The 53,960-nt window shown below is 59.2% G+C and carries 65 protein-coding genes (2 of these 65 only partly in view); 24 read left to right on the top strand and 41 right to left on the bottom strand.

From position 1 onward, the window contains the following. From NIT7645_RS09780 to NIT7645_RS09770, 3 genes are all read left to right on the top strand, one after another. Window positions 1-521, top strand: the 3' portion of a protein-coding gene (locus NIT7645_RS09780) for a cob(I)yrinic acid a,c-diamide adenosyltransferase (protein ID WP_050674098.1). Its footprint begins 52 nt before the window's first position; the window shows 521 of its 573 coding nt (coding positions 53-573); the start codon falls outside the window, past its left edge; it ends in the stop codon at window positions 519-521. Window positions 522-811: 290 nt separating this feature from the next. Next, window positions 812-1,570, top strand: coding sequence for an electron transfer flavoprotein subunit beta/FixA family protein (locus tag NIT7645_RS09775; RefSeq protein ID WP_008562758.1), 759 nt, complete (start codon window positions 812-814; stop codon window positions 1,568-1,570). Then, entirely contained in the window at window positions 1,570-2,496 is a 927-nt protein-coding gene (locus NIT7645_RS09770; RefSeq protein ID WP_008559149.1) for an electron transfer flavoprotein subunit alpha/FixB family protein, read from the top strand. The genes NIT7645_RS09775 and NIT7645_RS09770 overlap by 1 nt, the downstream gene beginning before the upstream one ends. Window positions 2,497-2,568: 72 nt before the next feature. Here NIT7645_RS09770 and NIT7645_RS09765 read toward each other — a convergent pair whose 3' ends face one another. After that, window positions 2,569-3,381 carry a DUF6473 family protein gene (locus NIT7645_RS09765; RefSeq protein WP_050686894.1) on the bottom strand — a complete coding sequence of 271 codons (813 nt, stop codon included), beginning with the start codon at window positions 3,379-3,381 and terminating at the stop codon, window positions 2,569-2,571. Between the two features lie 153 nt (window positions 3,382-3,534). Here NIT7645_RS09765 and NIT7645_RS09760 point away from each other — a divergent pair, with 153 nt between their 5' ends. After that, entirely contained in the window at window positions 3,535-4,410 is an 876-nt protein-coding gene (locus NIT7645_RS09760; RefSeq protein WP_046211549.1) for a 3-hydroxybutyryl-CoA dehydrogenase, read from the top strand. 59 nt (window positions 4,411-4,469) lie between these two features. Here NIT7645_RS09760 and NIT7645_RS09755 read toward each other — a convergent pair whose 3' ends face one another. From NIT7645_RS09755 to NIT7645_RS09725, 7 genes are read right to left on the bottom strand one after another with little or no spacing between them, the layout of a single operon-like run. Next, the gene (locus NIT7645_RS09755) at window positions 4,470-5,360 is read right to left on the bottom strand and encodes a lysophospholipid acyltransferase family protein (RefSeq protein ID WP_037302650.1); all 891 of its coding nucleotides are present in this window, start codon (window positions 5,358-5,360) and stop codon (window positions 4,470-4,472) included. Window positions 5,361-5,394: 34 nt separating this feature from the next. Further along, a complete protein-coding gene (locus NIT7645_RS09750; RefSeq protein WP_046211550.1) occupies window positions 5,395-5,664 on the bottom strand; it encodes an HPr family phosphocarrier protein in 270 nt (89 codons plus the stop codon). Continuing rightward, window positions 5,665-6,072: a PTS sugar transporter subunit IIA gene (locus NIT7645_RS09745; RefSeq protein ID WP_046211551.1), complete on the bottom strand. Its 408-nt coding sequence runs from the start codon at window positions 6,070-6,072 to the stop codon at window positions 5,665-5,667. A gap of 9 nt (window positions 6,073-6,081) precedes the next feature. Beyond that, a complete protein-coding gene (rapZ, locus tag NIT7645_RS09740; protein WP_008561026.1) occupies window positions 6,082-6,963 on the bottom strand; it encodes an RNase adapter RapZ in 882 nt (293 codons plus the stop codon). Beyond that, window positions 6,944-7,387: an HPr kinase/phosphorylase gene (locus NIT7645_RS09735; protein ID WP_082204864.1), complete on the bottom strand. Its 444-nt coding sequence runs from the start codon at window positions 7,385-7,387 to the stop codon at window positions 6,944-6,946. The genes rapZ and NIT7645_RS09735 overlap by 20 nt, the downstream gene beginning before the upstream one ends. A 3-nt stretch (window positions 7,388-7,390) precedes the next feature. Beyond that, complete coding sequence (locus tag NIT7645_RS09730) at window positions 7,391-9,100, bottom strand: sensor histidine kinase (RefSeq protein WP_050686892.1); 1,710 nt, start codon at window positions 9,098-9,100, stop codon at window positions 7,391-7,393. A 33-nt stretch (window positions 9,101-9,133) separates the two neighbouring features. Continuing rightward, window positions 9,134-9,835, bottom strand: coding sequence for a response regulator transcription factor (locus NIT7645_RS09725; protein ID WP_008561074.1), 702 nt, complete (start codon window positions 9,833-9,835; stop codon window positions 9,134-9,136). A 348-nt stretch (window positions 9,836-10,183) separates the two neighbouring features. On the opposite strand from NIT7645_RS09725, the gene NIT7645_RS09720 reads away from it, so the two are divergent. Next, window positions 10,184-11,782 carry a phosphoenolpyruvate carboxykinase gene (locus NIT7645_RS09720; RefSeq protein ID WP_008559850.1) on the top strand — a complete coding sequence of 533 codons (1,599 nt, stop codon included), beginning with the start codon at window positions 10,184-10,186 and terminating at the stop codon, window positions 11,780-11,782. Between the two features lie 66 nt (window positions 11,783-11,848). Here the strand turns inward: NIT7645_RS09720 and NIT7645_RS09715 are convergent, their stop codons facing one another. Continuing rightward, complete coding sequence (locus NIT7645_RS09715) at window positions 11,849-12,748, bottom strand: cation diffusion facilitator family transporter (protein ID WP_008563267.1); 900 nt, start codon at window positions 12,746-12,748, stop codon at window positions 11,849-11,851. Window positions 12,749-12,810: 62 nt separating this feature from the next. After that, on the bottom strand, window positions 12,811-13,599 hold the full coding sequence (locus NIT7645_RS09710; RefSeq protein WP_050686890.1) for a sulfite exporter TauE/SafE family protein: 789 nt from the start codon (window positions 13,597-13,599) through the stop codon (window positions 12,811-12,813). A gap of 146 nt (window positions 13,600-13,745) precedes the next feature. Between NIT7645_RS09710 and NIT7645_RS09705 the strand changes: the two genes are divergently transcribed. Further along, on the top strand, window positions 13,746-15,431 hold the full coding sequence (locus NIT7645_RS09705) for an acyl-CoA dehydrogenase family protein (protein WP_050686889.1): 1,686 nt from the start codon (window positions 13,746-13,748) through the stop codon (window positions 15,429-15,431). A gap of 113 nt (window positions 15,432-15,544) precedes the next feature. Beyond that, window positions 15,545-15,949, top strand: a complete 405-nt coding sequence (locus NIT7645_RS09700; RefSeq protein WP_050686887.1) for an META domain-containing protein — start codon at window positions 15,545-15,547, stop codon at window positions 15,947-15,949. Here the strand turns inward: NIT7645_RS09700 and recO are convergent. From recO to NIT7645_RS09660, 8 genes are all read right to left on the bottom strand, one after another. Next, window positions 15,933-16,658 carry a DNA repair protein RecO gene (recO, locus tag NIT7645_RS09695; RefSeq protein WP_050686885.1) on the bottom strand — a complete coding sequence of 242 codons (726 nt, stop codon included), beginning with the start codon at window positions 16,656-16,658 and terminating at the stop codon, window positions 15,933-15,935. The genes NIT7645_RS09700 and recO overlap by 17 nt on opposite strands. 2 nt (window positions 16,659-16,660) lie before the next feature. Then, the gene (locus NIT7645_RS09690) at window positions 16,661-16,990 is read right to left on the bottom strand and encodes a DUF1491 family protein (RefSeq protein WP_050686883.1); all 330 of its coding nucleotides are present in this window, start codon (window positions 16,988-16,990) and stop codon (window positions 16,661-16,663) included. A gap of 6 nt (window positions 16,991-16,996) precedes the next feature. Continuing rightward, a complete protein-coding gene (gene era / locus NIT7645_RS09685; protein WP_008561278.1) occupies window positions 16,997-17,902 on the bottom strand; it encodes a GTPase Era in 906 nt (301 codons plus the stop codon). Continuing rightward, on the bottom strand, window positions 17,899-18,585 hold the full coding sequence (gene rnc / locus NIT7645_RS09680) for a ribonuclease III (protein WP_037302647.1): 687 nt from the start codon (window positions 18,583-18,585) through the stop codon (window positions 17,899-17,901). Before rnc ends, era begins: the two co-directional genes overlap by 4 nt. Then, window positions 18,582-19,418 carry a signal peptidase I gene (gene lepB / locus NIT7645_RS09675; protein WP_008559749.1) on the bottom strand — a complete coding sequence of 279 codons (837 nt, stop codon included), beginning with the start codon at window positions 19,416-19,418 and terminating at the stop codon, window positions 18,582-18,584. The genes rnc and lepB overlap by 4 nt, the downstream gene beginning before the upstream one ends. A gap of 63 nt (window positions 19,419-19,481) precedes the next feature. After that, window positions 19,482-19,913, bottom strand: coding sequence for a holo-ACP synthase (gene acpS / locus NIT7645_RS09670; RefSeq protein WP_008563229.1), 432 nt, complete (start codon window positions 19,911-19,913; stop codon window positions 19,482-19,484). 26 nt (window positions 19,914-19,939) lie between these two features. Continuing rightward, a complete protein-coding gene (locus tag NIT7645_RS09665) occupies window positions 19,940-20,425 on the bottom strand; it encodes a hypothetical protein (protein WP_050686881.1) in 486 nt (161 codons plus the stop codon). Between the two features lie 2 nt (window positions 20,426-20,427). Next, window positions 20,428-20,985 (bottom strand): MarR family winged helix-turn-helix transcriptional regulator, encoded by a 558-nt coding sequence (locus NIT7645_RS09660; RefSeq protein ID WP_050686879.1) that lies wholly within the window; start codon window positions 20,983-20,985, stop codon window positions 20,428-20,430. 90 nt (window positions 20,986-21,075) lie between these two features. Between NIT7645_RS09660 and NIT7645_RS09655 the strand changes: the two genes are divergently transcribed. Next, window positions 21,076-21,813 (top strand): hypothetical protein, encoded by a 738-nt coding sequence (locus tag NIT7645_RS09655; protein ID WP_050686878.1) that lies wholly within the window; start codon window positions 21,076-21,078, stop codon window positions 21,811-21,813. 78 nt (window positions 21,814-21,891) lie between these two features. Here the strand turns inward: NIT7645_RS09655 and NIT7645_RS09650 are convergent, their stop codons facing one another. The 5 genes from NIT7645_RS09650 to folK all read right to left on the bottom strand — a co-directional run bounded on the left by NIT7645_RS09650 (window position 21,892) and on the right by folK (window position 26,630). Beyond that, entirely contained in the window at window positions 21,892-22,653 is a 762-nt protein-coding gene (locus NIT7645_RS09650) for a pyridoxine 5'-phosphate synthase (RefSeq protein WP_046211559.1), read from the bottom strand. A gap of 90 nt (window positions 22,654-22,743) precedes the next feature. After that, on the bottom strand, window positions 22,744-23,409 hold the full coding sequence (locus NIT7645_RS09645) for a DUF2062 domain-containing protein (RefSeq protein ID WP_046211560.1): 666 nt from the start codon (window positions 23,407-23,409) through the stop codon (window positions 22,744-22,746). 31 nt (window positions 23,410-23,440) lie between these two features. Beyond that, window positions 23,441-25,573, bottom strand: a complete 2,133-nt coding sequence (locus NIT7645_RS09640; RefSeq protein WP_008559021.1) for a RelA/SpoT family protein — start codon at window positions 25,571-25,573, stop codon at window positions 23,441-23,443. Between the two features lie 41 nt (window positions 25,574-25,614). Next, window positions 25,615-25,968 (bottom strand): DNA-directed RNA polymerase subunit omega, encoded by a 354-nt coding sequence (gene rpoZ / locus NIT7645_RS09635; protein ID WP_008558720.1) that lies wholly within the window; start codon window positions 25,966-25,968, stop codon window positions 25,615-25,617. Between the two features lie 92 nt (window positions 25,969-26,060). Next, window positions 26,061-26,630, bottom strand: a complete 570-nt coding sequence (gene folK, locus NIT7645_RS09630; protein WP_050686876.1) for a 2-amino-4-hydroxy-6-hydroxymethyldihydropteridine diphosphokinase — start codon at window positions 26,628-26,630, stop codon at window positions 26,061-26,063. A 138-nt stretch (window positions 26,631-26,768) separates the two neighbouring features. Here folK and NIT7645_RS09625 point away from each other — a divergent pair, with 138 nt between their 5' ends. From NIT7645_RS09625 to NIT7645_RS09595, 7 genes are all read left to right on the top strand, one after another. Next, window positions 26,769-27,338, top strand: a complete 570-nt coding sequence (locus tag NIT7645_RS09625; protein ID WP_008563198.1) for a LabA-like NYN domain-containing protein — start codon at window positions 26,769-26,771, stop codon at window positions 27,336-27,338. A 228-nt stretch (window positions 27,339-27,566) separates the two neighbouring features. After that, entirely contained in the window at window positions 27,567-28,517 is a 951-nt protein-coding gene (gene ispH / locus NIT7645_RS09620) for a 4-hydroxy-3-methylbut-2-enyl diphosphate reductase (protein ID WP_008562680.1), read from the top strand. Window positions 28,518-28,637: 120 nt separating this feature from the next. Then, on the top strand, window positions 28,638-29,255 hold the full coding sequence (locus NIT7645_RS09615) for a LysE family translocator (protein ID WP_050686873.1): 618 nt from the start codon (window positions 28,638-28,640) through the stop codon (window positions 29,253-29,255). Then, entirely contained in the window at window positions 29,252-29,704 is a 453-nt protein-coding gene (locus NIT7645_RS09610; protein WP_050674082.1) for a DUF3429 domain-containing protein, read from the top strand. The genes NIT7645_RS09615 and NIT7645_RS09610 overlap by 4 nt, the downstream gene beginning before the upstream one ends. Then, window positions 29,701-30,300, top strand: coding sequence for a class I SAM-dependent methyltransferase (locus NIT7645_RS09605; protein WP_050686871.1), 600 nt, complete (start codon window positions 29,701-29,703; stop codon window positions 30,298-30,300). The genes NIT7645_RS09610 and NIT7645_RS09605 overlap by 4 nt, the downstream gene beginning before the upstream one ends. After that, entirely contained in the window at window positions 30,293-30,760 is a 468-nt protein-coding gene (rnhA, locus tag NIT7645_RS09600; protein WP_046211566.1) for a ribonuclease HI, read from the top strand. The genes NIT7645_RS09605 and rnhA overlap by 8 nt, the downstream gene beginning before the upstream one ends. Then, complete coding sequence (locus NIT7645_RS09595) at window positions 30,757-31,380, top strand: trimeric intracellular cation channel family protein (RefSeq protein WP_046211567.1); 624 nt, start codon at window positions 30,757-30,759, stop codon at window positions 31,378-31,380. Before rnhA ends, NIT7645_RS09595 begins: the two co-directional genes overlap by 4 nt. Before the next feature lie 12 nt (window positions 31,381-31,392). Here the strand turns inward: NIT7645_RS09595 and NIT7645_RS09590 are convergent, their stop codons facing one another. The 5 genes from NIT7645_RS09590 to def (NIT7645_RS09570) form a co-directional block, all read right to left on the bottom strand. Continuing rightward, window positions 31,393-31,629, bottom strand: coding sequence for a hypothetical protein (locus tag NIT7645_RS09590; protein WP_008559687.1), 237 nt, complete (start codon window positions 31,627-31,629; stop codon window positions 31,393-31,395). 11 nt (window positions 31,630-31,640) lie between these two features. Next, on the bottom strand, window positions 31,641-32,546 hold the full coding sequence (gene fmt, locus NIT7645_RS09585; protein ID WP_008562221.1) for a methionyl-tRNA formyltransferase: 906 nt from the start codon (window positions 32,544-32,546) through the stop codon (window positions 31,641-31,643). A gap of 64 nt (window positions 32,547-32,610) precedes the next feature. Further along, window positions 32,611-33,108: a peptide deformylase gene (gene def, locus NIT7645_RS09580; protein WP_008562992.1), complete on the bottom strand. Its 498-nt coding sequence runs from the start codon at window positions 33,106-33,108 to the stop codon at window positions 32,611-32,613. Continuing rightward, entirely contained in the window at window positions 33,105-33,614 is a 510-nt protein-coding gene (def, locus tag NIT7645_RS09575; protein WP_050686869.1) for a peptide deformylase, read from the bottom strand. The genes def (NIT7645_RS09580) and def (NIT7645_RS09575) overlap by 4 nt, the downstream gene beginning before the upstream one ends. A gap of 76 nt (window positions 33,615-33,690) precedes the next feature. Next, complete coding sequence (gene def / locus NIT7645_RS09570) at window positions 33,691-34,209, bottom strand: peptide deformylase (protein ID WP_050687097.1); 519 nt, start codon at window positions 34,207-34,209, stop codon at window positions 33,691-33,693. A gap of 97 nt (window positions 34,210-34,306) precedes the next feature. On the opposite strand from def (NIT7645_RS09570), the gene NIT7645_RS09565 reads away from it, so the two are divergent. Next, on the top strand, window positions 34,307-35,479 hold the full coding sequence (locus NIT7645_RS09565) for a MalY/PatB family protein (RefSeq protein ID WP_050686867.1): 1,173 nt from the start codon (window positions 34,307-34,309) through the stop codon (window positions 35,477-35,479). A gap of 110 nt (window positions 35,480-35,589) precedes the next feature. Here the strand turns inward: NIT7645_RS09565 and NIT7645_RS09560 are convergent, their stop codons facing one another. Beyond that, window positions 35,590-35,952, bottom strand: coding sequence for a hypothetical protein (locus tag NIT7645_RS09560; protein WP_008562835.1), 363 nt, complete (start codon window positions 35,950-35,952; stop codon window positions 35,590-35,592). 294 nt (window positions 35,953-36,246) lie between these two features. Between NIT7645_RS09560 and NIT7645_RS09555 the strand changes: the two genes are divergently transcribed. The 4 genes from NIT7645_RS09555 to NIT7645_RS09540 all read left to right on the top strand — a co-directional run bounded on the left by NIT7645_RS09555 (window position 36,247) and on the right by NIT7645_RS09540 (window position 40,650). After that, the gene (locus tag NIT7645_RS09555) at window positions 36,247-37,221 is read left to right on the top strand and encodes a glutathione S-transferase family protein (protein ID WP_046211676.1); all 975 of its coding nucleotides are present in this window, start codon (window positions 36,247-36,249) and stop codon (window positions 37,219-37,221) included. Between the two features lie 343 nt (window positions 37,222-37,564). Further along, complete coding sequence (locus NIT7645_RS09550) at window positions 37,565-38,530, top strand: threonine-phosphate decarboxylase (protein WP_050686865.1); 966 nt, start codon at window positions 37,565-37,567, stop codon at window positions 38,528-38,530. Further along, window positions 38,527-39,438 (top strand): adenosylcobinamide-phosphate synthase CbiB, encoded by a 912-nt coding sequence (cbiB, locus tag NIT7645_RS09545; protein ID WP_050686863.1) that lies wholly within the window; start codon window positions 38,527-38,529, stop codon window positions 39,436-39,438. Before NIT7645_RS09550 ends, cbiB begins: the two co-directional genes overlap by 4 nt. 39 nt (window positions 39,439-39,477) lie before the next feature. Further along, window positions 39,478-40,650 (top strand): lytic murein transglycosylase, encoded by a 1,173-nt coding sequence (locus tag NIT7645_RS09540; protein ID WP_082204863.1) that lies wholly within the window; start codon window positions 39,478-39,480, stop codon window positions 40,648-40,650. A gap of 46 nt (window positions 40,651-40,696) precedes the next feature. Here the strand turns inward: NIT7645_RS09540 and NIT7645_RS09535 are convergent, their stop codons facing one another. The 4 genes from NIT7645_RS09535 to NIT7645_RS09520 form a co-directional block, all read right to left on the bottom strand. Then, window positions 40,697-41,074 (bottom strand): hypothetical protein, encoded by a 378-nt coding sequence (locus NIT7645_RS09535; RefSeq protein WP_050686860.1) that lies wholly within the window; start codon window positions 41,072-41,074, stop codon window positions 40,697-40,699. Window positions 41,075-41,152: 78 nt separating this feature from the next. Beyond that, entirely contained in the window at window positions 41,153-41,620 is a 468-nt protein-coding gene (locus NIT7645_RS09530) for a YbjN domain-containing protein (RefSeq protein ID WP_037302645.1), read from the bottom strand. Window positions 41,621-41,678: 58 nt separating this feature from the next. Beyond that, window positions 41,679-45,134 (bottom strand): chromosome segregation SMC family protein, encoded by a 3,456-nt coding sequence (locus NIT7645_RS09525; RefSeq protein ID WP_050686858.1) that lies wholly within the window; start codon window positions 45,132-45,134, stop codon window positions 41,679-41,681. 123 nt (window positions 45,135-45,257) lie between these two features. Next, on the bottom strand, window positions 45,258-45,596 hold the full coding sequence (locus NIT7645_RS09520) for a hypothetical protein (RefSeq protein ID WP_050686855.1): 339 nt from the start codon (window positions 45,594-45,596) through the stop codon (window positions 45,258-45,260). Window positions 45,597-45,775: 179 nt separating this feature from the next. Between NIT7645_RS09520 and NIT7645_RS09515 the strand changes: the two genes are divergently transcribed. From NIT7645_RS09515 to NIT7645_RS09505, 3 genes are all read left to right on the top strand, one after another. Next, window positions 45,776-46,543 (top strand): FadR/GntR family transcriptional regulator, encoded by a 768-nt coding sequence (locus NIT7645_RS09515; RefSeq protein WP_050687094.1) that lies wholly within the window; start codon window positions 45,776-45,778, stop codon window positions 46,541-46,543. 80 nt (window positions 46,544-46,623) lie between these two features. Next, on the top strand, window positions 46,624-46,935 hold the full coding sequence (locus tag NIT7645_RS09510) for a hypothetical protein (protein WP_050686853.1): 312 nt from the start codon (window positions 46,624-46,626) through the stop codon (window positions 46,933-46,935). Continuing rightward, window positions 46,923-48,530: a methyl-accepting chemotaxis protein gene (locus tag NIT7645_RS09505; RefSeq protein WP_050686851.1), complete on the top strand. Its 1,608-nt coding sequence runs from the start codon at window positions 46,923-46,925 to the stop codon at window positions 48,528-48,530. Before NIT7645_RS09510 ends, NIT7645_RS09505 begins: the two co-directional genes overlap by 13 nt. Before the next feature lie 281 nt (window positions 48,531-48,811). Here the strand turns inward: NIT7645_RS09505 and NIT7645_RS09500 are convergent, their stop codons facing one another. The 6 genes from NIT7645_RS09500 to NIT7645_RS09475 form a co-directional block, all read right to left on the bottom strand. Continuing rightward, a complete protein-coding gene (locus tag NIT7645_RS09500) occupies window positions 48,812-49,369 on the bottom strand; it encodes a F0F1 ATP synthase subunit B (protein ID WP_008560852.1) in 558 nt (185 codons plus the stop codon). A gap of 4 nt (window positions 49,370-49,373) precedes the next feature. Then, a complete protein-coding gene (locus NIT7645_RS09495) occupies window positions 49,374-49,919 on the bottom strand; it encodes a F0F1 ATP synthase subunit B' (RefSeq protein WP_008561323.1) in 546 nt (181 codons plus the stop codon). An 86-nt stretch (window positions 49,920-50,005) separates the two neighbouring features. Next, window positions 50,006-50,230 carry a F0F1 ATP synthase subunit C gene (locus NIT7645_RS09490; RefSeq protein ID WP_008562443.1) on the bottom strand — a complete coding sequence of 75 codons (225 nt, stop codon included), beginning with the start codon at window positions 50,228-50,230 and terminating at the stop codon, window positions 50,006-50,008. Between the two features lie 56 nt (window positions 50,231-50,286). Continuing rightward, window positions 50,287-51,090 (bottom strand): F0F1 ATP synthase subunit A, encoded by an 804-nt coding sequence (locus tag NIT7645_RS09485; protein ID WP_008559672.1) that lies wholly within the window; start codon window positions 51,088-51,090, stop codon window positions 50,287-50,289. Window positions 51,091-51,117: 27 nt separating this feature from the next. Continuing rightward, window positions 51,118-51,462, bottom strand: coding sequence for an AtpZ/AtpI family protein (locus tag NIT7645_RS09480; RefSeq protein WP_173644452.1), 345 nt, complete (start codon window positions 51,460-51,462; stop codon window positions 51,118-51,120). Window positions 51,463-51,659: 197 nt separating this feature from the next. Then, a complete protein-coding gene (locus NIT7645_RS09475; RefSeq protein WP_008563104.1) occupies window positions 51,660-52,553 on the bottom strand; it encodes a DMT family transporter in 894 nt (297 codons plus the stop codon). 83 nt (window positions 52,554-52,636) lie between these two features. Between NIT7645_RS09475 and NIT7645_RS09470 the strand changes: the two genes are divergently transcribed. Beyond that, window positions 52,637-52,981, top strand: a complete 345-nt coding sequence (locus NIT7645_RS09470) for an ArsR/SmtB family transcription factor (protein ID WP_008561484.1) — start codon at window positions 52,637-52,639, stop codon at window positions 52,979-52,981. A 15-nt stretch (window positions 52,982-52,996) separates the two neighbouring features. Here NIT7645_RS09470 and NIT7645_RS09465 read toward each other — a convergent pair whose 3' ends face one another. Together NIT7645_RS09465 and NIT7645_RS09460 are read right to left on the bottom strand one after the other, a co-directional pair. Further along, window positions 52,997-53,407: a universal stress protein gene (locus NIT7645_RS09465; RefSeq protein WP_008558812.1), complete on the bottom strand. Its 411-nt coding sequence runs from the start codon at window positions 53,405-53,407 to the stop codon at window positions 52,997-52,999. Window positions 53,408-53,505: 98 nt separating this feature from the next. After that, window positions 53,506-53,960, bottom strand: the 3' portion of a protein-coding gene (locus NIT7645_RS09460; RefSeq protein WP_050686849.1) for a DMT family transporter. It continues 442 nt past the right edge of the window; the window shows 455 of its 897 coding nt (coding positions 443-897); its start codon lies beyond the right edge, outside the window — the gene reads right to left on this strand; it ends in the stop codon at window positions 53,506-53,508.

Below are 53,960 nucleotides of genomic sequence, written 5' to 3'. Positions count from 1 at the left end.
CGCTAGGCAATGGTGAGCGGGTCGCCAAGCATTCTGCGCGCGTCAATGCCTACGGCACATCTGACGAACTGAATGCCTTTGTTGGTGTCGCGCGGCTGGAAGCCCAAGGTGACATGGACGACGCCCTTGCCCGCATCCAGAATGACCTGTTCGATCTTGGCGCCGATCTGTGCCGGCCCGACATGGACAAGGATGCAACCGCCGAATATCCGCCCCTGCGGATGGCGTCCTCACAGGTCGAGCGGCTGGAAGCAGAAATCGACACGATGAACGCCAACCTGGCGCCCCTTCGCAGTTTCGTGCTGCCCGGCGGCTCTGCCCTGTCGGCCCATCTGCATGTCTGTCGCACAGTGGCCCGGCGCGCCGAACGGCTGGCAACGGAATTGGCAACACTGGAAGACATCAACCCCGCTGCGGTCACCTATCTCAACCGTTTGTCGGACTGGTTTTTTGTTGCTTCGCGTGCGGCCAACGACGATGGCGCCCGCGATGTCCTGTGGGTGCCCGGCGCAAATCGCTGAGACCAACGTTTTTGTATGGCTTGATTGACGCGGCACAACGCCGCGTCAACGATTCCCGGAGGATGCAGTTGCAGCATCCCGCCCGGCATTGTTTCCCCAGCGACAGCTGAACATGAGAGCGGAAACATTCCTGCAAAAGTGATCCGACATTTGTTCAGACGCGACGTCGGTGGACGGTAACGTGACGATTTTGCCCTGTTGCGGGTCATTCTTAGCCGTTATCAACATCGCGAGAGCATGGAGGAGAGTCGCCCCGGCGGCTTACCGTTTGTCTAAGGAGAGAACGCAAAATGAAGGTGCTTGTGCCCGTCAAACGCGTGATTGACTACAACGTGAAGGTCCGCGTGAAAGCGGACGGCAGCGGTGTCGATCTCGCCAACGTAAAGATGTCGATGAACCCCTTCGACGAAATCGCCGTCGAAGAGGCCATCCGTCTCAAAGAAGCCGGCAAAGCAGATGAGATCGTTGTTGTCTCCATCGGCGTGAAGCAGGCGCAGGAAACTCTGCGGACCGCTCTGGCCATGGGCGCAGACCGCGCGATCCTGGTTGTTGCAGCCGACGACGTTCACACCGACATCGAGCCGCTGGCCGTTGCGAAAATCCTGGCCAAAGTGGTCGAGGAAGAGCAGCCCGGTCTGGTTCTGGCCGGCAAACAGGCGATCGACAACGACATGAACGCGACCGGTCAGATGCTGTCGGCGCTCTTGGGTTGGTCCCAGGGCACCTTTGCCTCTGAGCTGGACATCGACGGCGACAACGCTGTTGTGACCCGCGAAGTGGACGGCGGTCTGCAGACCATCAAAGTGAAGATGCCTGCCATCGTCACCGTGGACCTGCGCCTGAACGAGCCGCGCTATGCGTCGCTGCCGAACATCATGAAGGCCAAGAAAAAGCCGCTGGACGAGAAAACCGCTGACGACTACGGCGTCGACGTCTCCCCGCGTCTGGAAATCATTTCCACCACCGAACCTGCCGCCCGTGCCGCTGGTATCATCGTGGGCTCTGTGGACGAGCTGGTTGGGAAACTCAAAGAAGCGGGGGCTGTGTAATGGCTGTTCTTCTCCTTGCCGAAGTGACCGATGGCGCCCTGGCGCTGGACGCAACCGCAAAAGCCGTAACCGCGGCTGCGAAACTGGGCGACGTGACTGTCCTGGCCGCTGGTGCATCCGCAGCAGCCGCTGGCGAAGAAGCCGCCAAGATCGCTGGCGTTGCCAAGGTTCTGGTCGCAGAAGATGCGTCCCTGGGTCACCGTCTTGCAGAGCCGACCGCTGCGCTGATCGCGTCGCTTGCCTCTGACTACGAGCACATCGTTGCACCGGCGACCACCGATGCCAAAAACGTTCTGCCCCGCGTTGCGGCGCTGTTGGACGTGATGGTGATTTCGGACGTGTCCGGCGTTGTCGATGGCAACACCTTCGAGCGCCCGATCTACGCAGGCAACGCGGTTCAGACCGTGAAGTCGAACGACGCGAAAAAGGTCATCTCCTTCCGGACCTCCACCTTTGACGCGGCTGGCGACGGCGGCTCTGCATCTGTGGAAACCATCTCTGCTGCTGAAAACCCCGGCCTGTCCGAGTGGGTTGAGGACAAGGTTGCCGCGAGCGATCGTCCTGAGCTGACCTCTGCTGGTGTGGTTGTTTCCGGTGGCCGTGGCGTCGGTTCCGAAGAAGACTTCAAACTGATCGAAGGTCTGGCAGACAAGCTGGGCGCGGCTGTTGGCGCATCGCGCGCCGCCGTGGACTCCGGCTATGCCCCGAACGACTGGCAGGTTGGCCAGACCGGTAAGGTTGTCGCCCCTGAGCTCTATGTTGCGATCGGCATCTCCGGTGCGATCCAGCACCTCGCGGGTATGAAAGACTCCAAGATCATCGTCGCGATCAACAAAGACGAAGAAGCACCGATCTTCCAGGTTGCTGACTACGGTCTGGTTGCCGATCTGTTCGACGCCGTTCCCGAGCTGATGGAAAAGCTGTAAGCACAGCTTTCTTTCAAACACGAAAGCCCGCAACATCCGTTGCGGGCTTTTTTCGTTTCAGGGCTGGTCTTCTCAACCGTTCTGGAAATAGCGCACCAGCTCTGCGGCGATACGCTGATGTTCCTTAGGACCAATCATGCGCTGCGCCGACGCCAGATCCATCTGGCCGTAGAACATTCCTTCGATATCGGCGGCCTCTCGTGCGGTGTGCACGGGGATTTCGATCACCCCGTCCACCTGTGCCCGCAGGGAATCGACCATCGGGCGATCCACCAGCGCGGGTTCGTGACCAAAGAGCGACTGCTGATCGAGATCGTATTGCACCCACAACAGGGCCACATTGCCCTCTATCTCTGCAATCAGCTCTCCCATGCGATCGATCCAGGTGCTTTGCAGATGATCCCGCACGGTTTCGTAACGGGTTTTGCAGCAGGATCTCAGCGCCCCAAGGAGGTGTTTGTTGAAGTGGTATTCGGTGAAGTCGATCTCAGGATAGAGCTCTCGCAAGGGGGCGTGCGCGCACAGGAACCTGTCGTTGCGACGCGGGTGAACCTTGTAATAGCCGTTGGAGATATTCTGAGCCCCAAGCACCTGCAAAACAGTCGTTTCAGCCCCATGCGCGATCCCAAGCAGGGCATCGTCGCTCAGAAAGCTGTCAACGCCTGCATTGACGCTGCCAAGATTGACACAGGTCTGCCCCAACTGCGCCTCGGCCTCGGCCACAAATGGCACCTCGACAAAGCGGCCAAAGACCTCTGTCCCGCCGATAAATGCCAGATATGGTTCAGTCAGATCCCGCGCTGGTCCCCTGACCAGCAGTTTCGAGCCCGCATAGCTGCACGGCTCGCCCGCAAGCGCGGTTGCGCTCTTGAGTTCGTAGCTCATGGTACCCACCAATTTTCACCCGAGTCTCAGTTAGCCCGCGACCTGTTGACGAATTGCTAATGCTCAACTTTGAGTAAAAACTCCCCCAATCGGCCTTGTGCCGTCTATCGGCGGGCCAGTATGATCCGCCGGAAACTCCAAGAGGCATGAGCGATGGACATCCAGAAAATCGGCGTTATCGGTGCGGGCCAGATGGGCAACGGCATCGCACATGTCATGGCCTTGGCAGGCTATGACGTTGTTTTGAATGATATTAGTCAGCAGGCTCTGGACGCGGCGCTAAGCGCGATCCAAAAGAACCTGACCCGCCAGGCCAGCAAGGGCAAGATCGATCAGGCCGAGGTCGATGCAGCACTCGCGCGCATTTCGACCACGCTGACGCTGGCGGATGTCGGCAAGACAGACCTGGTGATCGAAGCGGCAACAGAGCGGGAAACCGTGAAGCAGGCGATCTTTGAAGATCTTCAGCCACATCTTCTCCCGCATACGATTCTGACGTCGAACACCTCGTCGATCTCGATCACCCGGCTGGCCAGCCGCACGGACCGTCCCGAACGGTTCATGGGCTTTCACTTCATGAACCCTGTGCCTGTCATGCAGCTGGTCGAACTGATCCGCGGCATTGCCACGGACGAGGCCACATTTTCTGCATGCCATGCCGTGGTCGAGAAACTGGGCAAGACCGCTGCCAGCGCCGAAGATTTCCCTGCCTTTATCGTGAACCGGATTCTGATGCCGATGATCAATGAGGCAGTTTATACCCTCTATGAAGGGGTCGGCAGCGTGAAGTCGATTGATGAGTCGATGAAGCTGGGCGCCAATCATCCTATGGGCCCTCTGGAGCTCGCAGATTTCATCGGGCTGGACACATGTCTTGCGATCATGAACGTGCTGCATGACGGGCTGGCGGATACCAAGTATCGCCCATGCCCACTGCTGACGAAATACGTCGAAGCAGGCTGGCTGGGCCGAAAAACACAGCGCGGTTTCTACGACTACCGTGGGGAAGTTCCCGTCCCGACCCGCTGAATGGTCCAAACGAAAAACGGCGCCCAGGGGGCGCCGTTTCTATTCCGGGGTTTGACCAATCAGGCCGATTTGCCGAGGTTCAGCGTATGTTCGCGAAGCCAGGCCATGAAACCACGTGGGTCACTGTGCAGCTGCTCCATCTGCTCATCTGTCAGCGGTTCACCAACCACAGGTGCCTGCGGTTTGTTGCACGAACGGACAATCTCATGCAGGAGAAGCCCCTGTCGCAGAATGGGCGAGATCCGGTTGGCGATCTGATACCAGCGAGAGTTGCTGCCGGGGAAATAGATCGGCACCACACGCGCACCGGAGCGACGGATCAGCTGAGCGGTGAAGACATTCCATTCACGTTCCACCGCCGGACCAAACCAGCTGTCGGATGACATCACAACACCCGAGGGGAACAATGCGACAACGCCGCCCTCTTTGAGGTAGGCCATCGCTTTGCCGCGCATCTCGACCATCTTGCGCTGCGCGTCAGGATCATGAGGAAAGGGCACCGGAATCATGAAAGAGGTCGCAGCCTCGTCCAGACCGGTCAGAACGGAACGTGTCAGGATCCGGTAATCCTGCCGCACTCTGCCGATCAGATCCGCAAAGATCATGCCATCAACCATGCCGTGCGGATGGTTTGCCACAACGACAACCGGCCCCTCGGTCGGGATGCGAGCGATCTGCTCTTGCGGCGTGACGAGATCGATACCCATCACGTTCAACGCGCCGCGCCAGAATTTCTGGCCACGATACTCTGCATTGTTGCGCTCGAACTTACGCACCATCCGCAGGATCTTCAGCTTGCCGGTGCACCATTCGATCGCCCGGATGGCCAGCGAGGTCCAGCGATCATCAAAGGAGTTGGCATAGGTCAGCGTGCGGCGATCATAAATCTCGCCGGTCTCTGCAGCCTCTGGCTTGCCACCAGTATCCTGTTCATGCGCCGTTTCCACCAAGGGCTCAGTCCTGTGTCGTCTCGTTCCAGCCGGTTCAGTATCCTTCACCGAACTTATCGGCGACCAATGCGTCAAGAGCTGAAGCCAGCGCCTCTGCATCCGGTCCCGAAGTCGTGACGTCAATAGTCGTTCCCTTGGAGGCTGCCAACATCAAAAGCCCCATGATGCTGTCGCCCGATGCCGACAATCCATCGCGCGAGACCTCTGCCGTGGCATCAAAGCCTTCGACCACTTCGACCAATTTCGCCGATGCCCGCGCGTGCAGGCCTTTTTCGTTGATGATTTTCAGAGTTTTCTGAACCATTTAATGCGCTTGCTCCCCTTCGGGGTTGATATTTTGGGCGTTGATGTACTTGCGTCCTGCTTCCATCGCGTGACGCACCGCCTCTGCCACAGGCAGATGGCGGGATTTCGCCAGCTTGATCAGCATGGGCAGGTTCGCCCCGTACAGGATGCGCCGGTTTGCAGGGGTGCAGGCCATAAGGCTGAGATTGGACGGAGATCCGCCAAACAGATCAGTCACCACAACGACGCCATCGCCGCTGTCGACGGTGTCTGCGGCACGGCAGATTTCACGCTGTTTTGCGTCGCGGTCGTCTTCGGGCCCGATGGCGATCGCCTCAAGACAGACCTGAGGGCCAACCACGTGCTCTACAGCGGCCAGGTATTCCTTGGCCAAACCACCATGTGCAACGATAACGATTCCGATCAAGCCGGTCCCTCACTTCTGCCGCTGGCCATGCAGCTCGCGGTGTCTAATTGACACCTGCTGCCCGTCTTCTGCAAGATCACTGGCAAGTCTTTCTGCCAATGTGACCGACCTGTGCTGTCCTCCGGTGCACCCAAATGCAATGGAGAGATGCGATTTACCCTCTTCGCGATAGGCAGGCAACAGCAACCGGACCAAATCCAGCACGCGGTCATAAAATGGCTGAAACCGGGCATCCTGTCCGACATAGTCCTGCACCGCCCGGTCACGTCCATTAAGACTGCGTAGGTCTGCGTCCCAGTAGGGATTGGCCAGGAACCGGCAGTCAAACACCATGTCGATGCTGCGCGGCACCCCGCGCTTGTAGGAAAAACTCTGGACCGACACGGCCAGGGCCCGCCCGCCGGGGGCGAATTGCCGTTCGATTTCCGCCTTCAGCTGATGAACATTCATCTCGGAGGTATCCAGCAGGAAATCCGCCCGGTCACGGATCGGGGCCATCAGGTCCAGCTCCCGCGTCACCCCAATTTCCGGGTCTTCCGCAGGGGACATCGGGTGGCGCCGCCGGGTCTCTGAATAGCGCCGCAACAAAACATCCGGGTCTGCATCCAGATACAACACATTGAGCGCGAGGTTCTTCTGACCCGAAAGCCGGTCGATGACATCCAGAAGTGCCGCGGGAGAAAAATCTCTGTTGCGGCTATCAAGGCCAAGCGCCATTGGGCGGCTCAGGCTGTTTGCCTCAACGAGATCAGGCAACAACCGAAGCGGCAGATTATCAATCGCTTCGAACCCGAGATCCTCCAGCACGTTGATCGCTGTTGTCCTGCCCGCACCCGATGGGCCCGTCACCAGAACAACCGGAATTTCGCTATCAGATCCGGGCATCTGCATCATGTGCTCCGTTCTTCAAGGCCAGCAGCAGCGCCGGGGCAAACTGTGGGCCATCCACCCGTCGAAACCGTCGTATTTTACACCCTAGAAACATAGTGCTCAGGTGGTGGGGCAAACGATCTGTTTCAAGCGCGTCCATATCCACCACAGCCGCAACGCGGCTATGCGCCACGGTAGCGGCCTGCAACAACCCTATGCCGCGCGCTTCGATCAATGGCGGTAGCGTCGCGGGCCGTCGCGCCACCAGCGAGCCACTCTCGGCGTTGAGGCAGACCTGGTCGTCCGCAACCAAACGCGCACCAAGCGCGATGAGTGAAAGCGCAAGCGCCGATTTTCCGCTGCCGGACGCCCCGGTGATCAAGAGACCGCGCCCTGCCACATCCACACAGCTGGCATGAATCTGGCAGGTCGTTTCATCTGTCATGGATCAGATCGGCAGGCCGACCACGAAACGGGCGCCCAGAGGTTCAGAGGTGATATCTGCCTCAGTCGGGCGAATGTTCTCAGCCCAGATGACACCGCCATGGGCCTCAACGATCTGCTTGGAGATCGCCAGACCAAGGCCGGAGTTATTGCCAAAATGCTCTACCGGGCGCTGGGAATAAAACCGCTTGAAAACCTTGCTCAGGGCCTGTTCGGGGATACCTGGGCCAGTGTCTTCCACCACGACGAGCACCCGGTTGTCACGCCGACGTGCCCAGACCCGGATTGCATCGCCTTCTTCGCAGAAGGAAATTGCGTTGGTGATGAGGTTCACAAAGACCTGAGCAAGCCGGGCCTCAAGGCCCTGGATATCGATCGGCGTCTTGGGGAGGTCAGTGATATAGTCGATGCCTTTGCCGCGCGCATCCTCGCCCAGAAACTGATTGAGGTTGCCGAGCATGTTCAGCAGGTCAAAGGTTTCTTCTTCTTCCTTGACCAGTTCTGCATCCAGGCGCGAGGCATTGGAGATGTCACTGACCAAACGGTCCAGTCGGCGAACGTCATGCTCGATCACGTCGAGCAGCTTGTCACGCTGATCTTCTCGCTTGACCATGCGCAACGTACCCACCGCCGATTGCAGGCTAGCGAGCGGGTTCTTGATTTCATGTGCCACATCCGCGGCGAATTGCTCGTTGCTGTCGATCCGGTTGTAAAGCGCCTTTACCATGCCACGCAGCGCGCGGCTCAGGCGGCCGATCTCATCCGGTCGCGCGGTCAGGTCAGGAATACGAATGCGGCCCGGCTTGGATTTGCGGGCATCGCCGTCACGTCCCAATTCGGCCGCCGCGGCGAGATCGGCCAATGGATTTGCGATGGTAGAGGCCAAAACCAGGCTAAGACCGATAGACACCAGCAGGGCCACGACGAACATCTGCAGAACCTGTTCCTGTTCACTGCGAACAAGAGCATCAATTTCGCCGGTCGGCGACGCAAGGGTGACAACGCCAATTGCCTCTCCCTGAAACAGGATCGGTGTTGCCGCCGAAAAAACGGTCCCGCCTGAGGTATCCACAACGGCCTGCACTTCGGTGCCGCCGGACAATGCGGGCTGCACCATATTGCGCAGCTGGTCCTCAAGAGAAGTGCTGACACCGCCCTGATCAGGTTTGACAAAACCACCAACAGCCGACCAGACCGCTGACAGGGCATCACTGATAATCGTGGGCGCCTGCCCCTTTTCGCCCAAAAGATCCAGTGCACCACCGGTTTCGACGCCCTTGGTCTGTGCGATCAACGTTCCGGCCGTATCGAACACGAACACCTCGACACCCGAGCGCAGGCTGATGTTCTGCAGGGTTGTTACCGGGTCGATCCCGTCCCCAACCGCGAGGCTAACGGTGCCAATTTCAGGCAACTGAGCCTCAAAGACATCGGAAATCAGCATCGCCTCGGCGGCAAGTGCCCCGGCGCGCTGCAAGACGAGGCTTTGCCGGGAAGAGTTCAGATAGAGGATGCCTGAGACCAGAATGATGAGGGCAATCAGGTTCAGGGTAATGATCTTGCGGGTCAGGGGCGAGCCTCGCAAAGAGAAAACCCCGCGGCGCGCGCGCTTGTTCTGCAATTCGGGCGTGACAGCTTGATCCGGCGCGACCCAATCGTCGCCCAGAACCACATCATTGTCCCGCTGAGAGCGGCCTATACCCGCATCGCGCATCGGCGTTATTCCCTGCCCATCCGGGCTGTCGGCTTACTCTTCATTGTAACGGTATCCGATACCATAAAGCGTCTCAATCGCGGCGAACTCAGGATCGGCGCTGCGCATTTTCTTGCGCAGGCGCTTGATGTGGCTGTCGATGGTGCGGTCATCCACATAGACCTGATCGTCATAGGCCACATCCATCAGCTGATCGCGGCTTTTGACGAAACCGGGGCGTTGCGCCAGTGCCTGCAGCAGCAGGAATTCGGTTACGGTCAGGGACACATCCTGCCCCTTCCAGCTGACCGAATGGCGCAAGGGATCCATCCGCAGATTGCCCCGCTCCATGACCTTGCTTTCCGTGGTCGTTGCGACCGCATCCCCGCTGATCGCTTCCTGGCGCCGCAGGAGCGCGCGAATACGCTCAACCAGCAGGCGCTGAGAGAATGGTTTCTTGACGTAATCATCCGCGCCCATGCGCAGGCCAAGAACCTCGTCGATTTCATCATCCTTGGAGGTCAGGAAGATCACCGGCATCTGCGTTTTCTGGCGCAGGCGTTGCAGCAGATCCATGCCATCCATGCGCGGCATCTTGATGTCGAGAACGGCCATATCGGGCAGCTTTTTGTTGAAAGCGTCCAGCGCGGCCTGTCCGTCGTTGTAGGTTTCCACCTCGAACCCTTCAGCCTCAAGCGTCATGGAGACCGAGGTCAGGATATTCCGATCATCATCAACTAATGCAATCTTTGACATCTGATTGGTCCCTTAACTGCTCATTTTTTGCGTCTTTTAGACGTTCATCGCCCGTCTGCAGCGGCGAATCAATGCCAATCAAAGATTCCCGACACAGTTTCGCCTCAATTGAGACAAAAATACCTTAGCAGGCGCTGAACGATCCGACATCTTGCCCGACAAATTGTCGTCAAAAAGAATGGTTGCGCTAAACATCGACGTGATGGCGCTAACTGCGGCAAAGGCTCCTGTTCAGCCAGCAAAACGTCATGTTAAGACCACCCTCATCGGCTGGTTGAGCCGACGAATGCCCCAGGGCGCGGCTTTATTGTTTGCGGCCTTCAATGGTCGACACAGGAGAAGAAACAAATGGCATCTGGACGGGTAAACCCGAATTTCCGCCTCGAAGATCAAGGTATCGAAGGTCTGGGTAACGTCTATTATAACCTCATGGAGCCCGCCCTGATTGAGGCGGCCCTGAAGCGCGACGAGGGCACCCTTGGAAATGGCGGCGCATTCCTGGTGACAACCGGGAAATTCACCGGCCGGTCCCCCAAGGACAAACATGTCGTGAAAACCGCCAGTGTTGCTGACACCATCTGGTGGGAAAACAACGCCGAGATGAGCCCCGAGGGCTTTGACGCACTTTATGACGACATGCTGGCCCATATGCAGGGCAAAGAGTATTTCGTTCAGGATCTCGTCGGTGGCGCGGATCCCGCACATGCGATCAACGTGCGGATGGTGACCGAACTGGCCTGGCACGGTCTGTTCATTCGCACCATGCTGCGTCGTCCGGACCGTGAGGATCTGAACGACTTCATTGCAGATTTCACCGTTATCAACTGCCCCAGCTTCCAGGCCAACCCCGAGCGCCACAACTGCCGCAGCGAAACCGTGATTGCGATGAACTTCGATCGCAAGATGATCCTGATCGGCGGCACGGAATATGCTGGTGAGAACAAAAAATCCGTCTTCTCGCTGTTGAACTACCTGCTGCCGGAAAAAGGCATCATGCCGATGCACTGCTCCGCCAACCATGCCAAGGGCAACCCGGTCGACACCGCCGTGTTCTTTGGCCTGTCCGGCACCGGCAAGACCACCCTGTCCGCAGATCCGGATCGCGTGCTGATTGGTGACGATGAACACGGCTGGGCCGACAACGGCACCTTCAACTTTGAAGGCGGCTGCTACGCCAAGACCATCAACCTGAATGCCGAGGCAGAGCCGGAAATCTACGCCACCACCTCCAAGTTCGGCACCGTGATTGAAAACATGGTGTTCGATCCAGAGACCAAAGAGCTGGATTTCAACGACGACAGCCTGACCGCAAACATGCGCTGCGCCTACCCGCTGCATTATATCTCCAATGCTTCGGAAAGCGCGCGCGGCGGTCATCCCAAGAACATCATCATGCTGACATGTGATGCCTTTGGGGTGCTGCCTCCGATCGCACGGCTGACCCCGGCGCAGGCGATGTATCACTTCCTGTCCGGCTTCACCTCCAAGGTGGCAGGCACCGAGCGTGGCGTGACCGAGCCTGAGCCCACCTTCTCCACCTGCTTTGGTGCGCCCTTCATGCCGCGCCGCCCGGAAGTATACGGCAACCTGCTGCGCGAAAAAATCGCGGAACATGGCGCAACCTGCTGGCTGGTCAACACCGGCTGGACCGGTGGTGCATATGGCATCGGCTCGCGTATGCCGATCCGCGCGACCCGCGCGCTGCTGACTGCGGCACTGGATGGTTCCCTTGCAGAGGCCGAATTCCGCAAGGACGGCAACTTTGGCTTTGATGTTCCCGTGACAGTACCGGGCGTTGCCGAGGTCCTGCTGGATCCGCGCCGCACCTGGGACGATCAGGCGGCCTATGACACGCAGGCTGCAAAGCTGGTACAGATGTTCTCGGACAACTTTGAACAGTACCTGCCGTACATCGATGATGACGTGAAGGCGGCTGCAATCAGCTAAGCCCACACATCACAAGACAAAAAGCCCCGGTCAACACCGGGGCTTTTTTGCTGTCAGGGGTCTGCGTTATTGCCCGGGCCGAATGCCGCTGTCTTCCAGTTTGTGTTCTGGTTCCACGTGGATCGTGACCTCGGCCGTTGGCAGCGCGGCGCGAATGGCTTCTTCTATTCGGTCACAGATCGCATGCGATGCCCGCACTGTCATATCGCCTGCCACAACCATGTGGAATTCCACAAAAACGGCCTGCCCTGCCCGCCTGGTCTTCAGCCCGTGCACCTGCAATGCGCCTTGCGCGGTCTTGTGGATAATTTCGGCAATTTCTGCACGTTCATGGGGCGGTGCGGCCTGATCCATCAACCCGCCGACCGAACTGGCCACCACACGGTAGCCCTCGCGCAGGATATTGACCGCGACAAGCAACGCCAGCAGCGGATCGAGCCAGGGCCAACCAGTCGCCAGCGCAAGGCCGAGCCCGCACAAAACCCCGGCAGAGGTCCAGACATCGCTCATCAGGTGGCGGCCTCCGGCAGACAATGCAGGCGACGCCAACGCCCCGCCCCGCACGATCAGAACCTGCGCCCACAGCAGGTTGACCACCATCGCACCCGCATTGACCAGCAACCCAACCGGACTCCAGACCAGCGGTGCAGGGGCGCGCAGCGCCTCAATCGCCTCATGCAGGATGAGCAAGGCAGCAACGATGATCATGATCCCCTCAAGAACCGCCGAAAAATATTCGGCCTTGTGGTGCCCAAAGGGGTGTCCGGCATCAGCAGGACGGTTTGCATACCGCACTGCAAACCAGGCCATGATCGCGCCACCGATATTGACCAGTGACTCCATCGCGTCGGAAAACAACGCAATCGATCCGGTCATCCACCAGGCCAGCGCCTTTAGTGCCAGCACCAGCAGCGCAATAGCGATCGACGCGCTGGCAATGGTTTCGGCTGTCAGCCTCTGCAGCATGGCAGTCTCCGGTTGCTTTCAGGGCTCGTGGCACCCGACGGTAGGCGCTGAGGGCAGATGTCTCACATCATCAGGCCGCGTCGCAACAGGTTAGCGCCAGCAAGCAGCAAGACAACCAGTGTGGCCCGTCGGAACGTCGCCTGGTTGATGCGGTCCTGCAGTTTTCCACCAAACCACATGCCAAGGATCGCCGGGGGGATCAGGGCAAACGAAAACGGAGCCGTTTCCGCCCGCATCACGCCAGAGCCCAAATGTGCGACCAATAGCGCCACAGCCCCCAAGCCATAGATGACCCCTTGGACCCGCATCTGTTCACGCTTTTCCGTTCCGAGGGCCGTGAGATAGGCCACGGTCGGCGGACCCCAGATACCAGAAAACCCACCAATGAACCCGGCCACAGCGGCCACTGTGGCCTCTACCCTTCGCGTCGCACGGGAAATGGGGATCGCAATGCCAAACAGCTGCAGCACAGCAAAGAGCGTTACAGGTGCGCCAATCAGGATCAGCATGACATCTGCGGGCAAAATCCGCACCAGTTGCGCGCTGACAAGAAGGAACGCGAGGCCAACCAGCAAGAAGATCCGGAAGCGGTAAATCGACTGCCAGGCAGCTTGCGCCCCCTGCCGGAGCGCCTGCATCCCATTGGTCACAAGCGTCGGCAGGATCAGCCCAGCCAGCGCGATATCGGGGGGCAAAAACAGACTGAGCCCCGACACCAGGATCATTGGCATCGCAAAGCCCACCATCCCCTTCACCGTGCCGGCCAGCGCCGCAATCGCAAAGGCGACAAGCAGGTTCAGCACGGTCAGGTCCGCCGGCAGGAAAAGCGCAACAAGTGAATTATCAGACATGATCAGAGCCTTAGCACAAATGAACCCTGCTGCGCGCGCAAAATCGCTACGTAACTTTTGATCCAAATATATCACCACAGGGTATTTTTGTTGCGCTGCAACTGCAAAATGATTTACCACTGACCCAGCTGAAAAGGATGTGATTCATGCCCCACGACGGACAGGACCCGCAAATGCAACAGACGCTGATACCTGATGTGCTGTCGCTGACAGCTGCCGCATTGGAGCCGGTGGACCAATTGCTCGATGCCGCCCGAACCGAGGTGCGCGCGCAAGTGAGCGAAGACGGACGCGTCTCCGGGAAACTGGTCGAGGCAAACCAGACAGCGGCCCACGGGCTCGCTTGGCTGGCAACCTATGCCTATAGCCTGCGGCAGATGCACCGTTGGGCCAGCGACCTCCAGGCAAACGGCAAGTTTGGCGAAATGGAACAGCTGCTGCTGCAGATCGGCTTTGGTGAATACCTCTGGCAGATCTACGGAGGCATTCAGATGAACCAGGGCGAGATCCTGCGCCTGCAGGATCTGGGGTTGTCGCAGGACAGCCAGCGCGTCCTGATGGTGCCTGCTGTGATGACACTCTGCGACAGCGGCAATACACAGGCCGCACGTCTGCGACTGGTGGAACTGATGCAGGAGCAGGCCGGATCGGTGATGTTTGGCGCATCTGGGCTGGACGAAGAGCTGGAAATGATCCGCGACCAGTTCCGTCGCTATGCCGTCGAAAAGGTCGAGCCGAACGCCCATGACTGGCATCTGAAAGACGAGCTCATTCCGATGGAAATCATCGAAGAGCTGGCCGAAATGGGTGTCTTTGGCCTGACCATCCCCGAAGAATACGGCGGCTTTGGTCTCTCCAAGGCCTCGATGTGCGTCGTCTCAGAAGAACTGTCGCGGGGCTATATCGGTGTGGGCAGTCTCGGCACCCGGTCCGAAATTGCAGCCGAGCTGATCATCGCAGGCGGCACAGAAGAGCAAAAAGCCAATTGGCTGCCCAAGATTGCCAGCGCCGAGATCCTGCCGACGGCAGTCTTCACCGAGCCGAACACGGGTTCTGACCTCGGCTCTTTGCGCACCCGCGCGGTCAAGGACGATAACGGAGACTACAAGATCACCGGCAACAAGACCTGGATCACCCATGCGGCCCGCACCCATGTGATGACCCTTTTGGCGCGCACCGATCCTGAAACCACCGATCACCGCGGCTTGTCGATGTTTCTGGCGGAAAAGACACCGGGCACCGACGAGAACCCGTTCCCGACCGAGGGTATGACGGGTGGCGAGATCGAGGTGTTGGGCTACCGCGGCATGAAGGAATATGAGCTGGGCTTTGACGGGTTTCACGTGAAGCGTGAAAACCTGCTTGGTGGTGAGGAGGGCAAGGGCTTCAAACAGCTGATGGAGACCTTTGAATCCGCACGCATTCAAACCGCGGCCCGCGCCATCGGTGTGGCGCAATCCGCGCTCGACATTGCGATGCAGTATGCGCAGGACCGCAAACAGTTTGGCAAGCCGCTGATCGCCTTTCCACGCGTGGCCTCCAAATTGGCGATGATGGCAGTCGAAATCATGATCGCACGCCAGCTGACCTATTTCTCGGCCTGGGAAAAGGACAATGGCCACCGCTGCGATCTTGAGGCTGGCATGGCCAAGCTGCTGGGCGCGCGCGTTGCTTGGGCGGCGGCGGACAACGGTCTGCAGATCCACGGCGGCAACGGATTTGCACTGGAATACAAGATCAGCCGCGTTCTCTGTGATGCGCGGATCCTCAACATTTTCGAGGGCGCTGCAGAAATCCAGGCACAAGTGATCGCACGACGGCTTCTCGCCTGACCATTTCGGCCTTTCTTCCCTTGGGCCCTCCTCTGGCCTGGCACATAGTGTGCCGGGCCTTTTTCATGCAGGCTTTGGTTGACCTTTGCCCCCCGGTGCGAGAGCGTGCCGCCATGAAAACCAAGACCTTTTCCATCTTATCCATCACCGCCCTTCTTGGGTTGAGCGGATGTTTCGGCGATGAAACCCTGCGCGCCTATGGCGGCCTTGGCAGCCAGTGGCACCTACAGGAACTGGACGGCGCAGCCGTATCAGGCGCGACCACGATCACCTTCGGACGTGGCAATGATGTGTCCGGCTCCCTGCCCTGCAATCGCTTCACTGCACGGCTCAGCTCGCCTTATCCCTGGTTCGAACTGGAACAGCTCGCCACAACGCGACGGGTTTGTCCTGCTTTGGCAGAAGAAATCACGATCCTCGACGCGCTACAGTCGATGCAGATTGTCGAAATCAAGGGCCGCATCATGATCCTGTCAAACGAAGCCGGCCGTGAAATGCTGTTCACTTCTGCCGAGTAAGCACATCCAGAAAGCGGCCCCGCGCCTCTGGCAGGGGGGTATTCCCAAGAGATGGCGCCAGACGGTGTTCGAGAAAGAAACCGGTGGTCGACAGGCCCTGCAGAATTTCGCCTGTGCCTGCCTCGCCCTCTCCCCGCATGACGGCGGGCAGGGGCAGCAGGCGGTCCGCCCATTCCCCGGCACTGGCGCGCGACACGGCACGCCCGCTCTTTGGCGAGATGTAGATCAGCTCATCAAGAGCGCCACTAACCGCGCAGCAGGACAGGTCCAACCCAAAGCCCAGTTCTTCCAGCAAGGCCATTTCCCATTGCAGATACGCAAGCGGCCAGATCTCATCCTGCCCCAGCAGGTCGAGCAGTCGTTCGCTGCGCAGGTATAGATCAGGGTGCGGTTCACGGTCCGGCAGGCAAAAAGCCAACAAACCGGTGACCGCGTTGAGCCCTGCAAGCGCGAGACGCCCTGACAAGGCCGCCCCTGCCCGGCTGCGCATCAATTCCGCCTGATAGCTCCCGAGGTGATCCTCAAGCCGGGCACGCCACAGCAGATCCAACTGCGCGCCCGGTTGCAGGATGGGTGCCATCTTGCGGCTGGCCCCACCGCGAATGACACCGGCGTGGCGACCATGTTCTGCCGTGAACATGTCGACGATGGCCGAGCCCTCTCCATGGCGGCGCATTCTGAGCAGAATTCCCTGATCGCGCCATTCCATGATTATTCCAGTCCCGGCTCATCAAGCAGATGGCGTCCCTGTCGGTCTTCGACCTCGACCACCCATAGATCAGGATCAAAGCTGCGCTGTTTGCCGATCGCGGCATCGACAGTCTGTTCGTCACCTTCGGCCAATGTGACCCAGCTGCGCGCACCGGTCATCAAGTCATAGGACCGATGCAACGCTTTGGCCTGGCCATCCAGCGTGTTCAACTTCACCAGGACGGCACCGGCTGTGTCATCGCCATGGGCCGTCACAAATGCAGGTATATCTGACAGGCGCAGCCGCGTCAGATAGGCCTGCACCCAAAAGCTGGCCGTCAGCCGCGCCATCGCCGGTCAGTTCCCGTCCTTGAAATCAAGGCCCATCTCAGAATAGCGCTCCGCCTCTTCCAGCCAGTTCGGACGAACCTTGACCTGCAGGAACAGATGCACCTTGCGATCAAGGAACTCTTCCAGTTCGGCACGGGCGGCCTGGCTGACGGCCTTGATGGTTTCGCCGCGTTTGCCCAGCACAATCCCCTTGTGACCATCGCGCATCACATAGATCACCTGGTCGATCTTGGCAGACCCATCCTTGCGCTCTTCCCAGTGCTCGGTCTCAACAGTCAGCTGATAGGGCAGCTCTTGATGAAGCCGCAGCGTGAGCTTTTCTCTCGTCATTTCCGCAGCGATCATGCGCATTGGCAGATCCGCGATCTGGTCTTCAGGATAAAGCCACGGGCCTTCGGGCAACTCCTGAGCGAGCCACTGGCGCAACGCATCGACACCGTGACCGCGTTCAGCCGAAATCATGAAGGTCTCGGAGAAGTCGTAGCGTTCGTTGAGATCCTTGGTCAGCCCCAACAGAACCTCAGACTGCACGCGGTCAATCTTGTTGATGGCCAGCGCGATGCGGCGGCCTTCGCCGATGTCCTGCAGCCCCTCAAGGATACGCTCTACCCCTTCGGTGATCCCACGATGGGCTTCGACCATGAGAACCACGACATCCGCATCAGCCGCGCCCCCCCAGGCGGCCGCGACCATCGCGCGGTCCAGTCGGCGGCGCGGGCGGAAAAGACCAGGCGTGTCGACAAACACGATCTGGCTGTCGCCTTCCATTGCCACGCCACGAATACGGGCACGGGTTGTCTGCACCTTGTGTGTCACGATGGACACCTTGGCTCCGACCATACGATTGAGAAGGGTGGATTTGCCCGCGTTGGGCTCTCCGATCAGGGCAACAAAGCCTGCGCGTGTCGTCATTTGTCCTGCTCCAGTCGAGCCAAGAGAGATTTTGCAGCGGCCTGTTCGGCCTGCCGCTTGGATCCGGCAGTTGCGCGGCCCTCGGTGCCGTCCTGCAACTGTACGGAGATGGTGAATTCGGGCTGGTGATCCGGCCCCTTGCGTTCGACAAGAACATAGGTCGGCGGCTGTTCGCCCCGCGCCTGGGCAAATTCCTGCAACGTGGTTTTCGCATCGCGTGCATCTGCTTCGACACGACCAATGCGATCCCCCCAAAGCCGCAGGATCAATTCCTGTGCGGCGTCAAAGCCGCCGTCTTTATAGACCGCGGCGATCACCGCTTCCATTGCGTCACCCAACAGCGCCATTTTGCGGCGCCCCCCCGAGAGGGTTTCCGAGCGACCGAGTTTGAGCACGCTGCCCACATCGATCTGACGCGCCACATCCGCACAGGTTTCCTTGCGCACCAGCGCGTTGAAACGCGGTGCGAGCTGGCCTTCGCTGGCGTCCTTGTCGGTTTCCAAAAGCGCTGTCGCCATCACAAGGCCAAGCACCCGGTCACCCAAAAATTCCAGACGCTGGTTGTCCTTTCGGTTCGGAGACGACACCGATGCATGCGTCAAAGCCCGCACAAGAAGTGCGGGCTCCGTGAACTGGTAGCCAATCCGCGCCTCGAAGGCGTGCATATCCCTAGAGAGTTTCACTCGATCCCCTTGAAGAAACGATCCCCACGCCATGTCCAGAAGAACAGCATGGAGCGGCCCGCAGAGGAGAACATGATCCGATCTGCGCGACCAATGAGGTTTTCAAACGGGACAAAGCCAACCCCACCCGCCGATTGCGGCAAACGGCTGTCAGAGGAGTTGTCGCGGTTGTCCCCCATAAAGAAGTAGTGCCCATCCGGCACCTGATAGACGCCAGTGTGATCCATGCCCTGATTGCCGATGTTCAGCACAACATGCTGGCTGCCGCCGGGCAGGGTTTCGATCTGACGGGATTTCTTACATACGGCGCCTTCACCCACAGGAGCGTTTTCGCACAGCGGGTATGACCCGGCCGGACCTTGCGGTGCCATGATCTCTTCGAAGTCGCCAGCGTCCTGCAGCGCAACGGCGGCGCCGTTGATGTGCAGAACACCATTCTTGACCTGGATCTTGTCGCCCGGCATGCCCACCAGACGCTTGATAAAGTCGTTCTGGTTCACCGGATGCCGGAAGACCACCACATCACCGCGCTCAGGTTCGCTTGCCAGAATGCGGCTGTTGTCGCCATCCAGGAAACCGCAGATATCACTGCTGTCGATATCAACACCCAGACCTGGAAACTTCAGGCTGGGACAGGACGCCGAGGAATAGCCGTAGGCCATCTTGTTCACGAAAAGGAAATCACCAATCAGCAGCGTTTCCTTCATAGAGCCAGAGGGAATCCAGAAGGGCTGAAAAAACAGCGTGCGGAAGACACCCGCAATCAGCAGCGCATAGACAATCGTCTTTACGGTCTCAAGGATCGAACTTCCGACTGTAGCTTTGGCCGTCATCAGGCTCTCCGGTCTAACTGTGAACAAGGGTCCGGGGCTTCATGCGGGGCGGACCGGGGTAAGTCAAGCATCGCCCAGCGTCGCGGACGCCTGAATGGCAATGGGCCGCGCTTCTATCACCACAAAGGCCTGCGCCCAAGGGTGATCGTCCGTTAGAGTGACGTGAATGATGGCTTCATGCCCTTCCGGGGTCATCTGCCGCAAGCGATCAGCCGCCCATCCGGTGACCTGCATCACGGGCTGTCCGCTGCGCAGGTTCGACACTGCCATGTCCTTCCAGGCGATTCCCATGCGCAGCCCCGTGCCCAACGCCTTGGAACAGGCCTCCTTGGCGGCCCAGCGTTTGGCATATGTCCCCGCCACATCCATGCGTCTTTCGGCCTTTGCCTGCTCTACATCGGTGAACACCCGGTTGCGAAACCGATCACCGAAACGATCCAGCGTGCGTTGGATGCGGTCGATATTTGCAAGGTCAGTACCAATGCCAAGGATCATGCGTCGCCTCTGAGTTCACGGCCTGCTCATGGATCAACCAGCCGGGCCTCGATCGTGCCCTGCCCCTGATTGATCAACACCATCAAAAACGCCAGTCCGGCGCCGTCACCCTGCCAGATATTGACAGCTGTGCCCACAAGAAGCCCGTGCGCCGGATCGTATGTAGCTTCGGCCCCCTGCAGGTCGATCCCCCGAAACCCCTCACCGCCCGGCATGGAGAATACTGTGCAGATCTGTCCCGGCATGTCCGGGTCCGGCATCGCCACCATCAGATGAGAGGAACAGCAGGCAGGCTCTTCCGTATCCAGCCAGATAAACCGCACATTCCCATTGGCGTAGAGACGGATGCCGTCTTCAACGGGAAACCAGATGTTTTGCGCCCCAGCGATCGGGCTCTGATGGCAAGGCACCGATGCAGGCTGAACCGACTGCGCAAGAACCGCACCCGGCCAGAGCAATGCCGCCAGAACAGGTCTGCACCAGCGGGTAAAGCGGCTCGGACGAATTGGCATGATCACGTTTCCTTTGTGGTGCAATCGCCCGGCTCATGCTCTTGGCAGATCTGTGTTGTTTCTTCGTTTCGCAGAGGCACATCCATCAGCGCACAATGGGCGCCCGCCTCCGAGTTGCGGTGGAATCGACAACTGCGGCACAAACCAAAACTGCGCCCACCACGCGCAGCGATCATTCCCATGACCAGTTGACGAAGCGTGTTGCGAACGTCTTCGAGCAGGTGATCCGGCAGATCCACGCCTCCTCCTGCGTCGAGAGTCCGGGCCAGCGCCTCACCTTCAGCGGTCAGATCATAGCGCCGCGACCGACGGTCGGTGCCGGCTGGCCCTTCTTCAGCAAGACCCTTGGCAGCCAGCGACTTTAGCGTCTGTGAAACTGTTCCACGCGTTGCGGACAGATACTCAGCCACGGCAGAGGGCGTGCGGGAAAACCGATTGGCCCGCGCCAGATAGTCCAAGGCAGAGGCCTGTGCCGGGTTCAGGCCAACAGAACGGCGACCCGTGCCATGCAGGCGCGAGAGCCGATCAAGAAGGCTGGCGATGTCATGGGCAGGGGTCATGCAAGCTTGATAGCGAGTCAAAATCATCATTGCAATAATTTCGACTCGATACTACCAATATGGTATCGAGTCGAAATTAAGGAGATCGAGATGAGACCCTCAATCATTGCAGCCATCCTTGCAGCCGCAGCTGTCGGCACAATCGCGCAGGCTGATGGCAACCACAGCGAAGCGCACGCCGTTTTACCCTCTGACGCAAAGGACGGCATTCCAGCCGACACCGACATCCGCATGGTGCATGTTCACCGGCGCGGTGCGCAGGTTACGTTTTCAATGGAAACCGGCGGTACAGCCGGGACCACGATCCCCGCTGAAACCGGGGCTTTGGCGGGGGCTGGCGTACAGGCCTATGTCTGGCCGCTCTCTCTCGATCCCTCGGCTGTGGGGTTTGAAACCGGTAGCGGCACACTGGCACTTGTGGCCACGGCGCACCCCGACTTTGACGACACGCCCCTATTTGACGAAAACGGTGACGGTGATCTGGGCAATGATGGGGCGGGCTGGCACAGCCATTGGGTGGTCCTGTCGCCAAACGATGGCTGCGGAGAAGGGATGCTGTCGGTAAAAGACATTCCCGAAGGCGCAACGCCTGAGCTGCCTGCCACCTGGCCGGGGCTTCCGCTCTATATCGACAGCCCAGGCTTTTCGCCGGTCCTGAATGGCAAGGAGGTCAGCCTGACTGTGCCGCTTCGGCCTGAGCCTCTGGCCTTTGACGGGGTGACAGCTGGACTGAAGGTCAATGCCAACATCCACGCGCCATTGCTGTGCGTAACGGATGTCTTTGACATTGCATCGGGCGACCTAAGCCTTCCCGGCAAACTGGACTGACACGACACGGGCGTTCATGAGATCCAAGTCCGGGGCCTTCCCATGTGGCGGCCCCGGATCAGTTGTGACTGCGGTTGATCAACCGCGGGCGTCGTCCATCAGGCGGCGCATCTCGGCAATTGCCGGGGTCAGCCCCCTGAAAATGGCCTCGCCTATCAGGAAATGACCGATGTTCAGCTCGCGCACCTCAGGGAAGGCTGCGATCGGCTGGACCGTTTCATAGGTCAGACCGTGACCTGCATGCACCTCCAACCCCAGGGAATGGGCAAAGCTGGACATCTCACGAAGGGCCGCCAGTTCTGCGTCGCGCTTGGCGAAGTCACCTTCGGCATGGGCATCACAATAGGCCCCGGTATGCAGTTCGATCACCTCCGCCCCGATCCGATGAGCCGCCTCGATCTGGCGCTGATCGGCTGCGATGAAAATCGACACCCGGCACCCCGCATCACGCAGGGGCGCGATGAAATGAGCCAGTTTGTTTTCGTCCCGCGCCACTTCCAGCCCGCCTTCGGTGGTACGCTCTTCGCGTTTTTCGGGAACGATGCAAACCGCATGCGGCTTGTGGCGCAGGGCGATTTTCTGCATTTCCTCGGTTGCCGCCATCTCAAAATTGAGCGGGACATTCAACGCCTCCATCAGGGCGTCGATATCGGTGTCGGTGATGTGGCGGCGGTCTTCTCGCAGATGGGCAGTGATGCCATCAGCTCCGGCCTCTTCCGCCAGTTTTGCAGCCCTCACCGGATCGGGCGTCTGGCCACCGCGTGCATTGCGCACGGTTGCCACGTGATCGATGTTCACACCCAGCCGCAGCGTGGTGTCCTGCAGGGAAGTCTGTGCCATTGGATTGCAAGCCCTCAATCAGAATTAGATGCTGAGACACTAGGCGCCCCGGTGGCAAGAGCAACCCCGGATCACCGAATAATCGGCCAATCAGGCAGAGCCTGCCCCGTCAGTGTCGTTTGCCGCATCCAGCGCGGCGCGTTTCTTGATGATCTCGAATTTGGCTTTGATCTTGGCGCGACGCCGCTGCTGATAGGCGCGGATCAGGGGCACCGACAGAACGTAGCAAACTGTGGCGCAGATGATGCCGGGAATCACGCCCCCTACGAGATAGGGATAGAAAACCTCGTGGTAGAACAGGGTCAGCCCCTGCCAATCCGCCGGGCGGTCAAAAACCAGCGCAACCAGATTGTCGAACAGATCCTCACCCGCGGCAAGAAACTTGCCCACTAGGGATTTATCGACCTCGGAATCAAATTCCGTTCCGAGGATCCAGTGGCCGGTCTGCAAAGAGGCCACACCAATAGGCACATAGGTCAGCGGGTTGCCAAAGAATGTTCCACTGAGCGCTGCGAGGATGTTGCCGTTCATCAGCCGGGCGATGATCGCGGCCACGACAAAGTGCATCCCATAGAACGGGGTAAAGGTCGTAAACACGCCAGCCCAGACCCCACGCGCAATACGTTCCGGCGAATCCGGCAGGCGACGCACACGATGTTTGACGTAATGAAACGCCCGCCCCCAGCCACCACGCGGCCAGAGGAAATCCGCAACCGCACGCAGCGGCGGACGTCTATCACGGCGCCTGAATACCAAAGGTTCGCGTCCTTCCAATCGCTCTGAACGGCTACCCTAGTTTGGGGCGGCTTTCGGGCACGTCACGGAAACGCGCCACGGCAGCTACATCGCTCTCGGCTTCCAACATCAACATCAGCGAATGCAGCTGTTCCACATCCCGCAACTCGACATTGATCATGAGCCGGTAAAAGTCTGGTTTCCGATCCACAAATTCAAGGTCCGAGATATTGGCCTTTTTCTCGCCGATCAATGTGCAAATGCGTCCCAGCACACCTGCGTCATTGCCGATGGTCAGTTCAAGCGTCACCCCATAAACGGCTGGGTGTGTCCCACTGTGCCAGTGCAGATCGACCCAGCGTTCGGGCTGATCTTCGACTTCGCTCAATGCGTTACAATCCGCTGTATGAACAACCACACCGCGGCCCCTATAGGTGATGCCGATGATCCGCTCTCCCGGCAGCGGCTGACAGCACTGGGCGCGTTCAAAGCTCTGCCCTGGCTCCAGACCAATCACAGCGCGACGCGGAGAGACCTCTTCGCTGTCATCAGCAGTCAGTTCTGGATAGACGGCCTGCACGACGTCATGGGCGGTCAGAACCGCGGCCCCAAGCCGCGCCAACAGCTCATCAACCGAACTCACACGCAACGCACGCGCCGCTGTTTCCAGCGCCTTATCCGTGGCCTTGCGGCCGACATGTTCGAACGCGGAGCGCGCCAACTCGTGGCCCAGCTTGACGAACCGCGCCCGGTCCGCCTCACGCAGGGCGCGGCGGATGGCCGTCCGCGCCTTACCTGTGGTTGCGATATCCAGCCAGCTCACCTGCGGTGTTTGCCCTTCTGCGATGATGATATCGACAGACTGACCATTGCGCAGCCGCGTCCATAGCGGCACGCGAATCCCGTCAACCTTGGCCCCGACACAGGCGTGGCCAATGCGGGTATGGATGGCATAGGCGTAGTCGATCGGGGTCGCGCCTTTGGGCAGCTTGATAACGTCCCCCTTGGGGGTGAAGCAGAAAACCTGGTCCGAATACATCTCCAGCTTGACCGCTTCGAGGAACTCGTCGTGATCTTCCTCTGCGTCAAACTGTTCGGACAGCGAGGCAATCCACTTGGCCGGATCAACCGCAAACGGATTTTCAGAACGGATCCCGTCGCGATAGGACCAATGGGCTGCCACACCGGTTTCCGCAACATCATGCATCTGGCGGGTTCTGATCTGCACCTCAACCCGTTTGCCGTCGCGGCCGGAAACGGTTGTGTGGATGGACCGATAACCGTTGGATTTCGGCTGGCTGATATAGTCTTTGAACCGCCCCGGCACCGCCCGCCAACGTTGGTGGATCGCACCTAGCGCACGGTAGCAATCTTCTTCGCTGGCCGTGATGATCCGGAAGCCATAGATGTCGGACAGCCGCGAGAAACCCTGATCCTTTTCCTGCATCTTGCGCCAGATGGAATAAGGTTTCTTGGCTCTGCCAAACACCTCGGCCTCAATGCCGGCCTTCTCCAACTCGGTCCGCATGTCCCCGGTGATGCGATGGATGACATCTCCAGTCTCACGTTGCAGGGTCACAAACCGGCGGATAATCGATTGCCGACCTTCCGGGTTCAGGACGCGGAACGCCAGATCTTCCAGCTCTTCGCGCATCCACTGCATGCCCATGCGACCGGCGAGCGGCGCGTATATGTCCATCGTCTCACGGGCCTTTTGGGCCTGTTTGTCAGGACGCATCGCCTTGATCGTGCGCATATTGTGGAGACGGTCAGCGAGCTTGACCAAAATAACTCGCAGGTCTTTGGACATGGCCATGAACAACTTGCGAAAGTTCTCGGCCTGCTTGGTTTCGCGACTGCTTAGCTGAAGGTTGGTCAGTTTGGTGACACCATCAACCAACATCGCCACCTCGCCGCCAAAGCGGGACGCGATTTCGTCATAGGACGCTTTTGTGTCTTCGATGGTGTCGTGAAGAAGAGCGGTGATGATAGTCGCATCATCCAAGCGCTGTTCTGTCAGGATGGCGGCCACAGCGACGGGATGGGTGAAGTAAGGTTCGCCAGAATGGCGGAACTGGCCTTCATGCATCTGTTCACCGAAGTCATAGGCATCGGCGATCCTGTCCGCATTGGTCTTTGGATTGTAGTTGCGGACCAGAGCAATCAGGTCTTCTGGTGATATCATTTCCGGTCCGCAGCCTTCATTCAGTTATGTCGAGCGTTATCTCAGCCCTGGCCCTGGGCCTCCATGAGCGCGCGCAGCAGTTTTTCTTCCGACATGTCGTCTGCTGCCGGCTTGTCGTTGTCAGCACCCATCAGGAGAGCCATGGAATCTTCTTCCGGCTCGTCAACTTCGATCTGGGACTGGTTGCTCTCGATCAGGCGCTCGCGCAGGGAGTCGGCGCTCTGAGTTTCTTCGGCGATTTCGCGCAGGGACACGACAGGGTTCTTGTCGTTGTCACGATCAACGGTCAGCGCAGCGCCAGCCGAGATCTCGCGTGCACGGTGCGCGGCGAGCATTACCAGCTCAAACCGGTTGGGAACCTTGTCTACGCAGTCTTCAACCGTCACACGGGCCATGGGCGACTCTCCAAATCAAAATGGGTCCAGAAGGGAGACTTCTAAAACCAAAGCTTTCTCTTGACAAGCGCCGAATAGGACGCATTGCCGGTTCAAATCGGGGAAATCTCGGACAAATCCGTTTTTGGCAGCGCATCGCGCATCTGACGAACGGTCCGGTCAAGAATCGGATGGCGCCAATCAGGGGCGATATCCGCAAGTGGAACCAGCACAAAGCCACGGTCCTGCATCCTTGGATGTGGCAGGAGCATCTGCCCCGGCGCATCCCGCATCTGCTGCTCCAACGGCAGATCCTTCCACCGCTCAAAGGTCGCTTGATCCGGGTGGATCAGGTTCCCATAAGCCAGCAGATCAAGATCAAGGGTGCGCATCCCCCAACGCTGGGTCCGGCGACGGGCATAATCCGCCTCGATCTCGTGCAGGCGTTCTAACAGGGTGCCCGGGTCCAGATCCGTCTCCACCGCGATGGCGGCATTTACATAGTCAGGACCGGCCCCCGCGGGGAAGCAAGGCGTCTGATAAAACCGCGACACGGCCAAAAGCCGCGTGCGTGATTCGCACAACTGCGCAATCGCACCTATAAGAGAGTGCACCACTGACTGTTCGCCAATAGGCAGGTTTCCCCCCAAGGCAACCAGTGCTTTTGACCGAATTTCGGTCATTTTTCACCCCGTTTCTTAATCCCGGTCCACTTGCGGCAAATGTCAAATAACCTACATTAAGTCCACCCGTTTCGACACATTTCAGCATTCACTCACGGACTTCACTGTTGAAACGGATATGCCAGAAGGACACTGTTGATGTTTTACAAGGACGAACGGCTCGCGCTGTTCATCGATGGATCAAACCTATATGCCGCCGCAAAGGCGCTTGGCTTTGACATCGATTACAAATTGCTCCGGCAGGAATTCATGCGCCGGGGGAAATTGCTGCGGGCGTTTTATTATACTGCTCTGCTGGAAAACGATGAGTACTCCCCAATCCGCCCCCTGGTGGATTGGCTGCACTACAATGGCTTTACCATGGTCACCAAACCGGCCAAGGAATACACCGACAGCATGGGCCGTCGCAAAGTGAAGGGCAACATGGACATCGAACTGACAGTCGATGCCATGGAACTTGCACCGCGTGTCGACCACATCGTGCTGTTCTCCGGTGATGGTGATTTCCGCCCACTGGTCGAAAGCCTGCAGCGTCAGGGCGTGCGCGTTTCGGTTGTATCGACCATCCGCAGCCAGCCCCCCATGATTTCGGATGAGCTGCGCCGCCAGGCCGACAACTTCATCGAACTGGAAGAGCTGAAGGACGTGATTGGCCGTCCTCCGCGCGAACAGGGTGAACCGCGCCCCGTGTCTGCTGCCAACGGCTGACACAAGGCAGGCGCGCCATTATGCGCGATCTGACTTCGGACCAAGACCCGTAGCACGATGGGATATCGCGCTGCGGGTCTTTGTTGTTCCGATCCTCGCGCCACCAGGCCAACGCCCGCCATGAACCAACCGCCTGTGACGGCTTGGTCTGAAACCTACGTGCAACCCTGTCACGGGTCTGGACCTTGACCACAGAAAGCCCTAGCTCTGAGCGGCAAGGAGACCGTGATGACCAAGCCAGCCCTCACCCTTTATCTCGCCGCCCCACGCGGCTTTTGCGCCGGTGTCGACCGCGCCATCAAGATCGTTGAAATGGCGATCGAAAAATGGGGCGCACCTGTCTTTGTCCGCCACGAGATCGTCCACAACAAATATGTGGTCGATGGCCTGCGGGCCAAAGGCGCCGTCTTTGTGGAAGAACTGGATGAGTGCCCCGATGACCGGCCGGTGATCTTTTCCGCGCACGGCGTCCCTAAATCCGTCCCGGCAGAGGCGGATCGCCGTCAGATGGTTTATGTCGATGCCACCTGCCCGCTGGTTTCAAAAGTACACATCGAGGCGCAGCGCCACGCAGAAAACGGTCTGCAGATGATCATGATCGGCCACAAGGGCCACCCGGAAACCATCGGCACAATGGGGCAACTGCCGGATGGCGAGGTGCTTCTGGTCGAGACGCCGGATGATGTCGCGACTGTAGACGTCCGCGATCCCGACAACCTTGCCTATGTCACCCAGACAACGCTGTCCGTTGATGACACCAAGGACATCGTCGCAGCCTTGCAGACCCGCTTTCCCAACATTGTTGGCCCTCACAAAGAAGACATCTGCTATGCCACGACGAACCGTCAGGAAGCCGTGAAGGAAGTAGCCCCCAAGGCGGATGCCCTGCTCGTGGTGGGCGCCCCCAATTCGTCGAACTCCAAGCGTCTTGTCGAGGTCGGCGCAAAAGCGGGCTGCCAGTATGCACAGTTGGTGCAACGGGCGGAGAATATCGACTGGCGCGCATTGGAAGGGATCTCTTCGGTCGCCATCACCGCCGGGGCGTCCGCGCCGGAACTGCTCGTGAACGAGGTCATCGACGCGTTCCGCGAACGCTATGATGTTACCGTCGAACTTGTTGAGACCGCGATTGAGCGGGTGGAGTTCAAAGTCCCCCGCGTTCTACGCACACCAGCCTGAACCGCCCAACCATCAAGACCCGCAGCCACATTCCCCGTCTGCGGGTTTTGTTTATCTTGCAACTGACTGGCAGCCCACTACCCTTGCCCTCGTTAGGCAGGGCAAAAAGGATTTGGTCATTTGATTTCAGTGCAGTTTCTCCTGACGGCATTTGTCGTTGTTCTCGCGCCCGGCACCGGGGTTTTGTACACGATTGCGCTTGGCCTTGGTCAGGGACGGCGCGCCGCGATATGGGCGGCCTTGGGTTGTACAGCAGGGATCGTCCCGCATTTGGCTGCAGCCACATTGGGACTGGCCGCAGTTCTGCATACGTCCGCCGTTCTGTTTCAGGCGGTCAAAATCGCAGGTGTCCTGTATCTGTTGTACCTTGCCTGGCAGATGCTGAGATCTGATGGGGCGCTCTCCCTCTCTGCTGAGAGGCGCGCCCAGGACGGGGGCATCAAAATCGCCAAACGCGGGGCGCTCATCAATGTCTTGAACCCCAAACTCTCTGTGTTCTTCCTGGCGTTGCTGCCGCCCTTTCTGTCAGGTGCGCCGGATGCGGCAACGCAAGAAATGGTCCTGCTTGGGGGCATATTCATGGCTATGACGTTTGCTGTTTTTGTCCTCTACGGGTTGTTTGCGGCCCAGGCGCGTCGCATGATTTTAGGGTCGGACACAGTGATAAAATGGCTCAACCGGAGCTTTGCTGCGCTCTTTGGCGCGCTTGCTGCCCGCCTTGCAATGGAGCGCGCATGACCAAGATCCCCCCTGCCCCGCTTGTCTTGGGTCTGGCCGGCCTCATCCCCTTTGTCTGGGGCGCATTGACCACCCATATGCCAAACCTTCAGGCCTGGGGCGCCACGCACCTGGGCCCCCGCTTTGTCGGCCCTTATATTCAGCTTTTTTATGGCTCTGTGATCCTCAGTTTCATGTCCGGGGTTCTGTGGGGGTTCGCCACCAAAACCTCCGGCCTGCGGGCGACAATGGGCTATGCGCTTTCGGTGATCCCTGCCTTGTGGGCGTTTTTCATGACGGGCGGCGGGCCAACAAGCGCAGGGATCAACCTGATCTATGGGTTTGCCGGCCTTCTGCTGCTGGACTATGCCTTTCACATGTGGGGCCTGACCCCCGGCTGGTGGATGCGTCTGCGCCTGCTGCTGACGGCGATTGTGATTTCCTGCCTCGCGATCGGCGTCTACCTATGAGCGGCCCAGATCCAAAAACGCTCCAGATCTACAACACCCGCGCAGCCGACTACGCCGCGCAGAATACCGATCACTTGCGAAAAGATCCCAGGTTGGCGGCGTTCATCTCTGCATGTCGCGAAAACGGCCATGTCCTGGACTTGGGCTGTGGTCCTGGCACATCAAGCGCTGTCATGGCATCGGCCGGGTTACGGCCGCTTGCGATGGACCCCTCAGAAAAAATGCTCGCCCTCGCCAAGGACCACGCAGGCGTCGAAACGCGGCAAGGCAGCTTTGACGACATATCGGGCACAGATCTGTTCGATGGTGTTTGGGCCAATTTCAGCCTGCTGCATGCCCCCCGGCTGGATTTCCCGCGCCACTTGCGCGCCATTCGGCAGGCATTGCGAGCAGGTGGGCCCTTTTACATTGCGCTGAAGCTCGGTAAGGGCGAAGCCCGAGACGCCATCGGGCGGCTTTACACCTATTACGAGGAAGATGAATTGACGGATCTGCTGCGCGCTGCGGGCTTTGCCCCGACCAACAGCACCACAGGCGAAAGCACCGGGCTGGACGGCTCTGTCGCCCGCTGGATTTCGGTGGCCTGCCATGGCTGAGCTGTTTGCCTACACGGACGGTGCCTGTTCCGGCAACCCCGGCCCCGGTGGTTGGGGCGCCCTGCTGCGCGCGATGGATGGCGACACCGTGATCAAGGAAAAAGAGCTGAAGGGCGGCGAAGCAGAGACGACCAACAACCGCATGGAGTTGCTGGCAGCCATCCATGCGCTGGAAAGCCTCGCCCGTCCCTCGACCATCACGGTTGTCACCGATTCCGCGTATGTGAAGAACGGCGTGACCGGTTGGATCCACGGCTGGAAGCGCAACGGATGGAAAACAGCCTCCAAGAAACCCGTCAAGAATGTCGAGCTGTGGCAGCGCCTGGATGAGGCGCAGCGACGCCACACCGTGACATGGGAGTGGGTCAAGGGTCACGCGGGTCACCCCGAAAACGAACGCGCGGATGAACTGGCCCGCGCTGGCATGGCTCCGTTCAAGCAGGGCAAAGCAAAAGCATGACGATCCTCACCCTTTTGGATTACGCATCCGTTCTGGTCTTTGCCGCCTCCGGGGCGCTGGTCGCGAGCCGGGCGCAGCTGGATATTGTCGGCTTTGCCTTTGTGGCCTGCCTCACGGCGGTAGGCGGCGGCACGGTGCGCGATCTGCTGCTGGATCGTCACCCGGTGTTCTGGATTGGGGATTCCAACAACATCCTGCTGGCCGCCGGTGCGGCTGTGGTGGTGTTCTTTACAGCACACCTGGTCGAGAGCCGCTTGCGTTGGGTTGTCTGGCTGGACAGCTTTGCGCTCGCGGTCGCGGTTTCAGCCGGGACAGGTGCCGCTATCCTGACCGGACAGACGCCGGTGATCGTGGTTCTGATGGGAATGGCCACAGGCACCCTTGGCGGGCTGATGCGGGATGTGGTCTGCAACGAGGTTCCGCTCGTGCTCAAGCAGGGTGAGCTGTACATCACCTGCGCCATGGTCGGCGCGATCACGGCGGTTGTTGCGGTTTCCCTCGGGATGCCCACACGCTGGGCGCTGGTCGCCTGCGCTGTAGTGTGCTGGGTACTGCGCGCAGGCTCTATTGCCTTTGGCTGGCACCTGCCGGTCTATCGCGCCCGGCCGCCCCGCAGCTGAGCAACCACAACACTACCTGCGCCAGTGAAACGGCACGATAATCAGCGCCCCGATGGAAGCCGCGATGGCATTCCATCCGGGCGCACGAAACCCGACGCCAAACATGATCGCCACAAAGTGGAACAGAAACGCGCCACCGACACAGATGATGATGGATGATAGGTAACCATTGCGGGTGAAGCCGGATTTTTCGGCCAGATAGCCAACGATGCCTGCGATCACGACGCTGCCAAACAAGGCCAAGAACATACTCGCTCCTTTCAGAGTTGGGTCCCCGCGCCAACAGGAAAGCCGTTGAGGAAGACTTCCCTGTCCTGTGCACCCTTACCCGCCCGTTGAAGGCGCAGCAGCTCAACTGCTCCGTCACCACAGGCCACCCGCAGACTGTCGTCCAGAACAACCCCGGCAGGGCCTGTGCCCTCTGTCAAACGAGAGGCCAGCAGCTTGACCCGCTGGCCATCGATTTCACACCAAGCCCCCGGGAACGGCGACAAGCCACGGATCTGGCGGTCTACTTCGGCTGCAGGACGGGTCCAATCGACACGGGCTTCGGCCTTGTCGATCTTATGGGCATAGGTCACGCCCTCCTCCGGCTGCACATCGGCGGTCAGTTCCGGCAAGCGCCGCAGAGCCTGCACAATTAACGCCGCGCCCATGTCGGACAGACGGTCATGCAGCTGGGCGGTTGTTTCTTCTGATCCAATCGCGGTGGCCTCTCGCATCAGGACAGGGCCAGTATCCAGCCCCGCTTCCATCTGCATGATGCAAACGCCTGTTTCCGCATCGCCCGCCATGATGGCCCTGTGGATGGGCGCCGCACCGCGCCAACGCGGCAACAGGCTTGCATGGATGTTCAGACAGCCGTGATGTGGTGCATCCAACACCGCCTGCGGCAGGATCAACCCATAGGCAACCACCACCGCGACATCCGCCCCCAAAGCCGCGAACTCCGCCTGTTGGTCTGCGCCTTTCAGGCTGACCGGGTGGCGCACCTCAAGGCCCAGTTCCGTCGCGCGGGCATGCACAGGAGTTGGCCTGTCCTTTTTGCCGCGACCAGCCGGACGTGGGGGCTGGCAGTAAACAGCCGCGATTTCGTGGCCGTCCGCCACCAATGCGTCGAGAACCGGAACCGAGAAATCGGGCGTCCCCATAAATACAATGCGCATGTCCTGCCCTTTCCCTTCTGGCTGACTCGCTTGGATCCTGAGGGTGTTCCCCCGAAGCCAACCATCAACCGGTCAGTTTTTTCGCCTTGCGAAGCAACATGTCCCGCTTCACCTTTGACAGGTTGTCAAAGTACATCTTGCCGTTCAGGTGGTCGATCTGGTGCTGAACGCTGGTCGCCTCGATCCCGACGAAATCCCGCTCAACCGTCTCTCCGTTCTCATCCATATAGCGGACTGTGACGGCGCGGGGGCGTTTGATTTTTGCCGACACGCCGGGGAGATTGGGGCTCGCTTCGTCATGTTCCCGCAGCGCAACCGATGCATGAAGAATTTCGGGGTTTGCCATACGCACCGCGCGACCGCGCTCGCTAGAGCCGTCCACAACAGCCAGCCGCTGAAGAACGCCGATTTGATTGGCGGCCAGACCCACCCCCGGCATGGCCTCCATTGTGTCGATCATATCCTGCCAGAGAGCACGGACGTCGTCGGTGATTTCACTGACCTCTACAGCGCGGCTGCGCAGATGTTTGTCGGGCCACGGCAGGCAGGTGCGCACGGTCATCGGGGTGTCTCCACGTAGGAATTATATGTTTTCTCTGCCTCTGCCCGAGCCACTGCTGACACTCGGTCAAAGGTAACGATACCATCAAGGTGATCGTATTCATGCTGAATGCAAATTGCGTCAAAACCGTCGAAACGGCGGCAATGGCGCACGCCCTGCAGGTCGCTCCATTCCAGATCGACCCACTCTGATCTCTCGACCGTCAGGCTGACACCCGGGATCGACAAGCAACCTTCGGGCCCGGAAACATGCTGATCGGAACGATCCTTGATCTCGGGGTTGATACAGACCAGCGGCGCGCGTGTGCCATCCTTCCAGGTCGTGTCCATCACAAACACGCGCTGCAAGACACCAACCTGCGGGGCTGCAAGCCCGCGGCCTGGCGCCCCATACATGGTGTCCAGCATATCCTGGGCCAGATCGGCGACGTCAGTGATTGCGATCACCGGGCTGGCAGGCGTCGACAAGACAGGGTCGGGCCAGGCAACAATGGGGCGAACTGCCATCGGTCTTGGTCCTTCCCTTGTGGTTTTCAGCAGGCTGTCCGAACGGCACGCACAGGGGCAAACCCGGCCCCACGCATCAACCGCGCGCGCGCTCCCGCTTCAGCTTTTGCATCTTGCGGGTAATCATCTGGCGCTTCAGCGGCTTCAGGTAATCGATGAACAACTTGCCATCGAGATGGTCGATTTCATGCTGAACACAGGTCGCCCACAGCCCGTCAAAGGTTTCACGCTCGGCATTTCCATCGCGGTTCATCCACTCGACCTCAACGACCTTCGGGCGGGTGACTTCTGCGTATTGATCCGGAATGGACAGGCAACCTTCCTCGTAGACGTTGGTCTCATCAGAGGCCGAAACGATCTTTGGGTTGAACATGACCAGCGGGCGCGGGGTCTCTTCGTCTTCTTTGGCGCAATCGAGAACGATCAGCCGGTCCAGCACACCGATCTGCGGCGCAGCCAGGCCGACACCGGGGGCCGCGTACATGGTTTCCAGCATATCATCCGCCAGAGTGCGCATCGCATCAGTCAGATCTGGCACCTCTGCGCAGACCTTTTTCAGGCGGGGATCGGGATGGATTAGAATTGGACGTTTCATGCCGTTGATGTAGGCCATTGCCGCCCGCCCTGCAACGCCCCCCTTGCGCACAGCGCTGATGGCGTTAGCTTCGGCCCTGACAAACGGAGTTTTGAGCATGGATTTTGACAAGATCATCGACCGCCGCGGCACCCATTGCGCCAAATGGGACATGATGAGCGACCTCTACAATGTGCCGGGCGACGACGGTCTGGCCATGTGGGTCGCTGATATGGATTTCGCGGTTCCAGACGTTGTGACCAACAAGATGCGGGAGATGGCAGATCATGGTGTCTATGGCTACGTCAACTGCGACGCCCCCTATAAAGACGCCATTCGCTGGTGGATGAAAAACCGCCATGGCTGGGATGTCGAGGCAGATGCCATCTTTACGACGACCGGGCTCGTCAACGGTGTGGGCATGTGTCTGGATACCTTCACCCAACCCGGTGAAGGCATCGTTTTGTTCACCCCTGTCTACCACGCCTTTGCCAAAGTCATCCGCAATGCGGGCCGCGAAGTGGTGGAATGCCAGCTGGTCCAGAATGACGGCCGCTATGAAATGGACTTCGAAGCATATGACGCGCAGATGACCGGATCCGAAAAGATGGTCATCCTCTGCTCACCGCACAATCCGGGTGGCCGTGTCTGGACCCAGGAAGAGCTGCGCGCCGTTGCGGATTTTGCCAAACGGCACGATCTGATGTTGCTGTCGGATGAGATCCATCACGATCTGGTCTATGGGGATGCCAAGCATATTCAGATGCAGAATGCTGCCCCTGACATCACCGACCGTCTGCTGATGCTGACGGCGCCATCCAAGACATTCAATTTTGCAGGGATGCACACCGGTCAGGTCATCATCCCGGATCCGGACCTGCGTGCACAGTTTTCACGTCGGATGATGGCGCTGGCGCTGTCTCCCAACTCGCCCGGCCAATGGGCAACGGCCTGCGCCTATTCTCCCGAAGGCGCCGCATGGGTCGACGAGCTGGTGGCCTATCTCGACGGCAACCGGCAGATGTTTGATGCAGCGGTCAATTCCATTCCTGGCCTGCGGTCGACCGAACTACAGGCGACATATCTGGCATGGGTCGATTTCTCCGGCACCGGCATGAGCCGGGAAGAGTTTACAGCGCGGGTTGAACAGGGGGCAAAGATCGCCGCCAACCACGGGACCACCTTTGGAACCGGCGGAGAAAACTTCTTGCGCTTCAACCTGGGAACCCAGCGCTCGCGCATCGAAGAAGCCTGCAATCGCCTGCGCGAAGCGTTTTCGGACCTGCAGTGATCCGACCATCAGGACACTGAACACACATGAAAAACGGGGGCGCCAGAGATGGCTGCCCCCGTTTCTAATCTCGTAGATCCGGCGTGGTACGGATCACTGGCACTGCCGCATCACAGGCGGCTGTCATCCTGCGCAAGAAGCGCAACCGGCGCATCAGGTGCACGGTAGAAATCAAGCGGTGCGCTCTCCGCAGCCGGGGTCGCCCGTTTGAATTCATAGCACATCTCATCGCCTTCCAGATCAGAGGCTACGATCAGGCACTGCGACAGGTGGCGCGCGCCATCGTACAGATCAACCAGCCCCCGCAGTTGTGGTGCTGTTTCTGCCTCAACAGAGAAGCCATCCTTCCACATGCGCAAAACCGGAAAGATCTGATCCTCAACAGAGACCCGTAGACGGCTTTTGCTCTTCAGGCCCTGCATCCGGGCGGCATCAAGGGCGTCCTGTACAGCTTTTGGCACATATGTCGTCATCTGAATGACCCTTCTCTGTGATCCCACGCGCTAAGAACTGGTCACACTCTTGTGACCGCCCCAGCGGGCGGGTGGGCGTTTTGCCCGGCTGATTAAAGGATGACTCGCAAATGACTAAAATCAAGTGAAGTTTTTGAGTCATTTCCGTGAGTTGCGATCGCAGACCCCCAAGATGTCGTCTGGCGCACACTCTTTCCTCCCCTTGTGCATGGATGCAGAGAAACTGCGCGCTGACGGCAGTGGGCGCCCATCGTTTGCGGGCCTAAGTTGTGGCCAGATGAAAAGGAGAACAGCATGGGCCTTCTGATTGACGGCATCTGGCACGACCAGTGGTATGACACCAAATCAACCGGTGGCGCATTCAAACGCTCGGCTGCGCAATTTCGCAACTGGATCACCGTTGACGGGCGGGCTGGCCCAACAGGGCGCGCTGGTTTCGCTGCCGAGAGTGGACGCTATCACCTCTATGTATCTCTCGCCTGCCCGTGGGCGCACCGCACCTTGATCTTTCGGCAGCTGAAAGACCTGTCCGACCATATCAGCATCTCGGTCGTGCACCCCGACATGCTCGACAAAGGGTGGACCTTTGCCAAGGACGAGCATGGCGCCACCGGTGACACCCTGTTTGGCAGTGGATTTGCCCATGAAATCTATACCCGGGCCGACCCAAAGTATTCAGGGCGCGTGACTGTTCCAATTCTTTGGGACAAAAAGGAAAACACCATCGTCTCTAACGAAAGCGCCGACATCATCCGGATGTTCAACAGTGCATTTGATGACATCACTGGCAACACCGACGATTACTGGCCAGAAGAGCTGCGGGAGCCGATCGAAGCGGTGAACAGCCGTATCTATTCGACCCTCAACAATGGCGTCTACAAATGCGGCTTTGCCACATCGCAAGAAGCCTATGACGCCGCGATTGATCCGCTTTTTGAGACACTGGACTGGCTCGAAGATATCCTGTCGGAACATCGATTCCTGCTGGGAGAGCAGCTGACAGAGGCCGACTGGCGCCTGTTCACGACCCTGCTTCGGTTTGATCCGGTGTATCACCTGCATTTCAAATGTAACCGGAAACGGATCATCGATTATCCGAACCTCTGGGCCTACACGCGGGCGCTGTTTCAACACCCTGGCGTTGCAAAGACAGTCGGGATGGATCACATCGTGCGCCACTACCACTACAGCCACGACACCATTAATCCGCACCGGATCATTCCGACCAACCCACAGATTGACTGGTTGGCCCCACACGGCCGAGACTGACAGCAAGTGGTTCATGGATTTCTGAGGGGACGCTCCGGGCGCCCCCTCAGGGATTAAATCAGCGCAAATCTAGTGGATTGTTGCGAGGAGTTTTCTGCAAAGCCTGCCCGTGATTCGCGGCACCAGCGCACGAAAAGTCGCCATTGGCGGCTTCTGCGGCGATTTGCGACAAACACCGACCGTCAATCTGCCGCAAGTCTGTTGCAGACCGTTGTTCGATCACCGTTTTTGGGGAATTGCGGTGCACAATCACCTATGTTTGCATCCCAAACACAGCTACTCCATACGGTGATCGCGGCGGGCTTTGGCACGACCGCTGATCTTGTTTTCTCATGCAAGGCTCATGATGACTGGCATCCTGGACAATTCGGCCCCTCAAAAACGCGACCACGGCGGCAATCTGAGCGCCGCCATGACGGAATTCGGGGGCAGACCGGAAGACTGGATTGACCTCTCAACCGGCATCAACCCAGACCCCTACCCTGTCACGGGCCTCACTGCCTCTGACTGGACCGCACTGCCAGACGAGCAAGCACGGCTCGATCTCATACAGGCGGCGCGGACATTTTGGGATGTCCCGGCAGGTGCTGATATTGTGCCTGCTCCCGGAGCCTCTGCGCTGATTGCAGCGATCCCCGCCCTGGCAGAGGCACGCTGGGTCGAAATCACCACGCCAACATACAACGAACACGCAGCAGCCTTTGTGAACCACGGCTGGACAACCGTCGCCCATGGTCCGGCAGAGGCCCGCGTGATCGTGCACCCCAACAACCCCGATGGTCGTCTATGGTCCGCCGAAGACGTTCAGGCCCCGCTTGTCGTCATTGACGAGAGTTTCTGCGACGTCTGTCCCCAAAACAGTCTGATTCATCTGGCTGAGCGGCCAGGCACCCTTGTCCTCAAGAGCTTTGGCAAGTTCTGGGGGCTCGCCGGGATGCGGCTGGGTTTTGCAATCGGTGATCCCGAGCTGATCCAGCAATTGGGCAACCTGCAAGGGCCGTGGGCTGTGTCTGGACCTGCGCTGCGGGTTGGCACACGTGCGCTGCGCGACGTGGATTGGGCAATCACCACCCGCGCGCAACTGGCAAAAGGGGCCGAACGGCTGGATGCCTTGATGCATGCCAAGAACGCCACGCTGGTCGGGGGCACGGATCTGTTCCGTCTTTACGAAGTGGATGACGCTGCTGCCTGGCAGCAGCGGCTCGCAAAGGCCCATATCTGGAGCCGAATTTTCCCATATTCCTCGACCTATCTTCGTCTTGGCCTGCCCCCTGCCGACGGATGGGAGCGCCTGGAGGCTGCGCTATGACCACCGCGGCCCTTCTTGTTCCTGCGCTGGCGTTGGATGCGCTGTTTGGTGAACCAAAGTGGCTATGGTCGCGCCTGCCGCATCCGGCGGTGCTGATGGGGCGCGTCATCAAACAACTGGACGATCAGCTGAACCATGGCCACCACCGAAAGGCAAAAGGCATCGCAGCCATGGTCGGGCTTGTGCTTTTTGCCGGCTGGTTGGGGTGGGCTTTGTCCCTTGCGGGTCCAATTGTAGAAATTCTGGTCGCGGCCATCCTGCTGGCACAGCGCTCGCTGTGTGAACATGTGGAGGCTGTGGCAGACGGGCTGCGCCGCGATCTCGCGGAAGGACGGACTGCGGTTTCGATGATTGTCAGTCGCGACACCGGCAAGATGACTGGCCCGCAGGTTTCTCGCTCTGCCATCGAGAGTGCCGCCGAAAATTTCTCTGACGGGATCATCGCTCCGGCTTTCTGGTTCCTGATCGGCGGCCTGCCTGGCCTGCTGATCTACAAATTCACCAATACCGCGGACAGCATGATCGGCTACAAGACACCGCGTCACCGCCATTTCGGTTGGGCGGCTGCGCGATTTGACGATCTTCTCAATCTGATTCCGGCGCGTCTTTCAGCTGTGTTGATCGCGATCGTCGGTGGACAGCTGCGCAACTGGGGCGACATTGCCGCAGATGCCCGTCAACACCGCTCACCCAATGCCGGCTGGCCAGAGGCTGCGATGGCACGCGCCATCCACGTCGCGCTCGCCGGGCCCCGGTCTTATGACGGGCGGATGCAGTCCTTTCCATGGGTCAATCCGGATGGAGCCAAGAGCAGTGACGCCCATAGCATAAAGCGGGCCGTGCGCACGCTTTGGCTTGCTTGGGGGCTTGGGCTTATCCTTACGGTTGCCATTGCCGTGCTGTTCTAGCTAACAAAGGGAAGTTCCACGAAAAAGGACGGTTTTCCCGTGTTGCGTTCCAGCCTATTTGCTTTGATTACCCTTGCCCTTCCTGTGACAGCCCATGCCCAATGCGGCGGCGGCTTTTCCAATTTCGTCAGCTCTCTCAAAGAGGAGGCGATGACTGGCGGGTATGACCGGGCAACAGTGAACCGCTTTTTCAAGGGCGTGCGTCAGGATCCTGCCGTACTTAAGGCTGATCGGGCACAGGGTGTTTTCCAAAAACCATTCGTTGAGTTCTCGCAGCGCTTGATATCCCAGGGGCGGTTGGATCGTGGACGGGCGATGTCCAAGAAATACGACGCCATCTTCCGCCGGATCGAGACAACCTACGGCATTGATCGCGGCGTGCTCTTGGCATTCTGGGCGTTTGAGACCGACTATGGCGCGGTCCAGGGCAACTTCAACACGCTGAATGCACTTGTCACCCTCGCGCATGACTGTCGCCGCCCAGAGCTGTTCCGCCCGCAGGTGTTCGCGGCTTTGGAGCTTTACAGCAACGGGGATTTCGACCCGCAAAAGACGACCGGAGCCTGGGCGGGTGAAATCGGCATGGTTCAGATGCTGCCGCGCGACATTCTCGAAAACGGGGTTGATGCCGATGGCGATGGCCACGTGCGGCTGAAAACCTCTGCTCCGGATGCCCTGATGTCGGGTGCCAAGATGCTGTCGCACCTCGGATGGCGGCCAAACGAGCCCTGGCTGCAGGAGGTCAAAATCCCGACGGATCTGGATCTCAGCCAGACGGGGGCCTACCGCAAGAAAAGCGTTGCCCAATGGCAGAAACTTGGGGTGGCACCGCGCGATGGGCGGCTCGCCAACCCAAACATGAAGGCCGCCTTGCTACTGCCGCAGGGACACAAGGGGCCTGCCTTTCTCGCCTATCCGAACTTTGACGTCTACTTCGAGTGGAACCAGAGCTTTACCTACGTTCTGACAGCCGCCTATTTTGGCACCCGCTTGTCCGGTGCAGATCGTTATGACGCGGGCAATCCGGATAAAGGTTTGTCCGGTAACCAGATGAAACAGCTGCAAGCAAAATTGCAGGCCCGTGGTCACGATGTTGGTGAAATCGACGGCATACTCGGGGCGCGCACCCGACAGGCCGTGCAGCAGGAACAGAAACGATTGGGCCTGCCAGCTGACGCCTGGCCAACCCCGGCCCTGCTGTCGCGTCTTTGAAAATCCGGCTCTAACTTGCGGGTTAGAGCCTGTTCAAATCGCCGCGCTAACCTGACTGGCGCACCGGGAAACGTTGCCCATCTTCCGTGATCAGAATGGTGCGGTTGCGATTTTTCACATAGAGATCGCAGCGGGTCGCCCCCGAAACAAATGACACACAAACACTGCCGTCCGTGGCGATGTGGTAGCTGCCCCAAGCAGTGCCGCCCCCATTGGCGGGGGAATATGTGTAGGAATAGGCCCCATCCGACCCGAATATGGCCTCGCCATCGTCGTAGAACACAAACGACTGCCCTGGCAAACTCGCGAGTGTTTCCGCATCATATGGCGTGTCCCCTGCCCTGAGGGCCCATGTGGGTGCTGATGCCTCTTGCGCGACGGCAGGCAAGGAAAGAAACAAAGCTGGCAGCAACAGGAATTTCATGCTGCCAGCCTATCAGACTTGTTCACAGATCGCCGTCACGTTTCAGTGACGCTTGCGGTCAGGTCAGAGAGACGCGGCTCACCAGTCGATCAAGGTCTCGAAATCCTGCACGATGCGGGACCAGATACCCAGCGTCTCGGCAAAGTCATCCGGATCCATGCCGTCGTTTCCAAGGTAGATGTCAAACTCGATCCGGGCAGAGCCCTCCTCAGAGATATAGGCACGACCAAACCGGTTTTCGGTGTTCCATTCGTTCACTTTTGAAAGACGAACGCCACCATCGGTCTGGTATCCAGAGAAGAACTGGATCGCGTCGCAGTTCGTGTTGTCTGTGCAGCCGTAGAAATAGATGGAAAAGTCATTGCCATAGTAGTCGACCTTGATCTTGGGGTCGCCCACATCATCCGTGGTGACTTCGAAGGCCACCCCTTCTTCGTCAAAAAAGTTGGCAATGCTGGTCGCATTTTTCGCGACGATGTTCTGCGCTTGGGCAAAGCCGGGCAATGCGAACAATGCTGCGGCGGTCACTAGAGAAAGATACTTCATGTGAATTCCTGTGGTTGATGCTGCGACCCTAGGACATGGGTCGCAGCAGAACAACCGATCAGGCCACCAAAGCTTCGGCCTTTTTCAGATCCACGGAAACCAGCTGGCTCACGCCCTTCTCCTGCATCGTGACACCAAACAGCCGGTCCATGCGGGCCATAGTCACGGCGTGGTGCGTGATGATGAGGAACCGCGTGTCGGTCTGGCGGCACATTTCATCCAGCAGGTCGCAGAACCGCGTGACGTTCGCGTCATCGAGCGGCGCGTCGACCTCGTCCAGCACGCAGATCGGAGCGGGGTTGGACAAGAAGACAGCAAAAATCAGCGCCATTGCGGTCAGCGTCTGCTCGCCACCCGACAACAGGGACAGGGTCGACAGTTTCTTGCCCGGCGGCTGGCACATGATCTCGAGACCCGCATCAAGCGGATCGTCGCTTTCGACCATCACCAGATTGGCCTCACCACCACCAAAGAGATGAGTGAACAGCATGGCAAAATTCGCGTTCACTTCCTCAAACGCGGTCAAGAGCCGCTCCCGGCCCTCACGGTTGAGGCTGGCGATCCCCGCGCGAAGGGTTTTCACCGCTTCTTCCAGATCCGCCTTTTCACCGACCAGCTGATCGTGCTCTTCCTGTACCACCCGCGCATCTTCTTCTGCGCGCAGGTTTACCGCACCAAGGGCATCGCGCTGGCGCTTGTGTCGGTTGACTTCGGCCTCCAGCTCGTCCGAGCTGGGCATGTCCTCCGGCGCCACATCTAGTTGCGCAGCGAGCTGCTCCGGAACGGTTTCCTGTTCCTCGCGAATACGGTCTTCGGCCAGTGCGACAGCTTCGCGTGCCCCATCACAGCGCGCCTCGGACCGGGCGCGCGCTTCACGGGCCTCTGACGCCAGGCGGGCACATTCACGTTCGTTTTGCACGGCATCGCGCAGGACGGTTTCCGCACCGACAAGCGCATCCGAAGCTGTGGCCTTGCGGGCCTCTGCATCCTCGATCGCGGCATTCAGCTCTTCGCGGGTCTCCGCGATCTCGGCCGGAACCGCGTGCGCCTCTTCCAGCTCTTCCTGAGTGGCCTCCCGACGTTCGTTCAACTCTGCGATACGTCGGTCCGCGCTTTCCAGCCGGTGCCGCCAGCCAGAGAGATCCTTTGTGACCTGTTGACTGCGGGCAATCCGGGCTTCGCCTTCACGGCGCAGCTCATCATGAGAAGACCTGTGCGTGAGCATCGTGATCCGTGCCGCCTCAACCGCCTGCTTGACGTCCTCAACCGTTGTGCGGGCCTCATCCAGATCCGCGAGATCGGCCTGTGCGGCCTCAGCCTCAGCCAGCTGCGCCTTGGCATTGGCTGCATCTTCGTCGTGACGGGCCACCGCGATCCCAAGGGTTTCCAGCTTGCCCTCGGCCAAATTGCGGTTGTTTTCTGCCCGGCTCAGCGCACGTGCGGCCTCAGCGGATCGCTGGTCTGCTGCGCGCCGGGCCTGGCGGGCCGCCTGATCGGCCGCGGTGACATCTGCAAGCTTTCGCATCAGAACCTCATGGGCCGCGCGGGCCCCGTCAGCGCGGGCGCTGACGTGTTCCAATTCCTGTTTGAGTGTTTCCAGGCGGTTCATCTGCTCCAGCCGCAAAGCCGCAGCGCTGGGGGCATCTTCGGCCCATGCCCGGAACCCATCCCAACGCCACAAATCGCCCTCCAGGGTGACAAGGCGCTGACCCGGCAACAACTTTGCATGCAAATCCCGCGCAGCGTCACTGTCCACCAGTCCAACCTGAGAGATACGCCGGTGCAGCGCGTCGGGGCAGGTCACATGAAGCGACAGCGGCACAGCACCCGCAGGCAGCGGAGCATCCCCGTCGTAAGGTGGCAATGTCACCCAACCACTCGGGCCATCGACCTCTGCGAGGGGCGCGCGCAAATCATCGGTCAACGCGGCGCCCAGTGCCTTTTCATAACCCGGTGCGACACGCATATCGTCCAGCACGTGGCCGCTTTCGGCAGTGTCACGCTCTACCAGCTTGGCCAGCGCCGTCACTTCGGCCCGCAGCGCGCCCAGCTCACCTTCTGCCTCAGACCGGGACGCGCGGGCCTCTGCCTCACGCGATTGGGTCTCACTGCGCGCATCCTCGGCGGCAGCAAGCGTTTCTTCGGCCTGCTCAGCGGCTTCGCGGGCTTCCTCTTCGGCTTCGATTGCGGACGCAAAAGCCCCCTCTGCCATTTCAAGCGTCTCGCGGGCGGTTGCCATTGCCTCGCGCGAAGCGCTGCCTTCGTCCTCCGCACGGCTCAGCGCGCGACGGCAATCTTCGACCTGTCGCTGCGCTGACTGGTGGCGGGCGGCCAGACGCGCGACGTCTTCCGTCAGACTGGTCAGGTGCTCTTCGCGGGCTTGCAGAACGGTTCCTGCCTCGCGGGCGCGCTCCGCAGCCTCGGCAAGGCGGTCATCGTGACCGACAGAAGCGCGCGACAGTTCGCGCTGCTCCCACTCCAGCCGTTCAATCGTTTCCCCCGCATCGCGGTTCAAACCGCTTTCGCGGTCGATATCGCGTCCCAGCTGAGCCACCCGATTGGTCAGGGTCTCAATGGTCTGGCGGGCCTTAGCTTCCTGATCGCTTAGCGCGTCACGCTGGACGACAAGCCGCTGGACCACGGCGGCAGCAATCGCTTCTTCCTCGCGCAGAGGAGGCAGCTTTGCCTCTTCTTCCTGACGTTTGATTTCGGATGCCCGCGCCAGCGCTTCGGCCTTGGCTGCCTGGCTTTCACGCAGGCGAAGGATGTCTTCGGCCTCAAGTCGGGCATCATCAGCTTCGCGCCAGCGCCGATACAACAGCATCCCCTCTGCCCGGCGCAATTGTTCACCGATGTCACGGTAGCGTTGCGCCTGGCGGGCCTGACGCGAGAGCTGCGACAACTGGGCTGCCAGCTGCTCGATCACATCATCCACCCGCAGGAGGTTGGCTTCGGTGTTCTTGAGCTTGAGTTCAGCCTCGTGGCGGCGCTGATAAAGACCCGAGATACCCGCTGCTTCCTCAAGGATGCGGCGGCGCGCCTTGGGTTTGGCGTTGATCAGCTCTGCAATCTGCCCCTGGCGCACCAGAGCCGGAGAATGCGCGCCGGTTGATGCGTCAGCAAACAGCATCTGCACGTCGCGGGCCCGCACATCCTTGCCATTCGCCTTATACGCGCTGCCGACATCACGGGTGATCCGGCGGAGAATTTCCAGATTGTCGTTTTCGTTAAAGCCGGAGGGAGCCAGACGTTCGCTGTTGTCGATGAGCAGGCTTACCTCGGCGAAGTTGCGAGCAGGACGGGAGTTCGTGCCCGCAAAGATCACGTCTTCCATACCGCCACCGCGCATCGCCTTGGGGCGGTTTTCCCCCATGACCCAGCGCAGGGCCTCAAGCAGATTGGATTTGCCGCAGCCGTTTGGCCCAACCACACCGGTCAGCCCATCCGCGATCAGCAGGTCGGTTGGATCCACAAAGCTTTTGAAGCCATTCAGTCTGAGTTTCGAAAATCGCAAGCGACTATCCTGTGATTCATTGGGGGCCAAGTGTCATGGGTTTGTTACACCACTGTCAATCTGGCTGCCCCCCAAATCAGCGGTATCAGCGCCAATTCGCCACCATATCTTGTGGATAACCTGCTATTTTGCGGATTCTCCGCCCGGACAGCTGAGCTGCCCAACCAGCAGCGCCTGATCCCCCAGAACGCGGTCCGCGTCACACCCGCTGGCCGCTTCCATCGCGCGGCGAGCCCGCTCCCGGATAGGGCCAAGACGCGGCGCATACTGGGTATTGATGCGTACCGCCTCTGCCAGATTGCCACGCACTCGCACCTCAAAGGTGCTGCCATCAACTGTGACGCGCTGCATCGGCATTGCCGCGAAATGCGGGCTTGCCGTATTGCAGGCGCCAACCAAAACGACAAGAGGCAAAATCAGAAGAAAACGGAGGTTTTGCGGAAAACGGACAGTCAAATACATAAGGCGCACCGTGGTCTGTGGACAGGGTCGTGAGTACGTGAACTTGGCCTTATGCGCAGGTTAGCATGACCCCTCGCACCTGTCTGCAATTGCACCCGCGATCTGCGATGCAGACCTTGCAGCCGCCCGCCCCACGTGGTCATATGTTTTGACCAATCAATATGAACCGGTCCGCTGCAATGCCCTTTCAAAAAGTTCAGCCTGAAAAACTCTCTGCCTCTGTGGTTCGTCAGATCGAGCAGTTCATCCTGCGGGGCATTCTGACACCGGGTGAACGGCTCCCTGCCGAGCGTGAGCTGGCAGAACGGCTGGGCGTCTCCCGCCCATCTCTGCGAGATGCGTTGGCGGACCTGCAAGATCGCGGGTTGCTGGTGTCACGAGCGGGGGCAGGTGTATTTGTGGCCGATGTTCTCGGCTCTGCATTCTCGCCTGCGCTGGTGCAATTGTTTGCAAGTCATGATGAGGCGGTTTTCGATTACCTCAGCTTTCGCCGCGACATGGAGGGGCTCGCTGCAGAACGGGCCGCAAAGTTCGGCTCGGACTATGATCTGCAAGTCATTCAGGCGATCTTCGACAAAATGGAAATGGCAGGCGATCCGGCGACCTCGGAAGAGGCGGCGGCCCTGGATGCAAAATTCCATTCCGCAATCATGGACGCCAGCCACAACGTCGTGATGCTGCATATGATGCGGTCGATGTTTGATCTCTTGCGAGAGGGCGTGTTCTATAATCGCCGTGTCATGTTCCAACAGCACACCACCCGCGAGGCGCTATTGGAGCAGCACCGAGCTATCAACGCCGCTCTTCAGGCCCGCGATCCGGCCCGGGCACGTGAGGCGGTGGAGACCCATCTGGACTATGTCAAACAGGCTCTGATGGATCACCAACGTTCGATGCGGAACGCAGAAATCGCCAAGCAGCGGCTGCAACACGAACTGGGCCAGTGACCGCCTAGCGAGGATTTCCACGCAAATTCACTTTCAATCCAGAAAGTAAATTTAAAGGTATATCCCCTACGTGTTGAGGCATGGGGGAAGCCGCACAGAATCTCATCTTCTTTGCAGTGACCGCAGTCATCACCGTCTGCGCACCCGCGATCATGCTTTTTGCCTGTGCCACTCCGCAGGTTGGTGAGGTGGCGTTGATTATTGCGCCCCCCTGGGGTGACAGCGCCGCGCAGATCGCAAAGCGTTCAAATGTGGCAGAGGTCACACCAGAGCGTGCGCCGTTTGGTGCCTTGGTGATGCTGGAAACCCCACAAAGCGCCGATCAACTTTTCCGCCAGGGGGCGTGGTTGGTCATGGATGGAAGAAAGGTTCTGGAACTATGTTCAAAGTGAAGGGCGTCAGCCAAGGTAAAGCCACCGCCCCTGCTGTTTCCAATGCGAATGCGGAGCAGCGCGTCCAACAGGTATCGAGCTGGCTGCTGATGCCAATCCCTGCTCTCGCGGCATTCTACCTCAATGATGCGGGGAACTGGTGGATCCTCGGGCTGCTGAGCCTTACCCTTGGTGGGCTTGCATTTGTGTCTCAGTCATTGCCGCATTCAACGCGGGACTACGTGCTCAGCTTTTGTTTTGTGGGCCATTGCATCCTGTTCGCTGCGGCCTTGAACGGCCACCCGTGGCAGCTTGATGCCCACATGATGTTCTTCGCGGTCCTGGCAATCGTGTCGACTTTGGGCAGCCCCAGCGCGCTTATCTTTGCCACTGTCCTTGTGGCACTGCATCACATCTCCTTCAGCCTTTTACTGCCCAGCCTTGTCTACCCATCAGGCGGGCTAAGCGAGAACCTGCAACGGACGGTCCTGCATGCAGCGATTGTTCTGCTTGAAAGCGGGGTTCTACTGATCAGCTTGCTCAAGAGCCGGGCCGCTGACGCAGCCTTGCTCAGCGAACAGGACGCCGCGCGCGAACAGGCCGCCGCAGCCGAACGCGCCGAAGCACGTGCCATCCAGACCCAGCAGGAAACCGAACGAATGGTGGCGGTGCTGGGCGACCACCTGAACGAGTTGGCACAAGGCAAGCTGAATTGTCGGATTGATGAAGCATTTGCACCGGAATACGCAAAGCTCCAGTCAAACTTCAATGCAACGGTCGACACTCTCAAAGGCACCATTCATCAGGTTCTGGACGCAACCGGCAGCATCAACAATGGCGCGACTGAGATCAGCCGGTCCTCTGATGATCTGTCCAACCGAACCGAAAGCCAGGCGGCAACATTGGAACAGACAGCCGCCGCGCTGGAGGAGTTGACTGTCTCTGTCAAATCAGCGGCTGAAGGCGCGAAGAACGTTGAAGAGACAATGCACAAAGCCCGCGCAGAGGCCCAAAGCAGCGGGGAAATCGTTCGCACCGCTGTCAGCGCGATGGGCCACATCGAAGAATCCTCTGCCCAGATCTCGCGGATCATTGGTGTGATTGACGACATCGCGTTCCAGACCAATTTGCTGGCTCTCAACGCAGGTGTTGAAGCCGCTCGCGCCGGTGAAGCGGGTCGTGGCTTTGCGGTCGTCGCGTCGGAGGTCCGTGGTCTTGCCCAACGATCTGCTGACGCCGCGACAGAGATCAAATCGCTCATCGCCGCCAGCTCTGGGCAGGTGGAACAGGGCGTCGATCTGGTTGGCAAGGCCGGTGAGGCGATCGAAAAAATCGTCGAACGGGTGAACCACATTTCCGGCTTGGTGTCTGACATTGCAACTGGGGCATCTGAACAGGCAAACGGCCTAAGCGAGATCAACCTGGGCGTAAGCCAGCTGGATCAGGTGACCCAGCAGAACGCGGCCATGGTCGAAGAAGCAACAGCCGCAGGCCATATGCTGCGCTCTGACGCCGAAACCCTCGCACGGCTGATGGAGAGGTTCGACCTGTCCGGTGGCGTTTCTGCTGCGCCACAGGCCGACGCAGGCTTTGATCACTTCAAAGAGGCGGTTTGACACCCCTCCTGCAGGAGATCTTGCCCAGACACAGCGACCGCCCTGCTCACAAGCGGGGCGGTTTTTTGCCGCCCCCCAAGGTGTACTGCGCCGCCCACTGCCTGATGGGGCGGTGTCGCGTCTTGGCCCGGCCGGTCAGCCCCCCGCTTAGTGGGTGAACAAGACTGCGAAACAAGTTTGAGCCACCCCTTTTTTGAGCCACACCTTGCTTGCGTTGACCCCAAACAGAAAAACCCGGCCGCAGGGGCCGGGTTCTTGATGCACAGACGATATAGCGAAGCTTAGTGCAGCTTTGCGTCCACGTCTGCGATTGCTGCGTCGATCAGCTTGTTGGCTTCGGTCGCTGTCATCTGCTTGGAGATAACGGCGTCGGCAGCCTGGATCGCAACGACAATCGCCTGGTCGCGCACTTCTTTCACAGCAGAGTTCTGAGCTGCTGCGATCTGCTCTTCTGCAGCGGCCATGCGGCGCGCAATAGAAGTCTGCAGGTCTGCCTTGGCTTGTTCAGCGGCCTGAGCTGCATCCTCACGTGCCGAAGCAACGATGCGATCTGCCTGAGCCTGAACTTCCTGCTGCTTGCGCTCGTAGGATGCCAGAATGGTCTGGGCCTCTTCACGCAGGGCACGGGCCTCTTCGAGGTCCTTTTTGATGCCTTCAGCGCGCGAATCCAGCTGGCCACCCAGCAGGCTCGGCACTTTGGCATAGAGCAGGATACCGATGAACAGCAGGAACGCGAGCGTTACGACGAAGTCGGTGTTGCTCATCGACAGGAAGGGACCAGACGCTGCAAATGCGGGGCTGGCGCCGAGTGTCAGGGCAAGAGCGAAGACTGTACGCATGTCCTTATCCTTTCATCCGGTCAGCAACCGCAGCTGCGATGGCTTTTTCGTCTGCTTTGCCACCGAAGGCAGCAACGATTTCAGCGGCGGTCTCAACAGCGACAGCTTCGACGCTCTCGATGGCACCAGCCTTGATCTCAGCGATGGAGGCTTCGGATTCCGCGGCTTTTGCAGCAATCTGCGCATCAGCTTTGGCGATAGCCTCATCCAGGTCTGCCTGGATTTCCGCACGGGTCTCAGCAGCGATGCGCTGAGCCTCTGCACGGGCGTCCGCCAGGGCCTGATTATAAGCGGTTTCGGCCTCGACAGCTTTGGCCTTCAGGTCTTCGGCTGCAGCGAGGTCGTTGGTAATGGTTCCCTGACGCTCGGCCAACACTGCCGCAATGCGAGGCAGCGCGATGCGCGACAGGATAAAGTAGATCACGACGAGCGTGACCACGAGCCAGAAGATCTGGTTCGCATAGGTCGAGAAGTCCAGCTGCGGCATGCCGCCCGAACCGTGGGCGGCCTCTGCGGCACCGTGACCTGCGTCCTGCGTCTGAGTTGCCATGTCGTCCTCCTAGGGAACTTGCCGTTACACCGGGCGGCGCAGTCGTCCACACCGCCCGGCCGTAAGGAAAATGGTTCCGAAGGTTCTTAGACGGCGAACATCAGCAGCAGAGCAACCAGGAACGAGAAGATGCCCAGGGCTTCTGCGAATGCGATACCGATGAAGAGGGTTGCGGTCTGGGAAGCAGCCGCGGAGGGGTTGCGCAGAGCGCCTGCCAGGAAGTTAGCAGCAACGTTGCCAACACCCAGTGCAGCAATACCAGTGCCCATGCCAGCCAGACCAGCGCCGATGTGTGCGAGTTCGCCTTCCATTGTGTATCTCCTTACGATTGGAAGTTGAGGATTTGTTGTTCAGACCTAACCGAGCCTTAGTGGGACGGATGCAGCGCGTCTTTCAGATACACGCAGGTCAGAATGGTGAACACGTAAGCCTGAATGAAGGCCACGAGAACTTCGAGTGCGTAAACCGCGGTGATGGCAAAGATCGGCAGGAAGCTGAACAGGCCAAGAGCGCCTGCAAAACCTGCGAATACCTTCAGAACCGCGTGGCCCGCCATCACGTTACCTGCAAGACGAATGCAGTGGCTTACGGGACGCACAAAATAGGAAATCAGTTCGATGATCGCGAGCACCGGACGCAGCGCCAGTGGTGCGGAGCTGACCCAGAACAGGCCCAGGAACTTGGTGCCGTGCAGAACGAAACCGGTCACGGTTACGGTCACGAACACCAGCATCGCCAGAACAGCAGTCACAGCAAAGTGCGATGTGGTGGTAAAGCTGCCCGGGATCAGGCCCAGCATGTTCGCGGTCAGGATGAACATGAACAGTGTCATGATGTAGGGGAAGAACTTCAGACCGTCTTTGCCGGTCACGTCTTCGACCATCTTGTAGATGAAGCCATAGGCCAGTTCAGCAACAGACTGGATGCGCGTCGGGACGATCGCGCGCTTTGCAGAACCCAGAACCATCAGCGCGAAGATCGCGACAATTGCCAGACCCATCCAGAGGGTCACGTTGGTCGGGGTGTAGAAGTTCAGCTCGCCTGCGCCACCCAGAGGCTTGACCAGAAACTGATCAGTCGGGTGGATCTGGAGGCCCGGAATAGCGGGCGCAAAGAACAGCCCAGAAGCAAGTACCAGCAGGAATGCTGCACCAAAGATTAGTTTGCCCATTGTCCCGTTTCTCCTGTCGCCGGGGGATCAATCCCGGTCTTGCGCATCTTGTTCGGCCATTTCGGCCAGTTTCTTTTCCTGGATCTCTTGCGCGCTGCGGAGCATTGTTTTCACTCCGGCGGCGAGGCCCAGTATCGTGAACAGCACCAGAAAGATCGGAATGGTCCCAAGCAGGTGGTCCAGCCCGTATCCAATGCCAAATCCGATCATCAGACCGGACACCAATTCAATCACCATTCTCCAGGCCTGATTGGCTGTCGAATAATGTTCGTCCGCGCGCGGCTTGGGCTCTTGTGCCTTACGCGCCTCTGCCAGTCGGGCCTCCAGCTGCGCCAAGCGCTGCTTATGTGGCTCATCTGTCACGGGCGCCATCCTCACGTGAATTCTGTGTGCGGTGCTAAGGAGTCACGGTCACAGAGTCAACAACGCAGACGCCCCTGCGGCGCCATGCGCAACCATCTGAAATAAAAAGAATTTCCCAATAGCCGCATCGCGACGCGCCTCCCCTGCCACGGAAAACGCAGCGGAAAAGACCGCAAAAGCCATATTCAACCAAAAGGTTGATCTTGTCAGACCCGTCTGGAACGGCGCAGTCCGCTGAGAATTCGGCCATCAATCAACAGCAAGCCAAACAGAATTGCCGCCATGCCGATCAGGTGTTCCGGCATCAAGGGTTCTTTCAGGATCCAGCTTCCCATCACGAGGGCAGAGATCGGCGCGATCAGCGTCGGCATCGTGATGTTGGTCGGGCCAACCTTGGGCAGCACCCAATAAAACAGGATGAAAGCTGCGGACGTCAGGACAAAACCGATAATGAACAGCGCGCCCCATGTCTCGGCGCGCGTCACAATTGGCAGCCCCTCTGCCCAGATCGCAAGGGGCGCGATCGCGATTGTTGCCCCCGTCAGCGCGATCGCCACCAGGACCACAGGCTCCATATCCTTGAACTGGCGGGCAACGTTTACCGAAATCGCGTAACAGACGGGCGCACAAAGCGTGATCAAAACGGCCCACATCTCGGATGTTCGGTTTTCCTGCAACAGCGGCAGGGACAACACGACAATTCCCACAAACCCGCAGAGCACACCAAGCGATTTCATCAGTGTCGCGCGTTCTCCTCCCGGCCAGAAGTGCGCAGCAACCACAGCGAGCGCGGGCGTCATCGCATTGACGATACCCGCAACACCGCTTGCGATATCCTGCTGACCAAGTGCGTAAAACGCAAAAGGGGCCGCATAGCTGAGGACACCGAACCCAAAGAGAGCCAGCCACCTGCGGATGTCGCTCGGCACCTTCTTTCGGGCGCCGATCACATAGATCCAGCACCCCACAGCCCCAAAGCCGACCCGCCCCATGGAAACCGACAACGGCCCCAGCTCCCGCAGGAGGATCGCATTGAACATAAAGGACATGCCCCAGCCGATCCCCAGAACAAAGATAATCGCCCAATATTTCAGTGCCATGCGCGCGCCCCTTTTGATTGCGCGCCATTTGTGACCAACCCTGCGGGATTGTCGACCCGCTTCCTGCGGTTTAGGAGTAGATCATGAGCGATCCCCTCGACACTGTCTTTGCCGCCCTTGCTGATCCGACGCGCCGCACCATCCTGACCATGCTGTTGGAAGACGACATGGCGGTAACGGACGTGGCAGAGCCGTTTGAAATGTCGCTGGCTGCGATTTCCAAACATCTGACCATTTTGACCCGTGCAGGTCTGATTGCGCAGGAAAAACGCGGCCGGGTCAAATGGTGCAAACTGCAACCGGATGCCATGCGATCTGCAAGTGTCTGGATGCAAGGGTTTGGCCAGTTCGAACCCGTCAACCTGGATGCCTTTGAACGCTTTCTGGAGGCGGAGCTGCTAAACGATGACGCCAAGCCAGAAGCCTAGCCTCAACGCACGACGTCACCGCACAACAAAGACAGACGCGTCAGAGTGCAGGACCAGATGGCTTGCATGCGAAGAAAACACGTAGTCGAGGATGCTCGGCATATGTGTGCCCATAACCACCAGATCCACACCCAGTTCTGCCGCGGTCTGTGACAGAATCCCATTGATTTCGGCCACCGTGTCCACCGAATGCACCGGCACGGCCTCAACCTCACACCCCGTTTCCGCAGCGAGTTTGTCGGTCAGATCCTGAAGCTGCGCACCGGCTTTGCCGTCGGTTTTGCCCTCTTTGATCTGCTCCATTGTCACGTGAACAAGGCTGATCTTGGCGCCGTGCAACTTCGCCTGCTCAGCGGCCACCTTCATCGCCTTGGCAACAGACGGTGGCATCCGCAGGTCAATTGGAACCATGATATGACTAAACATCTCTTTCTCCCTTCATCAGGGCGCGCTCCCTATATCCAAAGGTAGCGCTGCAAAAAGATGCTGCGTTGATGTATCTCAAGGACGGTGTGGCGGATCAATTATGCCTTGGATGTTCTGGCACGTCCTTCCAGCAGCATCACCAAAGCAAGCACAGACAGTGCAATGCCGAGCAGAACAATGACATCCGGCACCCCCTTGCCCAGCGCGATTTCCCACAGGATCACCCAGCTTGGGGTAAGATATGTGTAGGCCATCACCTTGGCTGAGGGCAGATGCAGGCTTGCGTATTGCAGAAGAACAAAAGTGGCGGCGCTGGCAAAGACTGCGACATACAGAATAGCAATCCAGACGAGTGATGACAGGGACGCCCAGTCTGTAGCCCGGATATCCTGCCAACCAAAAAGCGTGAGAATGATGGCCCCAGCCACAAGGGTGCCAAAGGTGAAAACAACCGCAGGCTCGCCCCGGTTCAGGCGCCGCACCATCGGGGTGTAGATTGCGTGGGCAACGCAGCCCCAGAAATATGTGATCTCACCCTGCCCGACCTCAAAGG

It is taken from the genome of Phaeobacter italicus, assembly GCF_001258055.1.
In the GTDB taxonomy this organism is placed as follows: Bacteria; Pseudomonadota; Alphaproteobacteria; order Rhodobacterales; family Rhodobacteraceae; genus Phaeobacter; species Phaeobacter italicus.
Note: the sequence above shows the minus strand (reverse complement) of the source record. Positions and strands in the feature narration are given on the sequence as shown.

Bases quoted from the DNA above. Each gene is read 5' to 3' on its own strand.
- NIT7645_RS09750 (WP_046211550.1), bottom strand. From the start codon at position 5,664: ATGGTTCAGAAAACTCTGAAAATCATCAACGAAAAAGGCCTGCACGCG.
- NIT7645_RS09475 (WP_008563104.1), bottom strand. From the start codon at position 52,553: ATGGCACTGAAATATTGGGCGATTATCTTTGTTCTGGGGATCGGCTGG.
- def (WP_050686869.1), bottom strand. From the start codon at position 33,614: ATGGCAGTTCGCCCCATTGTTGCCTGGCCCGACCCTGTCTTGTCGACG.
- def (WP_008562992.1), bottom strand. From the start codon at position 33,108: ATGACCGTGCGCACCTGCCTGCCGTGGCCCGACAAACATCTGCGCAGC.
- NIT7645_RS09705 (WP_050686889.1), top strand. From the start codon at position 13,746: ATGCCCCACGACGGACAGGACCCGCAAATGCAACAGACGCTGATACCT.
- NIT7645_RS09765 (WP_050686894.1), bottom strand. From the start codon at position 3,381: ATGAGCTACGAACTCAAGAGCGCAACCGCGCTTGCGGGCGAGCCGTGC.
- NIT7645_RS09725 (WP_008561074.1), bottom strand. From the start codon at position 9,835: ATGTCAAAGATTGCATTAGTTGATGATGATCGGAATATCCTGACCTCG.
- ispH (WP_008562680.1), top strand. From the start codon at position 27,567: ATGACCAAGCCAGCCCTCACCCTTTATCTCGCCGCCCCACGCGGCTTT.
- NIT7645_RS09560 (WP_008562835.1), bottom strand. From the start codon at position 35,952: ATGACGACATATGTGCCAAAAGCTGTACAGGACGCCCTTGATGCCGCC.
- NIT7645_RS09565 (WP_050686867.1), top strand. From the start codon at position 34,307: ATGGATTTTGACAAGATCATCGACCGCCGCGGCACCCATTGCGCCAAA.
- NIT7645_RS09660 (WP_050686879.1), bottom strand. From the start codon at position 20,985: ATGACCCCTGCCCATGACATCGCCAGCCTTCTTGATCGGCTCTCGCGC.
- rpoZ (WP_008558720.1), bottom strand. From the start codon at position 25,968: ATGGCCCGTGTGACGGTTGAAGACTGCGTAGACAAGGTTCCCAACCGG.
- NIT7645_RS09690 (WP_050686883.1), bottom strand. From the start codon at position 16,990: ATGGCGCGGCTGACGGCCAGCTTTTGGGTGCAGGCCTATCTGACGCGG.
- NIT7645_RS09605 (WP_050686871.1), top strand. From the start codon at position 29,701: ATGAGCGGCCCAGATCCAAAAACGCTCCAGATCTACAACACCCGCGCA.
- NIT7645_RS09520 (WP_050686855.1), bottom strand. From the start codon at position 45,596: ATGTATTTGACTGTCCGTTTTCCGCAAAACCTCCGTTTTCTTCTGATT.
- NIT7645_RS09590 (WP_008559687.1), bottom strand. From the start codon at position 31,629: ATGTTCTTGGCCTTGTTTGGCAGCGTCGTGATCGCAGGCATCGTTGGC.
- NIT7645_RS09715 (WP_008563267.1), bottom strand. From the start codon at position 12,748: ATGCTGCAGAGGCTGACAGCCGAAACCATTGCCAGCGCGTCGATCGCT.
- NIT7645_RS09595 (WP_046211567.1), top strand. From the start codon at position 30,757: ATGACGATCCTCACCCTTTTGGATTACGCATCCGTTCTGGTCTTTGCC.
- lepB (WP_008559749.1), bottom strand. From the start codon at position 19,418: ATGACGGCCAAAGCTACAGTCGGAAGTTCGATCCTTGAGACCGTAAAG.
- NIT7645_RS09610 (WP_050674082.1), top strand. From the start codon at position 29,252: ATGACCAAGATCCCCCCTGCCCCGCTTGTCTTGGGTCTGGCCGGCCTC.
- NIT7645_RS09640 (WP_008559021.1), bottom strand. From the start codon at position 25,573: ATGATATCACCAGAAGACCTGATTGCTCTGGTCCGCAACTACAATCCA.
- NIT7645_RS09555 (WP_046211676.1), top strand. From the start codon at position 36,247: ATGGGCCTTCTGATTGACGGCATCTGGCACGACCAGTGGTATGACACC.
- NIT7645_RS09625 (WP_008563198.1), top strand. From the start codon at position 26,769: ATGTTTTACAAGGACGAACGGCTCGCGCTGTTCATCGATGGATCAAAC.
- NIT7645_RS09655 (WP_050686878.1), top strand. From the start codon at position 21,076: ATGAGACCCTCAATCATTGCAGCCATCCTTGCAGCCGCAGCTGTCGGC.
- acpS (WP_008563229.1), bottom strand. From the start codon at position 19,913: ATGATCCTTGGCATTGGTACTGACCTTGCAAATATCGACCGCATCCAA.
- NIT7645_RS09730 (WP_050686892.1), bottom strand. From the start codon at position 9,100: ATGCGCGATGCGGGTATAGGCCGCTCTCAGCGGGACAATGATGTGGTT.
- NIT7645_RS09515 (WP_050687094.1), top strand. From the start codon at position 45,776: ATGCCCTTTCAAAAAGTTCAGCCTGAAAAACTCTCTGCCTCTGTGGTT.
- NIT7645_RS09530 (WP_037302645.1), bottom strand. From the start codon at position 41,620: ATGAAGTATCTTTCTCTAGTGACCGCCGCAGCATTGTTCGCATTGCCC.
- NIT7645_RS09760 (WP_046211549.1), top strand. From the start codon at position 3,535: ATGGACATCCAGAAAATCGGCGTTATCGGTGCGGGCCAGATGGGCAAC.
- NIT7645_RS09500 (WP_008560852.1), bottom strand. From the start codon at position 49,369: ATGCGTACAGTCTTCGCTCTTGCCCTGACACTCGGCGCCAGCCCCGCA.
- folK (WP_050686876.1), bottom strand. From the start codon at position 26,630: ATGACCGAAATTCGGTCAAAAGCACTGGTTGCCTTGGGGGGAAACCTG.
- NIT7645_RS09720 (WP_008559850.1), top strand. From the start codon at position 10,184: ATGGCATCTGGACGGGTAAACCCGAATTTCCGCCTCGAAGATCAAGGT.
- NIT7645_RS09510 (WP_050686853.1), top strand. From the start codon at position 46,624: ATGGGGGAAGCCGCACAGAATCTCATCTTCTTTGCAGTGACCGCAGTC.
- NIT7645_RS09700 (WP_050686887.1), top strand. From the start codon at position 15,545: ATGAAAACCAAGACCTTTTCCATCTTATCCATCACCGCCCTTCTTGGG.
- rnhA (WP_046211566.1), top strand. From the start codon at position 30,293: ATGGCTGAGCTGTTTGCCTACACGGACGGTGCCTGTTCCGGCAACCCC.
- NIT7645_RS09490 (WP_008562443.1), bottom strand. From the start codon at position 50,230: ATGGAAGGCGAACTCGCACACATCGGCGCTGGTCTGGCTGGCATGGGC.
- recO (WP_050686885.1), bottom strand. From the start codon at position 16,658: ATGGAATGGCGCGATCAGGGAATTCTGCTCAGAATGCGCCGCCATGGA.
- NIT7645_RS09480 (WP_173644452.1), bottom strand. From the start codon at position 51,462: ATGGCGCCCGTGACAGATGAGCCACATAAGCAGCGCTTGGCGCAGCTG.
- NIT7645_RS09535 (WP_050686860.1), bottom strand. From the start codon at position 41,074: ATGAAATTCCTGTTGCTGCCAGCTTTGTTTCTTTCCTTGCCTGCCGTC.
- NIT7645_RS09775 (WP_008562758.1), top strand. From the start codon at position 812: ATGAAGGTGCTTGTGCCCGTCAAACGCGTGATTGACTACAACGTGAAG.
- NIT7645_RS09495 (WP_008561323.1), bottom strand. From the start codon at position 49,919: ATGGCAACTCAGACGCAGGACGCAGGTCACGGTGCCGCAGAGGCCGCC.
- fmt (WP_008562221.1), bottom strand. From the start codon at position 32,546: ATGCGCATTGTATTTATGGGGACGCCCGATTTCTCGGTTCCGGTTCTC.
- cbiB (WP_050686863.1), top strand. From the start codon at position 38,527: ATGACCACCGCGGCCCTTCTTGTTCCTGCGCTGGCGTTGGATGCGCTG.
- NIT7645_RS09710 (WP_050686890.1), bottom strand. From the start codon at position 13,599: ATGTCTGATAATTCACTTGTTGCGCTTTTCCTGCCGGCGGACCTGACC.
- NIT7645_RS09735 (WP_082204864.1), bottom strand. From the start codon at position 7,387: ATGACAGATGAAACGACCTGCCAGATTCATGCCAGCTGTGTGGATGTG.
- NIT7645_RS09505 (WP_050686851.1), top strand. From the start codon at position 46,923: ATGTTCAAAGTGAAGGGCGTCAGCCAAGGTAAAGCCACCGCCCCTGCT.
- NIT7645_RS09770 (WP_008559149.1), top strand. From the start codon at position 1,570: ATGGCTGTTCTTCTCCTTGCCGAAGTGACCGATGGCGCCCTGGCGCTG.
- def (WP_050687097.1), bottom strand. From the start codon at position 34,209: ATGAAACGTCCAATTCTAATCCATCCCGATCCCCGCCTGAAAAAGGTC.
- NIT7645_RS09665 (WP_050686881.1), bottom strand. From the start codon at position 20,425: ATGCCAATTCGTCCGAGCCGCTTTACCCGCTGGTGCAGACCTGTTCTG.
- NIT7645_RS09550 (WP_050686865.1), top strand. From the start codon at position 37,565: ATGATGACTGGCATCCTGGACAATTCGGCCCCTCAAAAACGCGACCAC.
- era (WP_008561278.1), bottom strand. From the start codon at position 17,902: ATGACGACACGCGCAGGCTTTGTTGCCCTGATCGGAGAGCCCAACGCG.
- NIT7645_RS09465 (WP_008558812.1), bottom strand. From the start codon at position 53,407: ATGTTTAGTCATATCATGGTTCCAATTGACCTGCGGATGCCACCGTCT.
- rapZ (WP_008561026.1), bottom strand. From the start codon at position 6,963: ATGCAGATGCCCGGATCTGATAGCGAAATTCCGGTTGTTCTGGTGACG.
- NIT7645_RS09650 (WP_046211559.1), bottom strand. From the start codon at position 22,653: ATGGCACAGACTTCCCTGCAGGACACCACGCTGCGGCTGGGTGTGAAC.
- NIT7645_RS09485 (WP_008559672.1), bottom strand. From the start codon at position 51,090: ATGGGCAAACTAATCTTTGGTGCAGCATTCCTGCTGGTACTTGCTTCT.
- NIT7645_RS09470 (WP_008561484.1), top strand. From the start codon at position 52,637: ATGAGCGATCCCCTCGACACTGTCTTTGCCGCCCTTGCTGATCCGACG.